Source organism: Lentilactobacillus sunkii DSM 19904 (assembly GCF_001435575.1).
In the GTDB taxonomy this organism is placed as follows: domain Bacteria; phylum Bacillota; class Bacilli; order Lactobacillales; family Lactobacillaceae; genus Lentilactobacillus; species Lentilactobacillus sunkii.
Map to the genome: position 1 here is coordinate 1 of NZ_AZEA01000012.1, position 57,671 is coordinate 57,671.

Consider the following 57,671-nt stretch of genomic DNA (forward strand, 5'->3'; position numbering starts at 1 on the left):
AGGGTAGGACGTTGCCACGCAATTTAGAAAGCACTGATAGTATTTACTATCAGTGCTTTTTTTGATAATATCAATCTATGCGACAATAAAATTACGCCGTTGTAGCTCAGAAGGTAGAGCATTTCCATGGTAAGGAAAAGGTCCCAGGTTCAAATCCTGGCAATGGCTTTGAGACAAACACAAGACACTCAGTCACCGGATATGACATCATGAACAAGCCATTTGACAGTCTTTAGACTTCAAATGGCTTGTTTTTGGTTAAAAACGAAGGTTATAAACAAAAAGATAAGGAAGCGTTTTAAAAAAAGTAATGACAAATACGTGATGATTCACACAATAGTGGTTATCTGTCACTTCATAAATGGTAAACTTACTTTGTACAATTATTTTTATATCAAGAGGGGGATTTTCGCATGAAAAGAAATTTTGTTCATTTTATTCAATTTTTGTTTGTAGCAATTATTTTTGCGTTTATCGGGGGAGCAACAGGTACAGCAAAAGCCGATTCGGCAAATCTGGGGGACGGTTCCTACACGGTTCCAGTCACATTATTAAAAAGTGGTAGTTCATCGCAGTCAATGGCCAATCATTTTTTTGAACAAACTGCTCAAGTAACCGTCGATCAAGGAAATTATACGACCGTTATCACCACTAATGGGGCAAACTACATTGCTTCAATGACAATGGCCGGGCAAAGTGCCTCACCAATTATAACTTCGGGAAATAATGGAACGATGACCTTTAATCTTACCAATCCTAACAATACAATTCCGGTTAGCTTTGTTCTTTACAACATTCCACTCATTGGTCAGATGCAGGAGTCAGCAACCTTTTCATTTAATTGGACGGCAGCTGTTAAGCAGCCTGGATCCGACACGACATCAAGTACGACTGCTGTTGAACCGACAAATTCCAATACGGATCCCAGTACAACCACTCCGACCAGTTCAAGCAGCAGTGCAACCACACCAACTGAAAACAGCAGCTCAACGGCTCCTGTGAAGACACCAACCATTAAGAAGGTGGCTTCGAAGACGAATGTGCCAACGACAACCCGTAAATATGTTGTTTTAAAGGGTGATTCCAATTCCAAATCAATGGCGAATAAATATTTTACTCGAACTGCTATTATTAAGAAAATCGCCAAGCATTATAATGTACAGCTGGAAGTTTCTTACAAGAAGAGTTTAAAGTTGGGTTCCAAAGCCGTTCGACCTGTCACAATTAACGGCCGTAAGGTTAAATCTTCGGTTGTTCATTACGGTCAAACCTCTAAAAATTACACAATGACCTATTCGTTCAATGTTTCGTCATTCAAGACTTTGAAGAAAATTATTAAAGGGTCAATCCACGTAGTCGTTCCACAAGCTCAAATCAATACAACATGGCCGATTCGTTTCAAATTTGCTCAAAAAGCACCGGCTAAAGCCAATAAGCATGCCGCAATCGCAGCTAGCGATGTCGCCAGCAGCTCAGCTTCAAGCCAGACAAAATTACCACAAACCGGTGATGCTGATCAAAATAATTTATCAGTTTTTGGAGTTGCTTTAGTATCCGGATTATCCTTTATTTGGGGGAATAATCATGAGACTATCAAATAAATCCAAGTGGCTGATTGGCATTTTGGCTGCATTTGGTTTGTTTTTTGTGAGCACTTTTCCCGCGGATGCTCAAACCATTGCATATCATCCATTGCGATATGGAACCAATCAAACATCAATGGCTGACGGCTATTTTGTTAAACCAGCAAACGTGATCGTTAAAAATCACTTGTATTATGTCACAATGCAAATCAAGACAGCCAAAAGCTTATCGTCATATCCGGTTAAAGTGCTGTGGGTCAATGGCCGGGCGCCAGTTAATGTTCGTCGGGTTAAAGATCGGGCAGGCAATTCACACGTCTATTATTCGTTTTATTCAAACAATTTAAAAAAACGAATCAATGCAAAACTGGCGATTGATGTCCCTAAAGTCTACAAGGCGCGGCATCTGATTTCGTTCAAATTCAATACGACGGGGTTGCCAAGCCTTGGCCAAAAGCACACTGTAGCGACTCACAACGCTGCTGTTTCCGCCACTACCAAGCCAACTAAAACAAGCAGCAGTCAATCCACCAAGACCAATCCAAATCAACCGAAAACAACTTCCAAGAAACCAAGTCAAAAAGCAAAAGTAAAGAAGTCTTCCAAGACTAAAAAGACGCCTCAGAAGACTTCAAAAAAAGAAAGTTCATCTCAGCCCTCTGCCAGTAGCAGCAGCCAGAAAGCAACCAAACCGGCTAAGCATAGTTCCAGCAAGCCACAAACCAAGAAAAGTGGCGTCCCGTGGATTGTTGGAGGCGTGACGCTGATTGCCGGCATTTCCGCTGGGTTATGGATTTACTTTAGACACTAAAAGGGGGAGACAGTAAAGATGAAAGGATCTCGTAAGATTGCTTTAATTGTACTGTCAATCATCCTGGTTGTTGGTGGACTAGCCGGTTTATTCATGAGTCATATTGGGGCATCAAACCATCAGAAAAAGGCGCGGATAGTTGCGACTACTTTTGCCGTGGTTCAAATCGCCGACAAACTCAAATTACCTTTGGTTGGTGTACCAACAACTCAAAATAAAATCCCCACTCGGTATGCCCACGCTGCCAAAGTTGGTAATCCGATGAATCCAAGCGTTGAGAAAATTGCCAGTTTAAAACCGACTGCTGTATATTCAGTCACAACTCTGCAGGATCAATTTGGGAAAGCTTTTAAGCAGCGCCATATCGAACCACATTTTCTCGATTTAACCAGCGTTGCCAAGCTCAAACAAACGATTGGCTCAATGGGGCAAAAGTATGACCGAGTCACCGAAGCTAAAGCCGCAGTTGGCGAGATCAATCAAGCTGAATCACAGGTAAAAAAGGTTGCAAAAAAGCACGCTCAAAAGCCACGGGTTCTCATATTGATGGGACTCCCAGGGGCGTCCTATATGATTGCGACTAATCAGTCCTATGTTGGCGATTTGGTTGCAATTGCCGGTGGCCGGAATGTTTTTGCTTCGAAGTCGCAGGAATTCATCTCGCCTAATGATGAGGCGATTAAGAAAGCCCGTCCACAGGTGATTTTGAGATTGGCTCATGCGCTTCCGAATATCGTAATTCCGCAGTTTAAGTCTGAATTTAAATCGGACCCAATCTGGAAGACGACTCCAGCGGTTAAAAGCCACCGGGTCTATGATTTAACCGAACCTAATTTTGATGCCACCGCAAACATGAAAGCCTCAACGGCACTAAAGATTGTTTCAAATTGGCTGTATCCCAAGGAAGGGAGCAGTGCACATTGAGTAAGGCTGAAAAAGTATGGTATTCAATTATTTTGGTGATGCTTGTCATCACCATTTTGGTTTCAATGATGGTAGGCGCAAGCTTTATCCCGCTTAACCAAGTCATGGATGCGTTCAAAGGCGACAATCCCAATCAATTAGATATTTTAATTAACATTCGCTTTCCACGGATCCTTGCCGTAATGATATGCGGTGGGATGTTGGCTGTTGCCGGTGCTGCAAGTCAAGCAGCTTTTCGAAACGTATTGGCTGATCCCAGCATTTTAGGGGTTACCAGTGCCGCTGACTTTTTCATTATGGTTGGGGCGATGCTATTACCCGCATTTCCTGCCGGAAAGTTTATTTTTTCAATTCTAGGCGGTTTATTTGCGTTGTTTCTTTTAACTCGAGGCCCGGCACTGAAAAGTCCATATCGGCTGATTATTATTGGTGTCGCAATGATGCTGACGTTTACTGGCTTTGAACAGTTATTTTCCAGTGGGTTTGGTGGTCAGAGTGCGGGATCATTCAATGGGATCACCTGGTCACAGACGGAAGTCCTTTTATTTCTTGGTGTTAGCGGGATGGCGGTGGCAGTTATAATCTCACCATGGGCAAACTATTTGAAATTATCTACCGAACAACTGCAAACCAGGGGCGTTTCTGCTTCGTTCATGCGCGTGTCGTTACTGCTGGTCGTTGTTTATTTGTCATCTAGCGTTTCCTCAGTGGTGGGCACTATTCCATTCATGGGGATTGTTGTCCCAAACGTTGTTAGGTATTTAGTGGGACGGGACTACCAAACAGTCATTCCATTGTCGATGCTGCTTGGTGCATGGCTTTTGCTGGTGGTTGACACCATTGGCAGAATTGTCGTTTTGCCAAGTGAACTGTCGGCAGCCGTAATCATGACGGTTATTGGCGGCCCATTCCTGATTATGATGCTGCAAAGGAAGAATTTTAATGGAATTAAATCAAGTTAGTTATCATTATCCCCAACAGCCAGCTCTTCTCCAGAAAGTTAGTGCAACTGTCCCAAAAGGCCGAATATTATCGATAATTGGGCCAAATGGTGCTGGTAAGTCAACACTTCTGAAACTCATGGCTGGCATTATTTCACCGACAAACGGGGAAGTCTTATTAAATAATCAATCAGTTACGACAATTCCCCGAAAAAGTCTTGCGACTCAGATTGCCGTTGTCAGTCAGCAGAATGATGTGTTCGATGATATGCCGGTTATCGATGTTGTCAAAACGGGCAGGCTTGCCCACCATAATCTATTGGCAACCATCTCTGATGCCGAGGTGGCTAAATATATTGAAGCCACCATGTTAAGCAACCTCGCTCACAGACCATTGTCATCGCTATCTGGTGGACAGCGACAACGGGTTTGGCTTGCATCCGCATTGGCCCAAGACCCTCAATATTTGTTATTGGATGAGCCGACAACGTATTTGGATATTCACTATCAAGCTGAACTGATGGCCATTCTGCAAAGGCTGAACGATCAAAAACACATCACCATTATCATGGTGCTCCACGATATTAACCAGGCATTTAAAATTAGCGACGAACTTTGGCTGGTTAAAAATGGCCGGTTGGTTCAAGTTGGCAAGCCAGAAGACTGCTATAACCGTGAGTTGTTGGCATCAATCTTTGATACAAACATTCAAATTGTTGACGTTCCAAATTATGGGAAATATATCGTTGAAATACCCAGTTAATGCAAAATGTAGATAATTATAGGCAAAAAAATAGAAGCAGGACAATGTTCAAATTGTCCTGCTTCTATTTGTAATGAATCAATTATTTCTTATAAATTGACTTTGGGACACCGTAACGTGAACGGCCCCAAGTCTTCTGTAACCATGGAACGAACCAGTAATCCAAGCCAAATGAACGACCTGAACCATTCATCAATGCAATAGCTGCAAAGACGATCCATGCATGCGGCCAACTGGCAATTCCCAAGAAGAAGATGATGATTAACGCCAAGTTGGCAATCCAGGTAAACAGTCCAAAGAATATCAAGCAGCCAAGCACTGCTTCAATCGCTGTTAAACCAAATCCAACTGGAATAATTACATTGTATGAAAGGGCGTCGACCATTAAGACGATTCCGAGGAACAGTCTGAGTGGAACGCTCCATAACGCATTGCTTTGACGTGCGGTAATTCCCGGTAAAACAGTTCGGTTATTATTAACTCTGAAGAATTCTTCCAAGATATACTGCATCATGAAGTAACCGGAGTGAATTCGCATGAAGTATAGTAAGTTGGTTCCATGCTTCATAATTGTTGCAATCCAACCACGGATTCGTTTGCCGCCAAATACTTGAGCAATTCCGTAGTAGGCACCAAATGAAACAGTGAAGCCCATATTCTTATCGTGGAACTCAGTGTAATTCTGGTTGCCTTCGATATCAGCAGCAATGTTGGCGGAAGAAACAACGGCTTCATTTTCAGCTTCCTGAGCAGTTTGCGGAACGGCACGTTCAGCGCCTTGTTCAGTTGCATTGGCATCATCACCGGCAACATAAATGCTCTTATCTTCGAACCCTTTGGCCTGAAGATATTGATTGGTTACCAAACGACCGCCACGGCCGGCATCAATTCCAAAGCTGTCGGCAACATGGTTAGTCTTAACACCGGCAGTCCAAATCAAGGTATTGGTTGGAATTGAATCTTGATCCTTGATGTCGACACTGTCTGGATTAACGGAAGTAATCATTGAGGAAGTTCGGATTTCAATGCCGTTCTTCTTAATATAAGCTTCCGCATGGGCAGCATTGGTTCGGTCAAGCATATTGATGATAGTTGGAGCCGCTTCAACCAAAAGAATGTGAATCTCGTTTGGATCAAGCTTGTAATCCTTTGCTAAAACCTTCTTGTAGTCAATGAGTTCACCGATTGTTTCGGCACCGGTAAATCCGGACCCACAGACAACAATGGTCAACATTGCTCGACGTTTGTCGGGATCACGTTCAATGGAACCTTTAGCAACGATGTCACGGATGTGGGCTCGAAGACGTAATGCATCTTCCATGGACCACAAGGTAAATCCATTTTCCTTAACACCTGGTGTTCCGAAGTCGTTTGGTTCTCCACCCATACTGATTAACAGACTGTCAAATGGGTAGGTTCCATTCTCCCCCGTAACGATCTTTTTATCCTTATCAACTTCAGTCACCGTGTCAGTCACAAGCTGAACATTTTTCTGCTTGTGAAAAATGCGTTGCAAGTCATACTGAATGCTGCTGGGATCGACACGTTCAGTCGCAACTTCATGTAATCGGGTGAGATAGGTGAAGTACGAATGACGATCAATCAATGTAATTTTGACGTCAGAATTGCTCTTGAATCGTTTAGCCAACTTCTTTGTGGCATAAACACCTGCAAATCCGGCACCAATGACGACGATATTCTTTGTCATGAAAAGATTCCCCCTTTGAAATAATTGCAATAAGATTGCGTTAGAAAATTACAATAATAGCATAAACTAATCTTATCACCCTTATTATAAATGTGGGGTAGGCAATTGTCTAATGAAAGCCATTGCAACAATTTCACAAATGAATCCGGAAATTTAAATATTCATGCATTTTCAACAATTGATGACGGTTTCATATTCAGAAGTCGATTGTACCCATATCCGGCCTCATTTATGAGTGTTCACTGATAATTAATTAGTGTTTTCATTGAATATTGAACCATTTCTATATACAATATAGATATATGAGGATAACTCATTAATATTTAGTAAGGGGGGATACAACAATGTTAAATGTCGGATTGTCGATGTTGGGGTTGTCACGTTTTCAATTCGCGATGACCACGGTGTTTCACTTCTTCTTCGTACCATTTTCCATTGGTTTAGCTTTTATTGTTGCGATTATGGAAACTTGTTACGTTGTAACGAAGGATGACACATACAAAAATATGACAAAGTTTTGGGGGAAGATTTTCCTTTATAGTTTTGCCGTAGGTGTTGTTACTGGTATTATTCAAGAGTTCCAGTTTGGTATGAACTGGTCTGATTATTCAAGGTTCATGGGGGATATTTTTGGTGCGCCACTTGCAATTGAAGCTTTGGCAGCCTTCTTTATGGAATCAACATTTATTGGCCTGTGGATGTTCACATGGGATCGCTTCAATAAGGTGGTTCACTGCTTGTTCATTTGGTTAACTGCGTTTGGTTCTACTTTATCTGCTCTCTGGATTTTGGCTGCTAACAGTTTTATGCAAAACCCAGTCGGCTATGCAATGAACGCTGCTCAACACAAAGTTGAGATGACCAGTTTTGGCGCTGTTATTATGAACCGTCAACTGTGGAATGAATTTCCACACGTTATCTTCGGTGCATTCTTGACAGCTGCATTTGTTGTTGCCGGATGTTCAGCATGGCGTTTATTGAAGAAAGATCACGAAAACTTTTATCGTAAATCAATGAAAGTTACGTTGATTGTTGGTTTGATCGCCTGCTTAGGTTCCATTTGGTCAGGTGATACTCAAACTCGTTACCTGATTAATAATCAACCTATGAAGTATGCCGCAATGGAAGGTCTTTGGAAGAATTCCACTCAAAAGGGTAATTGGTCGGTTATTCAAGGCACAAAGAACCATAAGACTACTTGGTCAATTGAAGTTCCTTATGTATTGAATATTCTTGGTCATCACAGCCTGAACGGTACCTTCAAGGGTCAACAACAGGTTAACAAAGAATTAAAAGCTAAGTACAACAAGAATGGTGAGACTCGTAATTATTACGTTCCAACCCGTACCTTGTTCTACAGCTTCAGAATTATGGCTGTATCTGCCGGATTATTTGCACTTGTTGCAATTATCGGATTATGGTTCAACCGTAAGAAGTCTCAAAGCATTATGAGGCAGCGCTGGTTCCTATACGTTATGGGTCTCATGGTTTGGCTGCCATTCATCGTTAATACCTGTGGCTGGTTCGTCACTGAATTTGGTCGTTATCCATGGGTTGTATACGGACTGCTGACCATTGCCGATGCGGTATCACCAACGTCTACCGTGGCAAGTTTGCTGTTTACCAACATTGTCTACTTCTTGATCTTTGCTTCATTGGGAGCTGTCATGATTATCTTGAGTCACCGGGTTCTCAAACAAGGACCGGATTCAGTATTGACTGATGGTTACTCAACCAAACCTCAAGATTCAGACAAAAAGGTAGATCCGTATGAAATGGGGGCGGCTCATAATGACTAGTTATCAATTTATTTGGTTCTTGTTGATTGGCGTGTTGTTTAGTGGCTTCTTCTTTCTCGAAGGTTTTGATTTTGGTATTGGAATGGCCGTTCGTTTCTTTGCCAAGAACCGTGCAGAACGAGACACCGTCATTCAAACAATTGGGCCTCACTGGGATGGAAATGAAGTTTGGCTGATCACTGCCGGTGGTGCAATGTTTGCATCATTTCCAATGTGGTACGCTTCATTATTCTCAGGTTATTACATTGTCTTGTTCTTAATTTTAGTTGCGTTAATCTTCAGAGGTGTGTCATTTGAATTCCGTGCCAACATGCAGACGGATACTTGGCGTAACTTCTGGGAGTGGGCATCATCCATTGGCAGTTTCTGTGCTGCCTTCTTATTTGGGATGATGTTTACCAGTATGATTCAAGGTGTTCCAATTGATAAAAATGGTGATATCTTTGGTACCTTTACCACTTATGTCAACTGGTTCTCAATCGTAGGTGGCGTTGCAGTTTCACTGCTTTGCTTCATCCACGGTTTGAACTTCCTGCGGTTGAAGACGACTGGTGAATTAAGAGATCGTGCTCAAAAATGGAGCAAGATACTTTACCCTGTATTGCTTGCAGGTGAAGTTGTCTTTGTCATTTTGCTTTACTTGACTACCGACTTCTTTACTCGTAAGCCGATGTCAACTTGGGGCATCTTAATCGCCTTGGTTATCTTTACATTAGCTGCATGGTGGGGCGCTCAAGCTAAGCATGATTGGGCATCATTTATTGCCAGTGGACTTTCACTGATCAGTGTGGTTGTCTTAATCTTCAATGGCTTGTTCCCACGAGTTATGATTGCAACGACTAATGCAAATTCAATCTTGATTAAAAATGCATCAAGCTCACCATATACTTTGCGTCTGATGACAATTTTGACCTTCACGATCTTGCCAATTGTCCTGGTATACTTCATCTGGAGTTACTGGGTATTCTACAAGAGAATCAAGTCACCAAAGCAGGTAACGGAATAAAGTGAGCGACAAGACCCGGTTAGGGTCCGGAGCATAAGCAAAAGAGCTTCGTGGTGAACGATTTTTGTTCATCGCGAGGCTCTTTTGCTTATGCAGTAGGGCCCTGGGTCGTCGGAGCTGTCCTTAAAGCAATAGACGAGACTGAAAAGCAATAATGAACGGTTTTCGTTCATTGTTGCTTTTTTTGTCTTACACAGTAGGGGTCAGGGTTGTCGCCGAGTAGGCTAGCTGCTGCACTACGTTTGCGAGCGTCGGAGCTGTCATCAGAAAACCAATATGATAGCGAGGCTCTGTTGTTTATGCAGTAGGACCCTGGGCCATCGCCGAGTAGGCTAGCTGCTGCACTACGTTTGCGAGCGTCGGAGTTGTCCTCAGATGTACGATCGAGCATTAAATCGTCCCGTCTGACACAATAGCAACTAGTCCGCCACCATATGATCCACTTTGACTCCAAACCAAATAAAACCACAAATAAAAGCGGTCACATATTTCATTGTGCGCAATAATTCTTTATACTAGATACTGTAATTACTTTTGTAGTGGGGGAGTGAAAAGTTTGATTGATAAAAGATTGTTTGATCTGCCGGGGATGAAGAAGTATGCCGCAATTCTGGGTGTTCTTATCTTCATTCAGGCAGTCGCAATAATTGCCCAGGCTCGGGCGTTGTCAATCGCGATCGTCAACTTATGGAATCTACAGTCGATTAATACGATTGTTGTACCAGCTATTGTATTTACAGTTGCTTTCATGGGTCGTCATTTGTTGACCGTGGTTGAAAATCGAGTCCTGTTTCCTTTTGTTGAGAAAACAAGTGGGGATATGCGAGAAGATTTGATGGCAAAAATATTTCGGCTTGGACCCGCTGAGATTGATAAACGGGGAACTGGAAACATTGTCACCATGGCACTTGAAGGAATTGATCAAGTGCAGACTTATTTGATGTTGGTGATTATCAAGATATTGGATATGTCGATCACGCCATGGCTGATTTTGCTTTATGTGTTGTTTCTTCGCTGGGAACAAGCGATTTTCTTATTTGCAATTTTTCCAATTATCATTTTATTCATGATTATTCTCGGACTTGCTGCCCAGAGTAAGGCTGATCGGCAATATGAAGGGTACCAGAGGCTTTCCAACCACTTTGTCGATACATTACGGGGACTGCCGACATTGAAGCAGCTGGGGCTTTCTAAGCGTTATGCCGACAATGTCTATGAAGTCAGTGAATCGTACCGTAAAGAGACCATGTCAACATTGCGAATAGCTTTGACGTCCACCTTCGCACTTGATTTCTTCACAACGTTATCGATTGCGGTCGTCGCTGTTTTTCTTGGTTTTGATTTGATGGACGGTAAGGTCTTGCTGTTACCCGCACTGACGATTTTGGTGCTGGCACCGGAATATTTCCTACCTATTCGAAACTTTGCCAATGATTATCACGCAACTCTGAACGGGAAAAACGCCATGAGTGCCGTTATGGACGTTTTGCATGAGCCCGAAATGACTGAGCGGGAAATTCTGCCTGATTTGAAATGGGAAAAAGGTTCCACTTTGAAATTGGATCAGGTTTCTTTGACTTATCCGGATACCAAAGTGCCAACTTTAAAAGACATTTCAATTAACATTAAAGGGATGCAGAAAATTGGCATTATTGGTGCATCTGGATCTGGAAAATCGACTTTGATCAACTTAATTGGTGGATTTCTGTCACCTGACGGTAAAAATCAGATTTCGATTAACGGTCATCAGCTGCCTCACCTGAACCAGGCTAATTGGCAGAAGAACTTTCTTTATATTCCGCAAAATCCATATTTATTCCATGCCACTTTGGCGGATAACATTTCATTCTATGTTTCTGCGGCAACCTCAGAAGAAATTAACAACGCCGCAGCTAAGGCCGGACTTTCTGATTGGATTAAAACATTGCCGGATGGACTTAACACCATGATTGGTGAAGGGGCCCGGACGGTTAGTGGCGGTCAGGCACAACGGATTGCATTAGCCAGAGCCTTTTTGGATCCGAGTCGGAAAGTGTTGTTATTTGATGAGCCCACAGCCCATCTGGATATTGAAACTGAAGCCAGCTTGAAGAATGACATTTTACCCGTCTTCAACGATCATCTGGTATTCTTCGCAACTCATCGACTTCACTGGATTGGTGAAATGGACTATGTCCTGGTGATGGATCACGGACGTTTGGTTGAACAGGGAACACCCGATGAATTGGCTCAACGAAATGGTGATTATGTCAAGCTCCGTTCTGAAATGGAGGCGGCTGATCTATGAAAAATTTGAGAAAAACATTTGCAAATGATACATGGGTAATGCCTTACCTTCGTAAATATAAAGGGTTATTGATTCTTGTGCTGTTCTTAGGATTTATGACTTTCTTCTCTGGTGGTGCCTTGATGTTTAACTCTGGGTATCTGATCAGTGAAGCTGCTCGACAACCATCAAGCATTATTTATATCTATGTACCGGTTGTTTTGGCCAGGGCATTTGGGATTGCCCGACCAGTATTCAGGTATATCGAACGACTCACAAGTCATAACTGGGTTTTGCGAATTGTCTCCGACTTTCGTAAGAAGCTGTATCAAACTGTCGAAAGTAAAGCGTCAGCTATTCAACGATCCCATCAGACTGGAGATATTTTGAGTATTTTGGCGGACGATATTGAGCACATTGAAAACCTCTATCTCCGGACGGTTTTCCCAATGGTGATCGGCTGGCTGCTTTACATTTTCGTGGTAATCGGTGTCGGTTCGCTCAATTTGGTAGTTGGTTTATTGATGCTGTTGCTGCTTGGCGTTATCACAATTGTGATGCCGCTTGCTTCAGTAGCAACTAATGGTGTCCGCGAATTCAAGCAACATCAGATTCAACATGAATTCTATACGAACTTAACCGATGAAGTTTTAGGCTTGGGTGACTGGCTGATTTCAGGTCGGTATGATGATTTTATTAATTTACAAAAGAAACCAATTAAAGAGATTGCTGCTCTTAGAAAACAAGATCACTATTTCCAATGGTGGCGTTCATTCTTCGTTCAGTTTATTGTGTTGCTGACAACACTGGTTCTGCTGGTATGGTCGGCCTATCAATTCACTGAGACCAAATCTTTGGCTAATTGGGTTGCCGCGTTTGCACTGGCAATTTTCCCGGCCGTTTCACCTTTTGTGAATATGAGTCAGGGTGCCAGTGAATGGCCGGTTTACCGCCGTTCTATCGAGCGGGTTAATGCGTTGGATTCCGGTGACAAACAACCGGTTAAACAAACAACTTTGAATGAACCATTCAACGAGCTTTCAATCGATAATCTGACATTCAAGTATGCAGATGGTGATCGGGATGTTGTTAAAAATATTTCTATGGATATTCATCCTGGTGAAAAAATTGCTTTGCTGGGTCCGAGTGGGACTGGTAAGAGTACTTTCTTGAAATTAGTTGTTGGTGATTTGACGCCATCGGACGGTCAGGTATTGGTGAATAACCAAAACATTTTGAATCTTCAAGATGTTCGTTCGTCATTATTTGGGATTTTGGATCAACAACCGTATTTGTTCGATACAACCGTTATGAACAACGTTCGCTTAGGTAATGTCGATGCGACTGATCAACAGGTGAAGGACGCCATTGCCGCCGTGGATTTGAAGGATTTGATTGAATCGCTGCCTGATAAGTATGATACTCAGGTGCAAGAGGCCGGTAAACGGTTCTCAGGTGGAGAACGACAGCGATTATCATTAGCAAGAATTCTTCTGCAGGATGCGCCGATTATCATTCTGGATGAACCAACTGTCAGCTTGGATCCAATTACTGAAAAGAAATTGTTGGATAAAGTCTTTGAATTGCTTCACGATAAAACGATTATCTGGGTAACCCACCATTTGGCAGGAATCACCCATGTCGATCAGGTCCGCTTCATGGAACATGGCCAGTTTGATATGCAGGGGACACCTCAGGAATTGTACAAGACGCAAGCAAGATTTAGGCAGCTGTATGATTTGGATAGGGGAAAAGCGTAGAGTGTGAGCCAAGCCGTCTAGTTTCCGAGCATTTATGTAATAACAAGTTTTGATGCTGGGCTTGCATCGGGACTTGTTATTGGATAAAGCGGAGGAAGCTGGCTTGGGGAACACGTTTAGAGTGTAACGAGCAACGGGTGATGCGGTGTGTAAGGGCAACTGGGTTGAAATCCCGGGCTTGGATTTGAATCCAGTTGCCCTTACACGTTAGCATCAGTTGCGTCGGCACACGTTTCAACCAGGTAAACTTACCCCACCACCAAACAAACACAAAAGCAAAAAAAGATTGCCGCCCCAACTGGGAAATTCCAGCCGGAAAGCGACAATCTTTTATTTTATCCAACTATTACTGCTTTCGAGTCAGCAGCATCTTAGTCAGTTTTTCAAGATCATGCTTTGATTTTTGTTCAGGCAACCGGGCAATTAAGCTAAGTGCCTTATCTGTTAATTTGTCTGCAGTATCAATGGCTTTTTGAAGACCACCGGACTCTATTACAATTTGTTGAATTTGGTGAATATCTTCATCAGTAATCGATTCTTTTTTATCTAATAATGGCTTTAAGCGTATGTGATCAAGTTGGTTGGCGAATATCAGCGGCAATGTATAAACCCCTGACTTGAGATCTTCGAGCACCGGCTTTTTTGTTTGACGGGTTTCACCACTGCAATCCAAAATGTCATCCAGAATTTGGTAGGCTTGACCAATTGCAAGACCAAGGTCACCGCCAATCTGGACAATTTCATCAGATGCGTGGGTGACAATTGCACTCTGCTGGAAACATAGTCTGAACAGCTCGGCTGTCTTACCGGTGATCTCGTGGAAGTAATCAGCTTCGGTCATCTGTTGATTGAAGTTGTACTTCATCTGATCCAGTTCGCCTGCCAAAATGATCTGCATGGCATCGACGTGTCGCTTCATATCGGTGGGGTCCTGGGTTGATTTGAGCACTTGGGTGAAGTAACACGTAAAGAGGTAGTCTCCGGCGTAGATGGCGTTTTTTTGGCCATATTTGGGATGAATTGTTTCAACTCCTCGTCGAAGTGGGGAATCGTCGATGACATCGTCATGAATTAACGTGGCCAAGTGCAGTAGTTCGACTGCAGCGGCACCAGCTTTAATTTTTGCGGGATCAACTTTTTCACCGAATTCTGAATAGATGTAAAAGAAGCCTGGACGCAGAAATTTTCCGCCGGACTTTAATAACTCGTCGATTTTGCGATGAATCGGCTGGTTTGGAAGGTTGACTGCCTTGAGCAGATACGGTTCCAAAGCGACTAATTTTAAATTAATGCGTGGAAATTGACGCCAAAGTGCATGAACCATGGTATACCTCAATTTAATAAATTTTTAACTACAACATCTAAGATACAAATTCCATGGGGAGTTGTCAATCAAGGACGCGTGGAATTATTGACGAAGTGGTCTACAATGGATTTAAGATTTATATTTGGAGTATTTTAATGATGATATTTAATTCGCAATTTTTCATATTTTGGAGGAATTCTAAATGACTAAACAATATGATGTGGTAATTCTTGGTGGGGGTGTTGCCGGCGTTTCACTGGCACATTCTTTGCGGAGACAGCGGAAAACCGTTGCTGTGGTTGAAAATAATCTATATGGCGGCACCTGTCCCAATCGAGGGTGTGACCCGAAGAAAATTTTATTATCAGGACTTGAAGTTACCCAGCTTGTTGACGACATGCAGGGAAACGGGATTTCAGGCAAAGTTAAAGTCAACTGGTCCGATCTGATGCGGCATAAGCGTCAATATACCAATCCGATTTCCAATGCAACTCAAAATGGATTGGCTTCTGATGGAATCGATACCTATCATGAAAATGCCCATTTTAATAAAGATGGCTTGCTGGAAGCGGGAGATGACCTGCTTTCGGGCGATAAATACGTCATTGCAACTGGACAGCGGCCATCGATTTTGGATATTCCCGGCAAGCAATTTTTCAAGACGAGTACCGATTTCTTGAACCTTGATGAGATGCCTGAAGATGTGACCTTCGTTGGCGGCGGATACATTGGCTTTGAATTGGCGGGAATTGCCCACGCTGCCGGTGCCACAGTTCATTTGATCCATCACAATGATCGACCGTTGAAGCAGTTTGATCAGCAGCTGGTCAATCAAGCAGTGGATCATTTGACTCAATTAGGAATAGATTTTCATATGAATACAGATGTTAAGGCTATTACCCAGGTGGGTGACCAATTTGTCCTCTCCGGAGATGACTTCCGATTACCAACCGACATGGTCTTCTGCACTGCGGGACGAGTTCCCAATGTTGATACGATTGGGTTGGAAAATGTTGGCGTGAAAGCTGACCGGCATGGTGTTTTGGTAAATGAGTATCTCCAGACCACCAACCCCAACATCTTTGCCATGGGGGATGTTGTCAGCACCAAACGGCCCAAACTCACACCGGTTGCCGGGTATGAAGCCGGCTATCTGGCAAAATATTTCAACGGATCGACCGAAAAAATCCAGTTCAAAGCAATCCCAACGATCGTCTTCGGTCAGCCGTCACTTGGACAGGTTGGACTACCATCAAGTATTGCGACCGACGACAGCAGGTATATGCTGATCACCAATGATATGACATCCTGGTACAGTTACCATCGTCTGAATGAACCATTGGCGAAGGCCAAAGTTGTGATTAACAGAGATTCGGAAACGGTTGTGGGCGCAACAGTTTTAAGTAACCATGCCGATTACCTGATCAATATTTTCACGATGATGATTGATCAGCAGATGAAGATTAGTGATTTTAACAAAGAAATACTCGCATATCCAACCTTTGCGAGTGATGTGCAGTACCTGATATAGTGTGGGAAAGCGCCGAGGAACTCTGACACATATGGCAAACGAGGCTGGTCCAAAAGACTAAACTTTTGGATCAACCTCGTTGTTGGTTTATTTAGTTAAAACGGGCAACAGTCGGCTGATCCCAGCCATTTAAGAGCATCAATCAATCATTCCAAGCCCAGGAATAATCGATTGATGCTCTTAAATTCTGGTCTCAAAACCCTTTTGTTTCACTTTGCTTTATTTTTTAATCTGTTTTTCAATCTTAATTTTTCGATCAGTCAAGCTTTGATCCGCAATCAGTGGGGTCACATCACCCAAGCTGATTAACGTTAGTTGATGCATTGCCCGGGTAATAATGGTGTAGAGGGTTCCCAACAGACTTTCGTCGGGATAGTTCTTCTCTGAAGTATCCCACGCGATAACCGAATCAAACTCCAATCCTTTTGCTAAATAAATTGGCAGTACGAGAATGCCCTTTGGCAATGTTCGATCAGCGTCTTGAAGGAGTGTCACGTCACCGAGGGAATGCAGCTTTTGATAAACTTGTTCGGCTTCTGCCATGTTTTTGGTTAAAATGGCAACCGTTGCATATTGTTTTCGCTGGTCGCCGACAATCTTGCGAAGCTGTTTGATGCCATCAGCAAAGCCGGCAGCCAAGACTAATTCAGGAATATCACCTGGACGGTTGAAAGCCTCGATATCATCGCCATTTGGCAGGATTGATTTGGCAAAGGTAGTAATTGGCAGCGTTGATCTGTATGACCGCATCAAGCTGATCAGCCGCGAGCGCCGAACGTGGAAGGCCGCATTCAATTTGTTCAGAATCTCTTCAGGCTGTTCAACGTCTTTGAATAAAGCTTGCTCACTGTCTCCCAGCAGGGTCCATTTGGTTTGTGGAAAGGCGTAACGCAGATATTTTAGTTGGGCGACCGAGTAATCCTGCATTTCGTCAACGAATAAGTATTTCATTGTGTTGTTTTGACCGCTGTTACACATGTAATCACGCATATAAAGCAGTGGGGCACAATCGTCCAACTTGATGGCATGAAATTCAATTGAGTGGTTGAATTCATCGACGGACTGCTGCCATTGAGGCGTTTCGATACTTTGTGGGAGATCTACTGTTTTCAGGAAGTCTGCATACTGCATGTAGGCGTCGAAAAAGTTGTCGTTGAAGATGGCATCGTAGACAACCCGCAGCCGGTGACTGACAATCTTTCTGGCGATATAAAAACGTTCGGCATCTTCATTTTGGAATTCGCCGAGTTCCTTACCCGCCAACAAATCATGATACTTCTCGTTACTCAGTTGATCAATTTCATCGTTGACCCAGTCTTCTTTGGTTTCACCGTCGATTCGCCGCTTTAGACGTTTGATCAGTTCGTTTTTTGTGTGGAGAAAGCGGTCATAAATTTTAGCTGCTTTTGGAAAACTGTCAAAGATACTTTGAATTTCCTGCTTACTAAAGAAAGTTGATTCGTTAAAAATGATGTCACTGAAAAAGATTTGTGATGGCTGTAAATTATCACAGTATTCCTGGACTTCATCCATAAACTTGGCTGACTCTTTAAATCCTCTGATGTATCGCTGTTGATCAGACAGGTTGCCATCGGTTTCATATCGCTCAAATAAGCTTTGAACGTTCAATCCTTTCAGACGATTATCAATGAACTCATCAAAAGTGACCTGACGCATGTTCCGCTCGCCCAAACTTGGCAAAACTTCTGAAATATAGTGGGAGAACAGCTTGTTGGGTGAAAACAGAATAATCTGATCGGCCTCCAAAGTATCTCGGCTATGGTAAAGCAGAAAAGCAATCCGCTGTAAGATGGCGGATGTTTTTCCGGACCCGGCTACGCCTTGGACGACCAAGAGGTTGCTCTTGGTATCGCGGATGATATCATTTTGTTCATGCTGAATGGTCGCTACGATGTTTTGCATGTACTCATCGGTCTGTTCACCCAGCGCACTTTGGAGCATTTCATCGCCAACAGTTTCGTTGGTATCAAACATATTGCGGATTTTACCATCAACGATTTGGAACTGGCGCTTCTTCTTGAGATTGGTCTGCTGTGTTCCCATTGGCGTCTCATAGCTAACGTCGCCCAAAGTACCGTTATAGTAGACGCTTGAAATTGGTGCCCGCCAATCGTAAACCAGAAATTCACCGTCATCATTTTCTAATGAGGCAATTCCGATGTAGAGCTTTTCGGTTTCATCCTCATCGTCATCTTGAATATCAATGCGACCAAAATATGGTGACTTTTTTAAATCTTTAAGGGTTGAAAGTTGATTTTTTAAAATGCTTTCATTTTCGGTCAGTCTTGATACCAACCCACGTTGCTGCTGGAGTTCGGCACTGGTTTCAATTCGGTCGTCAACTTCAAAATAGTTGACAGAGGTATTGTCGGAATAGGTTTGTTGAACCTTTTTGGTTTCAGCGTGAGCCCGATTCAATTCATCATCGGTACTGATGATCTTCTTCTCGATTTTTGAAACGACATGATCTACGCGCACTTGTTCGATTTTTTGTTCGTTTGTTTCCAAAAGGGTTCCTCCATTCGGATTCGGTTCGACTATCAATTAAGAATGCTTCGACAATTTTAGTTGGTATTACAAGCGATGTCAATTGAGTTGAACCTTAGAGTTCATAAGAAAGACTTTTCTTTTTTTGAAGGGAGTTCGAGTGTATACTTTTTGGTGTGAACAAAACGAAAGGGATGGGAAAATGAAATTATTAAATTTATTCAATTTGACTGATCAGCAAAGGACTGAGCTTGCCAAACTGGGAGATGTGCAAGTCATTGAACCCGCTGATTTGAATTCTGAAAATTCCAGCGAAATTGATGTGATCTATGGTTGGGGAAAGCAGGCTCCCGACGTGCTCAACAAATCAGCCAACCTTAAGCTTGTTCAATCGTTCTCTGCCGGAGTCGATTATATGCCCTTGAGTGAATTTGCTAAAAAGGGCGTGACACTAACAAATGTCAGCGGCATTCACGCAGAACCCATTAGTGAATCAGTACTGGGTTATGTTTTGGCGTTTGCCCGGGGCATGGTTGCCAGTCAGGCTGCCCGTTCTGAGAAAAAATGGGTTGGCGATCAAATCAGGATGCAGAATTATATATTGAAAGATCGTACCGCCGTCATTTTTGGAACCGGGAGAATTGGTCAGGCAATTGCTGAGAAGCTCCAAATGTTCGGTACAAAAACAATTGGGGTCAGTCGACACGGCAGACCCGCAGATCATTTTGACGAGGTTGTGACCGATACTGAAGGAACCGACAAAGCTGCCAAAGCCGATTTTGTGATCAACATCATGCCGCTGACTGCCGAAACCAAACATTTCTTCAACAAACAATTTTTTGACAAAATGAGCAGCCATCCCGTTTTCATTAACGTTGGCCGAGGTCCTTCGGTAGATACCAATGCCTTGATTGATGCACTGGACCAATATAAGCTGGCGGGCGCAGCACTGGATGTCTTTGAGGCCGAACCGTTGGAATCTGATTCACCACTTTGGGATATGGACAACGTGATTTTAACGCCTCACATTTCTGGCGGATTTAAAGATTATGGCAATGAAGCATTTACCATTTTATATAAGAATTTGGCAAGCTTCATCAAAACCGGCGAAGTCGCCGTTAACAAGGTTGATTTGTCGGCAGGTTACTAAGTCGAAAATCTTTCGTTGTTTAGCATGAATCAGGGTTTACTTTTTATCATTTTGTAAGTAAAATTAGAGTGTTATTAAAAAGTGAGTAGAATCGTCAACAACAGAGAGGCCGACTTGCTGAAAACGGCTGCGACGAAACGAATTGGAATAATAAAGGGTGACGCCCATATCGTCTCGAGCGGTAACTTGATATTAGTTACAATTTAGGTGGTACCACGTATAAGCGTCCTATTGTTAAAACAATAGGGCGTTTTTTGAAAGGATGGTTTACGATGACAAAGAAAATTATTTTGACAGGTGACAGACCTACTGGAAAATTACATATTGGCCATTATGTGGGTTCATTAAAGAATCGCGTAGAGTTGCAAAATTCCGGCGATTACGAAACATTTATTATGATTGCGGACATGCAGGCATTGACTGATAACGCCCGAGATCCCGAGAAGATTCGCCACAGTTTGATTCAGGTAGCGTTGGACTATTTGGCTGTCGGAATTGATCCAGAAAAATCAACTATTTTAGTCCAATCACAAATTCCAGCACTACCGGAATTGACCCAGCATTATTCGAATTTGGTAACAGTTTCTCGACTAAACCGAAACCCAACTGTTAAGAATGAAATTAAACAAAAGAAGTTTGGTCAAAGTGTGCCGGTTGGTTTTGCAATGTATCCAATCAGCCAGGCCGCAGATATTACGGCATTTAAAGCCACAACTGTCCCTGTGGGTGACGATCAGGAACCAATGTTGGAACAAACCCGTGAAATCGTGCGAACATTTAATTCGGTTTATAACGATGACATTTTGGTTGAACCTGAAGGATATTTCCCACCAAAAGGCATGGGTCGAATCCCCGGCTTGGACGGCAACGCCAAAATGAGCAAGTCCTTGGGCAATGCGATTTATCTATCAGATGACGAAGACACTATTCAGAAGAAGATAATGTCAATGTATACCGATCCCAACCATATTCACGTTGAAGATCCCGGCCAGGTTGAAGGCAACACTGTCTTTACATATCTTGATATTTTTGATTCGGACAAGAAAAAGGTCCAGGAACTCAAGGATCAATACAGTCATGGCGGCCTGGGCGATGTCAAAATCAAACGTTACCTGAACGACGTTCTGCAAGCTGAGCTCAAGCCAATCCGTGAACGACGGGAACAGTACGCCAAAGACGAGCAAGGGGTTTACGATATTCTTAAAAAAGGCAGCGAGCATGCAAACGTTGTTGCCAATCAAACTCTCAAAGAAGTTCGTGACGCAATCGGGATCAACTATTTTGACTAATATGTCCAGAAAGGGTGGCAGGGATGGAAAACCTTGTAATTTTGGATATTGGATCAAACTCTGTCAGAATGGCGATTAATCAGATTTCCAATGACGGCAGTTATCGTGAAATCAAACGGATTAAAAGTGATAGTCGACTGTCTGAAGGAATGGGCAGAGGCAAAATTTTACAACCTACCGCGATGGAACGGACCATTAAGTCGCTGGCGGATTTCAAAAAAATCTATTCACAGTATGAAGCCAAAAAAGTCATTGGGATCGCTACAGCAGCGGTTCGTCAGGCAAAAAATCAAGCTAAATTTCTCAGAGCTGTTAAAGAGCGAATCGGCATCTCGATTGATGTCTTATCCGGCAATCAGGAAGCTTATTATGATTATCTCGGTGTCATCAATCGCTTGGGAATCAATAACTGTTTGATTTTGGACATTGGTGGTGCCAGCTGTGAATTGATCCGGGTTAATGATGGCCAAAGTTCCAACCTGACCAGTATTCCGGTGGGGGCGGTCAACATTACCGAACGGTACCATTTAAGCGACAACATTACGGGTGCCAATTTATTTAATGCCCAATTTAACATCAGAAAAATATATTCTAAAATTGATTGGCTCAACCGAGCCGCTCATCAGCCCTTAGTTCTCCTTGGTGGGGCAAACCGGACGCTGGCACGAATTAATCGTCGCCGTCAAAATATGGTCCGGATTGACGCAATTCATGGGTATCATCTGACTTCTGAACAGGTTAATCGAACTTACCTGAACTTATTGAAGGGCAATGTTAACCGCCGTCGGAAAATTCAAGGGTTGGAGCATGACCGTGCCGATATCATTGTTGGCGGCCTGCTGCCGTTAATTGTGCTGATGGAAAAGATTGATGCCAAGAAGGTTCTCTTTTCTGAAAGTGGCGTCCGTGAAGGCATTATTACCGAATATATCCAAAAAGAATACGATTCAGAGTAGAGCTGGTAATTGAACCAGCTTTTTGTGCTTCATGCAGATTGATGGTGATATGATGGAAAATAAATGGAATCAATTCTATAAAAAGTCCTATTCGGACAGGCTTCGGCTCATCGCCCAATCAGCGGGACTATCTGAAGATCAGTTAAAGTTGATTAAGCAAAATGCCGATGACAAATCCGGTGAGCTGATTGAAAATAGTTTGACAGACTATCGACTGCCCGAGGGTATTGTAACTGGACTGGTTGTCAACGGACACCAACATTTGGTGCCCATGGTGACTGAAGAGCCGTCAGTGATTGCCGCCGCCAGCAATGGTGCCAAGCTCTTATCAGCGGGGACAGGAATCACGAGCGTTGTTTCTCAAAAATTGATCAGCGGTCAAGTTATTATAAAAAATGCCAAATTTGAAGTTGTTTCTGATTTCGTCAGTTCCAATAGACATAAAATTCTTGAATTAGCGGACCACAGCCACCCAACCATCTTAAAATATGGTGGTGGCGCCAAAAAAGTGTTGGTTCGAAAACTCTCGGCACAATTCACCTCCGTCGATCTTTTTGTGGATACGGGGGAGGCAATGGGCGCAAACATTATCAACACGATGTTGGAAGCCATTGCCAATTGGATTTCAGAACAACTAGCGGTTGAGACGACAATGGCAATTCTATCCAACTTTGCGGATGAAGCTGTGGTCCAGGTGTCCGGGAAAGTTCCAGTTGACAAGCTGGCTTCAAAATCGGTTGCCGGCTCAGTGGCAGCTCAACGGATTGCCGATGCCAGTGAGGTGGCCCAATTGGATATAAAACGGGCAGCCACTCATAACAAAGGAATCATGAACGGCGTTGATGCTGCGGTCATGGCATTTGGAAATGATTGGCGGGCCGTGGAAAGTGCTGTCCATTCATATGCGGCTCAGACAGGCACGTATAAGGGCGTCAGTACGTGGCACGTGCATGGCAATCAATTGGAAGGTAAAATGATATTGCCCCTTCCAATTGGCTTTGTGGGCGGTGCCAGCAAGGTTCTCGACATGGTGGCAGTTAATAAACAGATTGCCCAGATTCACAATGTTAAAGAAGAAATGCAGGTCATCGGGGCGGTTGGGCTGGCCCAAAATTTAGCTGCTTTGAAGGCCTTGGTTACCGATGGGATTCAAAAGGGTCATATGAACTTGCAACTGAAGTCTTTGGCGCTGTCAAACGGTGCGACTACGCAGGAATTGCCAACCGTGGTTGATCAATTAAGAAAAAGCAGTAATCCCGATTCAACAGCAGTTAAAGACATTTTAAAAACAATTCGTAGATAGGAGATCAACATGGACAACAATATTGATATTGAACTTAATAAGGACGTTCACGGACTGATTAATGCCGTGAACAATTTCTTCCCAGGAACGGTAACAGTTACTTTTATTGGTAAACTTCAGTCCGGCTATGTCCGCCACGATCAAGCGCAGGCCGTTCAGGATGGGAAAAACATTATTGTTCAAATTGCCGACTTGAGTGCGCCAAACTATACTGCATCCCATGAATTGCTTCATCTTCTGATGGTGCTCCGTGGTTTTCCACAAGTCTTTTATTCACTGACAACCGGCGATGACACGTTGGACGAACAGTTAAAGATGATGGGAACCGAATTGTATGATATCGTCTCACACTTTGTGGTTGTGTCAGAACAACGGAAGCACAACTTGATCGATGACGACATCGAAGAGATGTATTTAAAGGGAATATATGCCACAATCAAGCCGGAACCTAACCCATTGGATGATCAAATGATGCTCCGCCTAACGACATTATTGGATGCAATGGTCTTCTATGGTGACGGCATTGACAAGGTAGCCGATAAGCTAAAGAAGGATTTCCCAGTTTCATTCAGTGCAGCTGAAAAGTTGTACCTGCTGATTGCTGAGAAGCCCACTGATTCACCATTTGGTCTGCGCCGAAACGTGGTTAAGCTGTTCAAGGCGTTCGATGAACAATTGAAAGACTGGGAATTACCTGCTTTGCATAATACCGAATTTACAACTGTTACAAGTGTTTTATCCGAACGACAGTTGGGGCTCAAGGTCAAGCAAATGTTTGAAATTTACCATTCTGATTTGATTGAAGTCGATAGTCATACCAAAGGTTACGTTGGTTTTAACCGAGTTGATGATCAAAATTCCTTTGTCCTGGCGAATCCAAAGGGGACCGGAGACGACCCCGAGTTCTTTAAGGGCATCTATGAAAAGTCGGTTAAGCAGTTGTTTGATGACCTTAAAATGCCTTATATCGTTCGCAAGTAATGAACTTTTAAAGGAGGAATACGATGATTGATTCTAAAATTCAAGCTGAATTTGATGATGCAAGAAGGATTGTCTTTCTGACTGGTGCGGGAGTTTCAACAGCATCAGGGATTCCTGATTACCGTTCAAAAAATGGTCTGTATACAAATGACAAATCCGATAAGCCCGCTGAATATTATTTGAGTTCGGACTGTTTGCGTCAAGAGCCAAAAGTATTCTGGGAGTACGAAAAATCAAATATGTATTATCCAGATGCCAAGCCGAATGTGATTCATGAACGCCAAGCCGAGTTCACTCAAAAAAAGGATGCGGTCGTGGTTACCCAAAATATTGACAGCCTTTATCGAAAAGCCGGCACCAAGCATTTAGTCGAATTTCACGGCAATCTGTATAAAGTGTATTGCCAGAAGTGTCATAAAACCGTTGACTACACTGAGTATTTGAAGAGTATGTATCATGAAAATTGTGGTGGGGTTTTACGCCCGGACATCGTCTTATACGGCGAAGGATTGGATCCGGTTGCTATTTCCAAGAGTGTCGATGCAGTTTCCAAAGCTGATTTGATTGTGATTGTCGGCACCTCAATGCGGGTTTATCCATTTGCCGGGCTGATTGATTATCGGTCTCAAAATGCGAAAGTTTTGGCAGTTAACGAGGAGCAGCTGCAATTTAATTTTCCATTTACGATGGTCAAGGCAAATGCGGTTGATTTCTTTAAAGATTTAAAGGTGAATGCCTGATTGTTTGAGGAGGTGGGATGATTGATTACAATTGGATTAACGACGTTTTCCGATCATCCCTCACTGATTGATGGGGCCAAACGGAAAGTCCGTTTAACCGAATACAGCGGCTATTTTCCGGTTGTGGAGCTTGATACGCCCTTTTACGCCATTCCCAAAGTGTCGGTTGTCGAAAACTGGCAGAAGCAGGTACCGGACAACTTTCAATTCATTTTGAAGGCTAACCGGGTGATGACCATGCATGATCAGGGAAGTTCAGATCCTGTAGATAATGAGCACCGATTTGTGGAATTTAATAATTACAAACGGGCGGTTGCAACATTATTACAGACCGGACAGTTGAAAGCTATCCTGTTTCAGTTCCCGCCATACTTCGCCAGAAGCATTGCAACTATTCAATATCTAAGACGAATCAGTAACTTGATGGCGGGGTATCCAGTTGCCATCGAGTTTCGAAATTCAACCTGGTATGGAGAAGAGATTACTCAAGATGTCGCTGGCTACCTTCAGGAGTTAGGCATGACGATGGTGGCCGTGGACGAGCCACACACCACAAATGCTGGCGTTCCATTTGAACCGGTGGTGACCAATGAAGACTTGGCACTCTTGAGACTTCATGGCAGAAACGTCAAGGGCTGGACGGAACATTCTGCAGACTGGCGGGGCAAGCGGACTCTGTATAGATATTCGGAAGAAGAACTGCAGGAATTCCGCAAAGTGGTGATGGAGCTGGACAAGCAGACTAAGGAAGTCTGCGTAATCTTCAATAACAACAGCGGGGGAGATGCCGCGGATAATGCCCTCCAACTAAAAAAGATGCTGGGCATCGATTTCGGCGGATTGTCACCGGTGCAGATGGATTTGTTTTGAGTGCGACGAGGGTCGGTTGATGCGGTTTCTAAGGGGATTTAATTAAAGTCCCAGGTTTGGGACTTTGGTTAAATCCCCTTAGAAGTAAGCATCAGACCCGTCGGAGCACGTTATGGCTAAGTAGCAGTGAACACTGGACTTGAAACAAGTAAGCAGCAGACCCGTCGCCAAGTAGGCTAGGCAGGCTTTCAGCCGGCGCGTCGCCAGGTAGGCTAGGCAGGCTTTCAGCCGGCCGTCGGAGCACGTTAAGGCTCGTTAGCAGTGAACATTGATCGAACTCACTCATCATCATCCCAATCGATAGAAGCCATGGCCGACAATTGAGCAGAAAATTCATCCTATAATTTTTGTATTTTTCCCTCACAAATAATTTCCATATTATTGCATCAAGTTCAAATCCAATCGCCATTCTAAAAAATATTTGCTATACTGGATTGTAATATCCTAAAGAATAATTAAGCATGAAAAGAGGTACTTTCATGGCAGAAAGTAAGCCAACATTTTATATTACAACACCCATTTATTACCCGTCCGGGAAGCTACATATCGGTAATTCATACACAACCATTGCGTGTGATGCTGAAGCTCGGTTCAAGCGGGCAATGGGGTACGATGTTTTCTTCCTAACCGGGACAGATGAACATGGACTCAAAATCGAACAAAAAGCAGAGCAACTGGGGATGTCACCTAAGGATTACGTCGATAAGATGGCAGCTTCAATCAAACAACTATGGAAAAAGTTGGAAATTTCAAACACCAAGTTCATTCGGACGACCGACGACTATCACGAAAAAGCCGTTGCCGACATTTTCCAAAAGCTGTTGGACCAAGGTGACATTTATCTTGGTGAATATACCGGCTGGTATTCTGTTTCTGACGAGGAATATTTCACTGAAAGCCAACTGGCAGAAGTTTACCGCGATGAAAATGGTAAAGTCACTGGTGGTAAGGCTCCAAGTGGCCACGAAGTTCAGCTGGTTCATGAACAATCTTATTTCTTTAAAATGAGTAAGTATGCTGACTGGCTCTTGCAATATTACAAAGACAATCCCAACTTCATTCAACCAGCAACCCGGATGAATGAAATGATCAAGAACTTTATCGAGCCTGGTTTGGAAGACTTGGCAGTTTCCCGAACAACATTTACTTGGGGAGTTCCTGTCAAATCGGATCCAAAACACGTGGTATACGTTTGGATCGATGCGTTAACCAACTATATTACTGCACTGGGATACGATGGCAAAGATGACAGTAACTTCAAGAAGTATTGGCCTGCCGATGTCCAAATGGTAGGTAAGGAAATTGTTCGATTCCATACCATTTACTGGCCAATTATTTTGCATGCACTCGGCTTACCACTTCCTAAAACTGTTTATGGTCATGGTTGGCTGTTGATGAAAGACGGCAAAATGTCCAAGTCAAAGGGGAACGTTATTTATCCTGAAACCCTTGTTGACCGTTATGGTTTGGATGCACTCAGATATTATCTGTTGCGGGCAATGCCATACGCCAACGATGGCTTGTTCACACCGGAGGACTTTATCGACCGGTTGAACTTTGACCTCGCCAATGATTTGGGTAATTTGTTGAACCGGACTGTTTCAATGATCAACAAGTATGATGATGGTGTTTTACCTGCATTTACAGCTGATGTGAATGATGCTGATAAAGAGCTGGAAGATACTGCAGAAACAGTTATTGCTAATTACAAACAACAAATGAACGACTTACATTTTTCTGATGCTTTGGCAGAAGCTTGGAAATTAGTGGCTCAAACCAATAAATACATTGATCAGACTGAACCATGGAATCTGGCAAAGGATCCGGCAGACAAGGCCAAGCTTGATTCAGTAATGGCTCATTTGGCAGCCGGATTGCGGGTGATCGCCGAATTAATCAGTCCGGTTATGACCCATGCACCAAAAGAAATTTTTGCACAATTGGGGATCAAAGAAGACATCAATCTCGAAAACCTTAAGTTTGCCGATGTTCCTGCCGGTTCCAAGGCAGTTGCCAAAGGGACACCGATTTTCCCACGGGTTGATGTTGATGAAGAAGTTGACTACATCAAGCAACAAATGACCAAGACTGACAAAGCTAAGGGTCGTGCTGCAATGAAAGAAGCAGCTGAAGCCGAGTTTAATCCAGAGGAAACCAACTTGAACCTAACCAAAAAAGAGGTTCGGTTCGAGGCTTTTGAAAAGATTGAACTGAAAGTTGCCGAAATTAAAGATGTCAATAAAGTTGAAGGTGCCGATAAATTACTTCAATTCCGTTTGGATGCTGGTGATGATGGTGATCGTCAGATCCTATCAGGAATTGCCCAATGGTATCCGGATTATAAGAAGTTAATCGGCAAAAAGGTGATTATCGTCTCAAACTTGAAGCCAAGAAAGATGCGCGGCCAAGTGAGTCAGGGGATGTTGTTGTCAGTTGAACACAAAGACGGCAATGTTGAACTGGTCACGGTTGGTGCCCATTTGGAAAATGGTGTCACACTGGAATAAATTGTCAATTTGTGGCAAAGTTAATATAGTGAAAAACGAGGGATTGGCAGCAAGACGCAAGTTTTGTCACAATCCCTGTTTTTATCGGAAAGATTTGGGAGCAAACAATGAAAATATTTGATTCACATACCCATTTAAATGATGAACACTTGTATCCGGAAGCCGATAAGTACTTTAAGCATGCCCAAAACCTTGGGGTTGTGAAGATTGCCAACGTGGGTTCCAACCAAAAACTTAACGACCTTTCGTTGGAGTTGGCGGCAAAGTATCCCGATATGTATTCGATTATCGGCTGGCATCCGGAAGACTCGATTTATTATCATGAAGAACAAGAAAAACTGTTGATTGAACAGCTTCAAAGTCCAAAGGTGGTTGCTCTCGGAGAAATTGGGCTGGATTATCACCAAACTGCCTCACCGAGGGATGTCCAAAAGCGGGTATTTAAGCGGCAAATTGATATTGCCAAACAATTGCATCTGCCAATTTCCGTTCATAATCGAGATGCATTTGAAGACACCTATGCGATTTTAAAAGAAATGCACATTGCTGATATTCGCGGGGTGATGCACAGCTTTAATGGTGATCCGGAATGGCTTAAAAAATTTTTGGATCTGGGGATGCTGGTTTCTTATAGTGGGGTTGCCAGCTTTAAGAAAACCCATGAGGTTCATGATGCCGTGAGAAACACGCCGTTTGACAGTATGCTCGTCGAAACTGATGCACCTTACTTATCGCCGGAACCCTTGCGCGGCAAGCAAAATGAACCAGCCTATTCACTTTACACAGTTGAAGCACTTGCGCGAATATGCGACGTCAATCCGGATGTGATCGCGGAGCATACTTATGATAATACGATGCGCTTATTTAGAATTGAGGAATCATGAAAAAAATTAAAGAAGTCATTGTCGTTGAAGGAAAAGACGACACCAAAAGAATCCAAAGAGCTGTCGATGCCGACACGATCGAAACCCGTGGGTCGGCAATCCCAGATGAGACCCTTGATCTGATTAAAAAGGTTGCGCAAACACGAGGAATCATTGTTTTTACAGATCCTGACTTTTCTGGAGAGAAGATTCGCAAGGCAATTTCTGCAGAAGTGCCCAACGCAAAGCACGCCTTCATTACCAGAAAGCAGGGGGTTCCTAGCCGTTCAGACGGGTCCTTAGGCGTTGAACATGCCAGTGTCGAGTCAATCCGTGAGGCACTTAGCAAAGTTTACACTGAAGATGATTCTGCTGGAGAGATTATTTCCAAGGCAGAATTAATGAAAGAAGGCCTGATGGGCAATCCCAGTGCCAAGAAACGCCGGGAATGTCTCGGTGAAATTTTACGAATTGGTTATGTGAATGGTAAACAGCTCCAACATCGGTTAAGGATGTTTGGCATCAGTCACGATGAATTCTTAAATGCCGTTCAGCAAATTGATAAGGAGGAAACCCATGACTGAATATCCACAAATTGCAAGCCCAACGCGAACTCAAGCAATTTTGAACCGCTATCACTTATCGGCCAAGAAAAGCTTGGGACAAAACTTTCTAACCGACCTGGGTGTATTAGATAACATTGTCGAAGCCGCCGAGATTACAAAAGAAGACAATGTGATTGAAATTGGTCCCGGAATTGGTGGCTTAACGGAACAGTTGGCCAAAGCAGCCAATCAGGTACTGGCCTTTGAAATTGATGCCAATTTATTGCCGGTTTTGGCGGAAACTTTGGCACCATACGATAACATCAAAATTATCAATCAAGATATTTTAAAAGCCAATCTTCCTGAAATTATCAGTCAGTCCTTTGAATCCGATAAACAATTAAAAGTGGTCGCTAATTTGCCGTACTACATCACGACGCCAATCGTGATGGATCTGATTGCAGGACAAACAAGCTTTGATGCCATTGTTGTAATGATGCAAAAAGAAGTGGCAGAACGACTGAATGCTGAGCCCTCAACCAAGCCTTACGGATCTTTATCCGTGATTGTTCAAGAACTTAATCACGTTGAAATCTCATTCATTGTTCCCAAGACGGCATTTATTCCGCAGCCAAAGGTGGATTCTGCAATTGTTAAGTTGACACCCCGGATGGATAAGCACGTTCAACCATTTGACCAAAAGGTTTTTATCAGCTTTGTACGAGGATGTTTTATGCACCAACGAAAGACGCTTTGGAATAATTTACAGGGAATTTTTGGTAAAACGCCTGAAGTCAAAGCGGCAATTAAAGATGTTTTGGCAGCGGTCAACATAGATGCCGGTGATCGGCCCGAGAGTCTCACAGTGGCACAGTTTGTTGCCATGACAAATGCATTTCATACTCTGAAAAATCTCATCTAAATTTTATTGTTTTATTATTGCCAGAACGCTTAATTTGTGGTAGAAAATTGCCTTTCTATAACTCTTGTGATATAATGATTTATCGTGAGGTGAGTAGAATGCCAGTGACTTTATCAGTTATTAAGCACAAGATGGACGATCATATCGGCCAACACGTACAAGTTACTTCTCAAATTGGGAGAAGAAAAACAACTAAACGCCAGGGAATTTTGAGGGAAACTTTTCCGGCTATTTTTGTTGTTGAATTAGATCCGGGGAAAGCAAGTTTTGAGAGAGTTTCATATAGTTATACTGATATTTTAACCAAAAATATCGAAGTTGATTTTGATAATGCTAAAGCTATGTAAAGCTAAAATCCTTGTTTGGGGCCTGTTAGGCCTTTTTCTTTTGCCCTTTTGTAACCTAAACACTGACATTTTATTAATAATTTAGTATAATTTTGTTATTAATACACATTGAGGGGGTGGATCCAAGTGAAACGAATTGTTCGGGCACCAGCAAAACTGAATTTGGGCTTGGATGCACCCTTTGTCCATCCGGATGGGGCAATTGAATGGCGGATGGTGATGACCTCGATCGGGTTAAGTGACCACCTGCAAATTGAAACCACGGATCGGCACTCAAAAATTCACATTTTCTCTGACAGCAGCTTTTTGCCTAATGATCGACGGAACTTGGCTTACCAAGCAGCTCACTTATTTCTATCCAAAGTTGGGATTCAAACCGGACTGGAAATTTCGATTAAGAAAAATATTCCGGTGGCTGCCGGTTTGGGTGGGGGGTCATCAGATGCCGCCGCCGTCCTTCGCACCCTGAATGAAATGTTTCAGACCGGATTGTCGCTTAAAGAGCTTGCCAACATCGGTATTCAGGTGGACTCGGACGTTCCGTACTGTGTCTATAGCAGAACCGCCTTGGTGAGTGGTCGTGGTGAAATTGTGACGCCACTCAAAAAGCTTCCCAAGATGTGGTTTGTTTTGGCCAAGCCCAACGTCAGTGTTTCAACACCAAGAATTCTCAAACAAGTCGCAACCACTTCTGTCAGTCACCCACAAATTGACGAGTTGTTGAGCGGAATTGAAAGTGGAAACTATGATCAAATTGTCGCCAATATTGGGAACTCATTGGAAGAAATCACAACTGCCAGTCATCCACAAATTGAAACCCTAAAATCACGTTTGATCGAATATGGTGCGGATGGTTCCCAGATGAGCGGCAGCGGCCCAACGGTGTTTGGTATATGTCGGACAGAGTCCAGGGCCCACCGCGTGTATAACAGTATTTCCGGATTTTGTAATGAGGCTTATATTACCCAACCGGAATGCGATACGAATAAAGTATTTTAAATCAAGAAAACGGGGATGCGAACAAAGCTTAAGTTTTGTTGAAGCAGCCCTTTTAATTTGCCTGCAGTGATTGACAAAACTTGAATTTAATCTAAACTAAAATAGTAATAATTACTTTTTACAAAGTTGTGGAGGTATTTTCATTTGCGTGAAACGTTAATTTCAGTTGAGAACCTATCATTAAATTTTCCCAATCACCAAGTGCTCTCTGACTTGAGTTTTGATGTTCAAAGAGGCGAGTTTCTGGGTATAATTGGCGAAAATGGGGTGGGCAAGACCACCTTGATCCGAGTTATTTTGAATCAACTCAAGCCTTCAAGCGGCCGAATCCGAATTAAGGATGGGCTGCGGATCGGCTACGTTCCACAGTTTCGAAATGTTGATGTTGAATATCCGCTTTCCATTGAGGATTTCATTTCACTTAATTTCACCGGTATCAAATTGCCATGGCTCTCCCGTAAAGAAAAGCAAAAGATTCAGACTGTCATTAAGCAGGTCAATCTCGAGCACATTTCAAAAAGACCGCTCGGGTTGGCTTCAGGCGGTGAAAAGCAAAAGGCATATTTGGCACAGGCACTCATAAACGACCCGGATTTGTTAATCTTAGACGAGTCAACGGCGAGCCTGGATCCAAATACCAAGCGGGAGCTCTTGGACGTTGTTCTTAGATTGAATAAAGAACTGGGATTGACAATTATTTTTGTTTCCCATGATATGCAAGTCATCCATGAATATCCGGACCATTTCCTGTGGTTGACCAAAGACGGGTATACGTCAGGTCCGATCAGTGAGCTCCACAATGATTCTAAGGAGGGCGAGTATGTTTAGTTTTGAATTTATGCGTAACGCATATCTGGCTGGAACATTAATTGCCATTGTCAGTGGGATTATGGGCGTCTTCGTTGTTGCCAGGAATATGCCTTTCATGACCCATACCTTGTCAGAAATTGGGTTTGCCGGGGCATCTTTTGGAATATTTATCGGCTGGACCCCGTTGAATGGAATGTTGGCATTTACAACAGTCAGTTCGATTCTGGTTGGCGAATTAAGCGGTGCCGTGGAATCACGGCGGGAGTCTGTAATCAGTGCGATTTCCGGGCTGTTCATTGGTTTGGGCATTTTATTTTTGTCATTGTCCAATAAAAATTCAAGTTATGCGACCAACATTCTTTTTGGGAGTGTGATTGGTATCAGTCATCAAGAAGTCGTTCAGATGGCTGTGTTATCGGTTTTAGTTTTAATCGTCTTGTTTTTTATTTTCAGAAACCTAAAAGATGATTCATTTGACGCCGTTGGTGCGAAAACAAACCACATTCACAGTTCGATTATTTCAATTATTTTTCTGGTTTTGTTGGCGTTTAGTGTGAGTGTTGCCGCCCAGATTGTTGGTTCGTTATTAATTTTTGTGTTATTGACTTTACCGGCTGCCAGTTCCAAATATTTTGCCCATACTGTTCTTTCAATGATGCTCTTGGCAATCGGATTTGCTTTATTCGGCGTTTGGTTTGGCCTTTATCTGGGTTATATTACCAACTGGCCGGTTACTTTCTTCATTGCCAGTATTGAAGCCGCCATTTATGGCGGAGCCCTGCTTTATAATTCAATTGCCAATAAAAGCAGATAATTTTGAAATGGACTGATATTTTTCATCATATTCCCCCTAAAGCCGAACATTTATGATAAAATCAAAGGGATATTACATAAACTCGAGGTGGAATTTTTGAAAGTAAGAAGAAGTGATCGACTGATTGATATGACCCGCTATTTGCTTGAAAGACCGCATACCCTTGTACCATTGACTTTCTTTGCGGATCGATACGATTCAGCCAAGTCCTCGATTAGTGAAGACTTAACTATTTTAAAACGAACATTTCAAGCCCGGGGGACCGGACTGCTTGAAACAATTCCTGGTGCCGCTGGCGGGACCAGGTTTTTGCCGTATATTCTAAAAGAAGAAGCTCAAGAAGTTGTTAACAAGTTGATCGAGGAGATGTCCTCGGATACCCGTTACCTTCCAGGGGGCTATGTTTACATGTCTGATCTATTAGGCAGCCCAGCGACTCTCAGGAAAATTGGGAGAATCTTTGCAACCCAATATTTGAATCAAAACGTTGATGCAGTGATGACCATTGCGACCAAAGGGGTTCCCATTGCCCAAAGTGTCGCTGATTTCTTGAACGTGCCGTTTGTGATTGTTCGCCACGATACTGAAATCACCGAAGGATCGACGGTTAACGTCAACTATGTTTCCGGATCATCAACCAGAATTGAGAAAATGTCGCTGTCAAAGCGGAGCCTGAAACCGGATGCCAACGTTTTGATCGTTGACGATTATATGCGTGGCGGTGGAACCGTTGGCGGAATGATTTCAATGGTTGAAGAATTTGACGCAAATCTGATTGGCGTTGGTGTCGTTGCTGAAAGTACCGCACCAAATGGCCGTAAAATTGGTGATTACACTTCACTGATGAGAGTGGATGCCGAGAACAATACCGTTGTTTCACAACCAGGAAACTACATCGAAAAAATATTTAATTAAGCATTGGGGAGACAAATATAATGGCAACAAAAAACACAATAATATTGGCAGCGGGCAAGGGGACCCGGATGAAGTCCAAACTTTATAAAGTCCTTCACCGACTCTGTGGTAAGACGATGGTTGACCATGTCTTAACGGCAGTCGAAAAAGCCAATATGGATAACGTCGTAACAGTTGTCGGCTTTGGTGCCGATGCTGTTCGAGACAATCTTGGCAGCCGGACCCAATATGCTGTTCAAGAAAAGCAGTTGGGAACTGGTCACGCTGTCCTACAGGCAGAAAAATTGCTTGGTAATTTGGATGGTATGACGATGGTTGTAAGTGGGGATACACCACTATTTACGACAAAGACATTTGAAGATCTGTTTACTTATCATCAAAATAAAAAAGCCAAAGCAACGATTTTGACCTCTCAGGCACCTGACCCAACCGGATACGGGCGAATTGTCCGCAATGATCTTGGCATTGTTGAAAAGATTGTTGAGCAAAAAGATGCCAATCGTGAGGAACAGGCCATTGATGAAATCAACACCGGGGTCTATGTATTTGACAACCGAGCTTTATTTGAGGCATTGCATAAATTGACCAATAATAATGCCCAAGGTGAGTACTACCTGACTGACGTCATTGAAATCTTGAAGTCCGAAGGCGAAACAATTGCTGCATACAAAATGGATGATTTTGATGAATCAATGGGCGTCAACGATCGGATTGCTTTGGCACGGGCAACTAAAATTATGCGCACAAGAATTAATCGCCAACACATGATGGACGGCATTTCAATGATTGACCCTGAACGCACATATATTGATGCTGATGTTAAGATTGGTTCTGACACCATCATTGAACCGGGTGTTCAATTAAAGGGCCACACTGTCATTGGTGAAGACTGTTATATTGGTGCCAACTCAGAGATTCGTGATTCAATTATTCACGACCATGTGACAGTTACCTCATCATTAATTGAACAATCTGAGATGATGGACCATTCTGACATTGGCCCCAATAGTCACTTGCGTCCGGAAGCTAAAATCGGCAAGCATGTTCATTTGGGTAACTTTGTTGAAATCAAGAAGTCGTCGATTGATGAGGGCACCAAGGTTGGTCATTTAACCTATGTTGGAAACGCCAAGCTTGGCAAGAATATTAATGTCGGCTGCGGTGTGATTTTCGCCAACTATGATGGTGCTCATAAACATGAGACCACTGTTGGTGACGACTGCTTTATCGGCAGCAATTCCAATTTAATTGCACCGCTGACAGTTGCCGACCATTCATTTATTGCAGCCGGATCGACAATTAACAAAACAGTTAACAAGTACGATATGGCGATTGCCCGTGCACGTCAGACCAACAAAGCCGGCTACTACAAAAAGTTGCCATATCAGAAAGATTAACTCTGATTTTTAATTAAAACATTGTATAATTAACTTATTGAGTAATTGAGTTAACAAAAAACACATTGGAGGATCATATGGCTCAGCAATATTTTGATTCGAAACTAAAGATTTTCGCTCTGAATTCTAATCGTCCCTTGGCTGAGAAGATCGCGGAAACTGTGGGGGTTCCATTAGGCAAGACCTCAGTTGATCGGTTTAGTGACGGAGAAATCCGCATTAATATCGACGAAAGTATCCGTGGAGATAATATTTTTATCATTCAATCGACCTCTGCACCGGTCAATGACAACCTGATGGAACTATTGATCATGGTTGACGCGTTGAGACGTGCAAGTGCGGGGATGATTAACGTCGTTATTCCGTATTATGGATATGCCCGTCAGGATCGAAAAGCTCGTTCACGCGAACCAATTACTGCCAAATTAGTGGCTAATATGTTGCAGACAGATGGTGTTGACCGCGTTGTCGCACTCGATCTACATGCTGCCCAGATCCAGGGATTCTTTGATATTCCAGTTGATCATTTAATGGGAGCACCTTTATTGGCCGATCATTTTATCAAACAAGGTTTTGGTTCCGATGACGTCGTTGTTTCTCCCGATCACGGTGGTGTGTCAAGAGCACGAGCTTTAGCCGAGTTTTTGAAAGCACCGATTGCGATTATTGATAAACGACGTCCACGGGCAAACGTTGCCGAGATTATGAATATCATTGGGGATGTCAAGGGCAAACGCTGCTTAATGATCGATGATATGATTGATACTGCCGGCACCATTACTTTGGGTGCCCAGGCGTTAATGGATGCCGGTGCTACGGAAGTTTACGCTTGTTGTACTCATCCGGTACTTTCCGGCCCAGCCATTGAACGAATTAAGAAATCTGCCATCAAGCAACTTGTTGTGACGGATACCATTCAATTACCGAAGGAAAAGCAAATTGATAAGATTGAACAGGTTTCAGTTGGCCCGTTGATTGGCGATGCAATCAAACGAATCAACGAAAATAAGCCGGTTAGTCCTTTATTCAATAAACGTTTCCGTGGTTCAGAGAATTAATGGTTGATTGGATTAAGAAATCTCCCCGTTGGTCATCCATCACTGCAATCGTGATCATTAACATAGTCTTGTTTTTATTCCGGATGCCAAAAATGGTTCTTGGAAATATTGATTTTCTTGTTGGGCTATTTTTAATCGTTTTGGGATCGGTTTTCATCGTTGGCGCGGGCCATCTATTTACCGGCTGGCGGTTTCATATTCGTAAAAAGAGTGATTTGGAAGCCGAAAATGATCCAAAGCACCCCAAGCTAAAAGAGGTTGGATCAGTCAAAAATCAACCGATTAGAGTGAATAAATACGCTCGATATTGTTTGGGTGTTGGTAGTTTTTTGATTGTATTGGGGATTATCCTCACAAGTATTTAACAAAATATTGCAAAAAAAGGATCTCAACTGGCAGTTTGCCGGCTGAGATCCTTTTAATGTGGTCTAAATTCTAATCATTAATGTATTTATTGATGGCAAATGCGACACCATCTTTTGTGTTTGGTTTGGTAATAAATTGGGCAGCAGCTTTAACTTCATCAATAGCATTGCCCATGGCCACTCCGAAGCCGGCATAGTCAACCATCGTCAAATCATTACCCTGGTCACCGATTGCCATAACGTTGTCTTTGGTCAGATTTAATTGGGTGGCTAATTCGCCAAGGGTCTTTCCTTTGCTGGCTTGCTTATTCATCATTTCGATGAAAAACGGTTCAGTTTGGACGACATACATATCTTTTCTAAGTTTGTCTGGAATCAACTTATTGGCTTCAGTAATGTTCTTTGGAAAATCAACAAACATCGCCTTTGACATGACCAGGTCGCGGGGAATCTCTTCCGGTGATCTGAATTTGATTGGCAGGCGGACCAAAAAGCTTTCGGCAATTCCGTATGGATTGGTGTCACGGTTAGTCGTATAAATGCTGTCAGTCGTTTCAATCTGATAATTGACGTTGAGTTTTCGGCTGAGCATTTCAGTTTCCAAAAAATCCTCATAGGTGATGGTGTGGTTAACCATGACCGTACCGTCCAGCGTTTGGGCCATTGCGCCGTTAAAGGTGATGGCAAATTCGTCACCGCCGCTTATTTGGAGCTTGTCCAAATAGGGTTGAACCCCACTGAGCGGGCGACCGGTACAAAGGACAATTTTAACGCCATTTTTTCGCGCTTCGGAAATTGCGTCAATTGTTGGTTGAGCCAGTTCGTTTTTTTCGTTCAAAAGGGTGCCGTCAATATCGATGGCAATGAGTTTGATATCCATGCGGGATTCTCCTTTAGTTATTTAATTAATTTGTCGTTTCTGATGTGGCTGTTGAATTCGTCGTATTCCGGCTGGAATAAATCGACGTTTTCGTCGGGCTTTAAGATTTCTCTTGGGAAGAAGAAACGGTTATCTCCGGTTTGACGATCTGAAATTGCTCTGACAAGTGGGCTGACAGAGGATAGAGATACCAGGGTTCCATCATCCTGCATCAAATGAATCTGTTTTTTGTCGGCTTGATAGGCATCATACGGTAAGTCAAAACTGTTATCGGTGGCCGTGTAATAATCTGGATTGAATCCGGACTGTTCAACAATCTGCCGCATTCTTGGGAGCAAATCTGCGGTTGATTTATCAAATTTGACCGACTTCAGTGGTTTACGGTCAATGAAGCGGCTGGCCAAGTTGCTTAAAATATCATCTGGGTATCGTTTCCAGTGGATAAAGTAGGTGTTCAATACGCCATCGTCCAGCTGCAGATAATCATCCAGATTGAAGTCGCCTTGGAAGAACGGCAGCAACAGGTACGGCGTTTGCGGATCGTTATGAACCTTGGAGCTGAATATGAATTTAGCCCGCTGAAGTAAACGGTTCAAAACGACTTCCATTGATCGGGAAACCGGGTGAAAATAGACCTGCTGATACATCTGGAAACGACTGACAATGTAGTCCTCGACAGCATGCATCCCGCTCATTTCAAAACAAATTCCATCTTTGTATGGACGCATAACTTCCAAAATTCTGGACAGATCAAACGTGCCATACTTTACGCCGGTATTGTATGCATCCCGTAGAAGGTAATCCATTCGGTCAGCATCCAGTTGACTGGAAATCATTTCGACGACCTGCTTGTTTGGATAGGTCTTGTTAATCACACTTGCGACCTTTTCAGGGAAGTCGGGACCGACCCTTCTTAAAACGTGATTAATTTCCGTTGTGGGCGATGTTATGATCTCTTGGGTAATCTGTTCATGATTGGTGCCAAAGATGTGTTCAAACGTGTGTGAGTACGCTCCATGGCCGACATCGTGTAAAAGAGCTGCACAAAGGGCAACCATCTTCTCCGAATCGTCCCACAGACCATCACCAGGTTCTTTTGACATAAAGTTTTTCTGAAAAGATTCAATAATTCTTCTGGCGATTTCATAAACACCAACCGAATGCGAAAAGCGTGAATGCTCCGCACCATGAAAAATCAATGAGGTTGTTCCAAGTTGATGAACTCGGCGCAATCGTTGAAATTCAGTGGTATTGATCAAATCCAAAATAACTTGGTATTTAACATAGACATAATTATGAACTGGGTCGCGAAAGACCTTTTCTCGTTTTAATTGTTGATGTGCGTAATCCAAAAAATTGCCTCCTTAGACAATTGGTAATTGGTCATTTCTCAGTTGAATTTTGCGCAGCTGTTTGGCGCGCTCGGCACTATATTCGCTGGATACCAGCAGATCCGAACCACTGGAAACATCAACTGAAATGTTTTGTTGATTAACGCTTTCTAAAAATTTGTGTTCGACGTCACTTGGTGTGATGTCTGGGAATCCCAGATTCTGGACCGTCGTCATCGTTGCTTTGTCCACTTTAGGAAACGTCCAGCGTGACTGGGAATAAGCATCGGCGGTTTCATAAAACTCGGCGACCGTTTCGCTTCTGCCATCCTGATCACCATTGACACTCAGATACAACATGAGGACCAATGCGTTTGTCGTCCGACGTTGAGCAATCCCAGCGATCTTTTGACCGTTCACTGACAAGTCGTATTTACCTGGACAATAAGAATTGGTTACCTCATAACTCTGGATAGTCAATTGAGGGAAGGACATACTGATGAGACCCTTAATAATCTCATAAGCCTCATCAATGGTATAAACGGTATCGGGCTGGGGAATGAATAGGGAAATATTCAAAATGCCAGGATCACTGACAACTGCCAAACCACCGGAATTTCTAAGAAAGTAATCATAATGGTTACCTGTCAAGCTTCTCAGTCCATCAGCCAGTTTTGGCAGATGGCGATCGTTGATTCCCAGAATCAAAGTTGGTTCTTCAGTGGTCCAAAAATGAATGAACGGTGTGAGGTTCCTGTCACAAATTTCCAACAGAGCATTGGTGTCTGCAAAGGCATCAAGTTTCCTGCCTTTGGAATAAATTTGATTAATTACAGTAATCGGAACGTTTGTAAAAGCCATTTTGCAACTCTCCATTTCTTGAATCAATCTATTTAATTATAACAGACGTGAACGAATTAATAGGAAAAGTTGTTGGAATTGATCAAGCATACTTTAGTGCAAAAAACGGCGGAGGGTTATATAATAAATTAGTTAGAAGCAGATTTAAAAGAAGGTGTATTATGGACAATTTAGCAACCGGCGTTCCAGTGCAGATTCATTTGGAAACAAACATTTTGCAGGAAGGTCAGAAATCAAACTTTGTTTTTGATGTCACCGGACAATTAGTCAGGGTTGGGACAAGTCTCTATATTCGTTATGAGGAAGAAGCTGATGACAAAAACATTCCTGTTACCATCAAGATTTCTGATAACGGCAACGTTCAATTGACCCGCTCAGGCGAGAACAGGCTTCAGCTTTTATTCAGTGAGGGCAAGCGGATTGCCGCCCGTTATCGAACACCATATGGTTTGATGGATATCCAAACGGTCACCTCAGCGCTGGATATGGAAATCTTGGACGCACCTCTTCGGGGGAATATCGGAATTGATTATTTGCTTTACGCAGGGGATGCATTGTTAGGTAAATATAATATTAGATTGCAATTTACAATTTAATCGAGTATAGTAATTTTTAGACTGTTGTTAGACTGTTGAAAGGACGTGTACCAGTTTGGAATTAGAAGTCTTTAAAGGCCAAAACAAGAATGAACTATCGATGATTGAGGTCGCACACGCAATTTTAGCTCAACGCGGTGACACAATGCCGTTCGCTGATTTAGCCAACGCTGTGCAGGAGTATTTAGGCGATAGTAACAAGGAAATTCGTGACCGTTTGTCGCAATTTTATACTGATTTGAACATTGATGGCAGCTTTATTTCACTTGGTGACAATCTTTGGGGCTTGCGAACATGGTACCCTTATGAATCAATTGATGAAGCAACCGTCCATACAGAAGAAGACGAGGATCGGCCAAAGCGTAAGAAGCGCCGTAAGGTTAACGCCTTTCTTGCTGATGCCTCTGACGATGACGATGTCATTGATTACGATGATGATGATCCTGAAGATCAGGACGATGATGACTTTGATGATGACAGCGATGATGACGATGATTCTGATGATGAATCAGAAGATCTGGGCAAGTACAACAAAGATCTTCAAGACATAGACGATGATTCTGATGACGAAGATCTTCCTGACGGAATCGAAGGCCAACTCAACGAATTAAATGATGATGACGATTCACTTGATGATGACGATGATGATTTCAATTCAAAAGATGACCATTAATTCTTGACTAATAATTAAAAAGTATGTATTATGATTTTTGGGCTCCTTGAGATTTCAAGGACATCTGAACGATGATTAAATTGTTCCCTATTCAGTTTTGGATAGGGAATTTTTTTATTTGTGAATTCCCCGGCTAACGGCTAACTAGTAAGAGGAGAGGATTATATAATGACCAAATATATTTTTGTCACTGGTGGAGTTGTTTCATCCTTAGGTAAAGGAATTGTTGCAGCATCACTAGGCCGATTGTTGAAAAATCGAGGATTAAATGTTACGATTCAAAAATTTGACCCATACATCAACGTTGACCCGGGAACAATGAATCCATACCAACATGGTGAAGTTTTTGTTACAAATGATGGTACCGAAACTGACCTGGATCTTGGCCATTATGAACGGTTTATTGATAATAACCTGAATAAATATTCCAACGTCACAACGGGTAAGATTTATGACGAGGTTCTGAGAAAAGAGCGTCATGGTGATTATCTTGGTGCAACTGTTCAAGTAATTCCTCATATTACAGGAATGATCAAAGAAAAGATTATGCGGGCTGCCAAAGTTTCCGATGCAGAAATTGTGATCACTGAAATCGGTGGAACGGTTGGTGATATTGAATCACTGCCATTCTTGGAAGCGATTCGTCAAATGAAGACTGAAGTCGGCGATGAAAATGTTTTCTATGTTCACACAACTTTGATTCCTTATTTGCGGGCCGCAGGCGAAATGAAGACCAAGCCAACTCAACACAGTGTTAAGGAGTTGAGGGGTTTGGGTATTCAGCCAAACCTATTGGTGGTTCGTTCTGAAAAACCAATCACCGACTCAATGCGGAAAAAGATTTCTTTATTCTGTGATGTTAAGCCACAGGCCGTTGTTGAATCATTGGACGTTCCAACCCTTTATACAATTCCCCTGAACCTGCAGAAGCAGGGGATGGACCAACAGATTTTGGAACACTTTGGAATCGACAAGCCGGCTGCAGACATGACCGAATGGAAGCAGTTGGAACATCACGTTCAACATTTGAAGCGGACAATCCACATTTCCTTAGTTGGGAAATACGTTGGTTTGCAGGATGCCTATATTTCTGTTGCCGAAGCGTTGAAACATGCCGGTTATGTGGTTGATGCAGATATTGATCTCGAAATGATTGATTCTGAAAAGATTACGCCGGAAAATGTTGACGAAGTGCTGGCACCTGCTGATGGTATTATCGTTCCCGGTGGTTTTGGTGATCGTGGAATTGAAGGTATGATTACTGCAATCAAGTATGCCCGTGAAAAGGACGTTCCATACTTGGGCGTTTGCTTGGGTATGCAGATGGCTTGTGTTGAATTTGCCAGAGATGTTCTCGGCGAATCCGATGCCAACTCCACTGAAATGAACCCACGGACTGAGCATAACGTGATTGACCTAATGGCCGATCAGGAAGATGTTCATGACATGGGTGGTACGCAACGGCTTGGAGCATATCCTTGCAAGTTGAAACCCGGTACCGTTGCCGCCAAAGCATATGACAACGCGGATGTCATTTCAGAACGACACCGTCACCGCTATGAATTTAACAATGCCTACCGTGAAGCAATGGAGAAAAACGGCATGGTTATTTCAGGAACTTCTCCTGACAATCATCTGGTAGAAGTTGTTGAGATCCCTAAGAACCGTTTCTTCGTGGGCTCACAATATCATCCAGAGTTCATTTCCCGTCCCAACCGTCCTGAAGGATTATTTAAGGATTTTGTTGCGGCTGCAAATGATTTATATCTTGAGAAGAACAAATAATATTAACTTTTACATGGGCAGCGGCAGTCAAATCTGCCGTTGCTTATTTTTTGTAACAAGTGGCTCTTAAGATTGCTGCATCGGTATTTTCAGGTTGACCGGCCATGACTGCTTGTACAGAACAATTGTTTTAATTATTACAAATTGTATAATTCAAGTAGAAGCCTTGTATTTTGCAGGTATTTTGGATAATATATTTCTTGACATGAAAAATGCGCGAATACAAAAAGTGAGGAAAGTTTCGATGAGTAAATTAATCATAAATGGAGGGAAACGGCTGTCCGGTGAGATTTCCATTGGCGGCGCAAAAAACAGCACGGTTGCGTTGATTCCGGCAGCAATTTTAGCGGATACGCCCGTTAAGTTTGATTCTGTCCCAGACATTTTGGATGTTCATAATTTAATGTTAATTTTAAAGTCGATGAACGTTTCGTCTGAGTTTAACGGCGACGTCTTAAAGATTGATCCGACTAACATTGTTGAAGCCCCATTACCCAGCAAGGCAATTAAGAGTCTGCGGGCATCATACTACTTTATGGGAGCACTGCTTGGCAGATTTCAACGGGCAACAGTTAGTTTTCCCGGTGGCGATAATATTGGACCTCGTCCAATTGATCAACACATCAAAGCGTTCAAAGCTCTGGGTGCTGAAGTGACTGAACGTGACGGAACGGTTACCATCAGTACCGGCCCTGATGGTCTTCATGGTGCTCAGATTTTCTTGGACATCGTTTCAGTCGGTGCCACCATCAACACAATCCTTGCTTCTGTTAAGGCACCCGGTACCACAATCATTGGGAATGCTGCCAAGGAACCGGAAATCATCGATATTGCCACATTTTTGAACAACATGGGTGCCAACATCCGTGGTGCCGGCACCGATGTTATTCGAATTGAAGGCGTCCCAACTCTCCAGGCACGAAACACTCACACAATTATTCCGGATCGAATCGAGGCAGGAACTTACTTATCACTGGCCGCAGCTGTCGGCGATGGAATCTTGATTACGAACATCATTCCCGAACATCTTGAGGCATTTGTTGCGAAGCTCGAGGAGATGGGTTGTGATCTGACGGTATACGAAGACAGCATTTACGTCGGCGCGTCCCACGATCTTAAGCCGATTCGAATTAAAGTGATGCCTTATCCGGGCTTTGCAACCGACTTGCAGCAGCCGCTAACACCGCTGTTGTTCAAAGCCAGTGGCCGCAGCGTTATCATCGATACAATCTACCCACAGCGGATCAAGCATATTACCGAGCTCAACAAGCTTGGTGGTAAGGTGAAATCCGAGGATACAGATGAAGGTATTATCGTCGTTGACAGCTCACCCAAGCTAGTGGGGGCTAAAGTTCAGGCAGGCGAAATTCGTGCCGGTGCTTCATTGGTCATTGCCGGATTGATGGCCAGCGGGACAACGGAAATCTGCCACGCTGATAACATTTTACGGGGCTATGGGAACATCGTCGACAAGCTGAGAGGCGTTGGCGCCGATGTGACTTTGGAAATTGAAGAAAGAGTAAATTGATTATTGATTGCCATTTTTATTTATGGTACACTTACAAAGTTGACTAATCGATAATCTCTGGGTCATCAGATTGATTCAGGGCAAAGGAGCGATATATAATGAAAAAAGGAATTCATCCAGCATATCAACAAGTTGTATTTCAAGATTCATCTACCGGTTTTAAGTTCATCTCAGGATCAACTAAAACCTCTGACGAAACTATCAAGATGGACGATGGCAAGACTTACCCATTGATCCGTGTTGAAATTTCATCAGACTCACATCCTTTCTACACTGGTAAGCAAAAGTTCAACCAAGTAGATGGTGCCGTAGATCGTTTCAACAAGAAATACGGTTTGTCAGACAACAAGTAATTTGTTTAAAACGAGGGCCTCTATGGTTTCTTGTTTTTTATTTACATAATTTTAAGGCAGGAATTGGACATTTACTTTAAATGTGTCCAATTCCTGCCTTGGTTTAAATGGTAATATATAAAAGTATTGGGATTATGACTGTTTGAGTTTGCGGGCTTTCCGCATGCCTTTTGTGTTGTTGAACACCAGCGTGAGATTGATAACAACCAATACGGCTGTTGATATAAAGACCCCGGCATAATCAAACGAGGTTGAAACGATTGAACCGATCATCGGACCAGCAACGTTTCCCATTGCCTGGAAAGACTGATTCCAACTGAAAACTCTTCCCGTCACATGGGGTGGTGTGTTCTTTGCCAGGATTGATTGGACTGCCGGCAGCATAGAAGCGTTGGCAACGCCAATTAGGAACCGCAATCCGATCAGCTCCCACACGTTGGTCACAAACGCCATTGGCACATATACCACGATGGCTAACAGGAACCCGGCCATTAAGACCCGATCGGCACCAATTCGGTCACCAAGCCGTCCAAGTACCGGTGCTGCCGCCAGGGTCGCAATTCCGGGAACGGCGGCAACTATCCCACTATAGAATGTGGTTGCTGGGCTGTTATCCATGATTTGCCGTACATATAATGCTAAAATTGGAACAATGGAGTTGTTTGCGGCTTGGATAATCATCGTTGTTACGAACATTCCGAGAACTAATTTTGAATTACCGAGCTCGCCAATGACACCCTTCGTATTGAGCATTTTGGATTTTGCCACCGGCTTGAAGTCTTCGTGGACCATGAACGTGGTTACCAGAAAAACCCCAACAAATAAGGCGCCGGTGATGAAAAAGGTCACCCGATAGCTGAAGAATGATGCAAGCGTACCACCCAACAACGGGCCTAGGAGGGCGCCAGACACATTTCCGGTGACCAGTGTTCCAAGTGCCTGACCACTGCGTCGCTTGGGAACCTGGGTTGCTATCAGGGCATTGGCATTGCTGATGTAGCCTGAGAAGACACCCTGAAGCAGGCGCAGACCAATCAACTGCCACACATTGGTTACAAGTCCCATAAAGATGAACACAATTGCCATTCCGGCAGAAGCACGGACGAGCATGAGCTTTCGACCGGTTCGATCTGCTAGCTTTCCCCATAATGGAGAAGCAATTGCAGTCACCAGGTAACTGGATGCAAACGCCATTCCACTGTATAAGCTTAATTCATTGTGGGTAAAATGTCCCAATGAATCAACGTATAGTGACAAAAATGGCATGACTTCACTAAAGCCGATTCCTGCCATGAAAGTTCCAAACCAGAGAACGGCGAGATTTCGTCGCCAGGAGTTTGGGCCAACCTGTTTTGCTGCCAATTAAGTTCCTCCTTAGTTCATTCGTTATTTCATACATAAAAGTGTTATTACATTCTGGAGGTTATTATGAGAAAAGGATTTCTCAAAAAATTATTGATTAACATCGTTTTTGTATTGCTGATCATTGTAGCACTCGGGTTGATATTCAACCGGCAAATCAAAAATGAAATGATTAAGTCCTACCAGCCAAAAATTACCAGAAAAGCCGTTGTTCAAGCTGAAAAGCGGGCTAAACAGCAGAGTAAACGGCACAAAAGAAACGTGAGCTATAATTTTAAAAAAGTTAAGTCATTGGACTTTCAAACCGCTGCCCGGGCCAGAATGAGCACGAATCAAATCGAGGTTATCGGTGAAATTCTTCTGCCCAAATCCCACATTCATCTGCCGATTGGAATGGGGGTTGCCAATAACACATTGGCACTGGCCGCTGGGACAATGCGACCAAATCAGAAAATGGGTAAAGGAAATTATCCATTGGCCGGCCATCATATGGTCAATCCGCACGTTTTATTCGGACCGCTCTATTTTAAAACCAAAGTTGGCGATCGGGTTTACCTCAGTAACATGAGCCGAGTTTACCAATACAAAGTCTATCAGCGGAAATTTATTGCTGCGACCCGGGTTGACGTGGTCAGACAAACAAAGAAACCGATTGTCACGTTGATCACCTGTGATGCCACTGGGGCAGGACGGCTGATGATTCGCGGAAAGCTTCAAAAGAGCTTTAAGATCAGCCAAGCGACGCCAAAATTAAAACGAGCCTTATTGGGACCCGTCAATAATTAAGCCAATTTAGTTTTAATTTCGTTCAACCATTCTGGCAGGGTTTCTGACAACTGACGGTAAGTTCGATCAAATTTATGATCGAACCAAGGATCAGGGATGTCCGTTTCTTCTTTCCCCGGAATAATGTTGTAGCAGAGGTGAATTTTCTTTCGGTCTGCGAATGGGGCAATCTGATTGAGATAGAAAATATTTTGATTGTCCATTGCGATAATGTAGTCGGCATCATCAAAGTCAGCCTTTGTGATCGGCCGTGACCTTTTATTTCCCACTGACACGCCATGCTTTGCCAATTCGGCAACGGCTCCTGGATGGGGGGGATTACCTTCTTCTTCCGTGCTGATCGCAGCGGACGAAACAGTAATTTTATTGTCTAAATGGGCTTCGTGAATCATTTGACGAAACATTGCCTCGGCCATTGGTGATCGGCAGATGTTTCCAAGACAGACAAATAATACGTTAGTCATATTAATAACCTCACATTAATATTGCGTTAACAACCATGTTACCAATGAATTAAGAAAAGGGCAAACATACGACATTTCTGTCTCAATTATAAGACTTATTGTGATGTGGGTAGTACAATTAAATTAGTAATAAATACGGGGTAATGAAATAATGAAGGGCAATTTGATTTTTATTAATACAAATCCGATCTCCAACATGATTTTATCATCAGGGTTAACTGCGGCCGATTTTATTAACGGTTTAGACGAATTGCCTCAAAATATTATTTTGTTAAATAATGATGAAAAAGCGGCAAACGGCTATAATTCCCATTCCAAATTTCACCTAATTACTGGAACGGGTGATATTCGAACTTATCTGCTGAGAAATCCTGATCAGAAGAAAAAGTTTATTGATTTTGACACTGAAGACAGTGTCAACAATTTATCCCCATTTGAAATCGCAGAACTGCTGTATTTAGCTCACATGGGAACACCGATGGGGCGACCGTTTTCATCTAAATTAAACAATCACTATATTTACCTTAGCCAGGATAACGGAACGATTCGTTCATATTACAGACGGTTTTCTGACTTTAATCATGTGTTGGAGATTGCGATGAAGCGTAATCTGCGTGAAACTCATAACACGTTGCGGGTATTTCTGCGGCCATTGGCAATTAAAGACATTGACCGGTCGATTTTACTCGATTTGATTACGAAGGCCAATGACGGTCTGTTCATTTCGTTTGATTCTTTACGTGAACGGTCGCGTGCTTACCACATACCGTTACGGATTTTGAAAAATCCCGATCAGGCATCGATTATTTTAAGAACCGATACAGTGAATGAAAATACATTGTATGCTGGAGATTTAACGTACAATTTACAAACTTCCAAATGGCATTTGGAATGGCAGGATCAAGCGGCGGGTGTTTAGCCACTTGATTTTTTGATATACTGTTACATAAATATTTGATATTTTTATAATTGGAGCGCTTAATAATGAAAATGACAATTGGCGAAATTGCCAAGGCAATTCATGCCAACACTGATAATTTCGATAACGCCTTATTGACCAAGGCTGTAACCGGTGTTTGTTTTGACAGCCGTAAAATCCAGCAGGGGCAGTTGTTTATTCCCCTGGTGAGTGAAAACGACGGGCACGATTACATTGATAACGCAATTGCTGGAGGGGCCGCTGCAACGTTGTGGGCGAATGATCATTCTGATCGGCTCCCATTGAAGATTCCGGCACTAATGGTCGAAGACACACTCAAGGCATTTCAAGAACTGAGCAAGTATTACCTTGATAAGATTAATCCGCGCGTAATTGCGATTACCGGAAGCAACGGCAAAACGACCACCAAAGATATGGTGGCTGCTATTCTTTCCAGTACTTTTCACGTGACCAAGACCCATGACAACTTTAATAATGAGATCGGGGTTCCTTATACCATCTTACAAATGGAATCCAACACTGAATTTTTAGTTGTTGAAATGGGAATGGATAGGCCGGGGCAGTTGGATTTTCTTTCAAAACTCGCCGAACCTGACGTGGGACTTATAACAATGATTGGTGAAGCCCACATCGAGTTCTTTGGTACGCGGGATAAAATAGCCGATGCCAAAATGGAGATCACGCACGGGATCCCCGATGATGGGATATTTGTGTATGACGGGGATGAGCCGTTATTAAGACAAAGAGCCAAGAATGTGGATCTTCGTCAGTTAACGTTTGGTCGTCAATCAGCCAACGATGTCTATGCAACGGAATCAAAAGACGGTCAATACAGCACTCAATTTCACGTTAATTTGTGGCCGGATATCGATTTCAACATTCCAATGATGGGTGACTACAACGTCAACAATGCTTTGGCGGCTATTTCCATCGGCCAAATTTTTCGGATCCATCCCGAAACGATGGCAAAAGAATTGGCCAAGTTTGATCTGACAAAGAATCGGACTCAATGGCTGACCGGATCAAAAGGTGAAAAGATTCTAAGCGATGTCTATAATTCCAATCCAACGGCTGCCAAGGAGGTTTTGAATGCTTTTAAGGCCACCGAAACCAGTGGTCGGCGGATTGCCGTGCTGGGAGATATGCTTGAACTGGGTACTCAATCAAAAGGCATGCATGCTTCACTGGCAGAGGCGATTGATCCGGCCGTCATTTCAGTTGTGTACCTGATTGGAACCGACATGGCAGCCCTTTATGACAGGTTAAAACCAGTTTATGCGCCAGAGAATCTTCATTATTACCGGGCTGATCAGCTTGATAAGCTCATTGTCGATCTTGAAGCCGATTTATCACCTGATGATGAGGTCATGCTTAAAGCCAGCCACGGGCTTCATCTGGAAAATGTTGTTGCCAAATTGATGAAGTAAGGTTAATCAGTCGAGACTTGGCTTATTTCCCTTGCTTAATGTTATGTGACGGTGTAAACTAAAAAGGTTATTTTTTGTAATAAATGATTTTAGGTCAAGTGGCCAACGCATTCCGGGAAACGGATTTTTCCCAAGTTGGCTGTGGCACCTTGATTGTTTCAATTTTAGGAGGAAACATACTTGAAGTTTAGTGAATTAGGATTATCAGACCACTTATTAACTGCGATTTCCAACAGTGGTTTTGAAGAAGCAACGCCAATCCAGGCCGAAACCATCCCAATGGTTCTTAAAGGTGAGGATGTAATAGGTCAAGCTCAAACTGGAACTGGAAAAACAGCCGCATTTGGTTTACCAATCTTACAGAAGATTGATTTTGACAACCCAAATGTCCAAGCCCTCATCATTTCACCAACTCGGGAGCTGGCTATCCAGACACAAGAAGAAATCTATCGATTAGGAAAAGATGAAAAAGCCAAGGTTCAAGTTGTTTATGGTGGAGCAGATATTCGCCGCCAAATCAATGCCTTAAAAGGTCACCCACAGATTATTGTCGGGACACCAGGTCGAATTCTTGATCATATTAGACGTCACACTTTAAAGTTAGAGCACGTTAAGACATTAGTTTTAGATGAAGCCGATGAGATGTTAAACATGGGATTCCTTGATGATATTGAAGATATCATTAAGCAGACCCCTAAAGAACGTCAGACATTGCTTTTCTCAGCAACAATGCCAGCCCAGATTAAGCGGGTCGGAGTTCAGTTCATGAAGGACCCCCATCAAGTGACAATCAAGGCAAAAGAATTAACAACTGATTTGATTGATCAGTATTATGTCAGAGTCAAAGAGTATGAGAAGTTTGATACAATGACCCGGTTCTTCGATGTTCAAGATCCTGAAGTAACCATTGTCTTTTGTCGGACTAAACGGCGGGTTGATGAAGTATCCAAAGGCTTGGTTGCCCGTGGATATAAAGCTGCCGGACTTCACGGTGATTTGACTCAAGCCCGTCGTACTCAGATTATGCAAGAGTTCAAGGCCGCAAAGATCGATATCCTGGTTGCAACCGATGTTGCTGCTCGTGGTATTGATATTTCCGGTGTTACTCATGTTTATAACTACGATATTCCTCAAGATCCAGATGGTTATGTCCATCGTGTTGGTCGTACCGGCCGTGCCGGTAAGCATGGTGTTTCAATCACCTTTGCGACACCCAACGAAATGGATTATCTTCGAGAAATCGAAAAGCTGACTAAGGTGCGGATGCTGCCTTTGAAGCCACCTACAGTCCAAGAAGCTTTTGTTGGCCAGCTGAACTCAGCTGAGTCGGATATTGCCAGCTTGATTAAGAAGACAAATACCGATAAGTTCGAGAAGATGGCTGACAAACTGCTTGATGAGTATGAAGCAACTGACTTGGTTGCTGCTCTGCTTAACGAAGTTACTCGGGACAACGTTAAAGTTAAGATTACACCTGAACGTCCATTGTCTCGTCATGGCCATGGTCATGGTGGTGGACACCGTAACGATCGTCGTGGTGGCGGTCATGGTGGCCATTACAAGGGTTCAAAGAACCGTCGAAATGGTGATCGGAGCAATTCTGGTCGTAATCGCGGACATCATGAAGGCAGTAATGAACGCAAGCATTCTGATAAACGTTCAAGCAGTAATAACAAGAAACGTCGTTTTACAATTAAAAATAGTTAATTAACATTTAGGATTGCGCTATAACAGCACAATCCTTTTTATTTTATGGTAAAATTATTCTATCTTTTTGGTTTGCGAGGGATTTTAAAATGATTGCTGGAATTGGAATTGATGTTACAGATATAAGAAGAGTCGTGGCTGCTGTTGAGCGCAACCAACACTTTATTCAGCGGATTTTGACTGAGGATGAAATTAAACAGTTGGCGAAGCTGTCCGACAAGCGAAAATATGAATTTATTTCGGGACGGTTTTCAGCTAAAGAGGCTTATTCCAAAGCCTTTGGTTCAGGCCTGGGATCACAGGTGAGGTTTCACGATCTGTGTATTGTAAATAACGATGAAGGGAAACCGGTGTTCACCAAGCAACCGTTTGATGGGAACGCATTTGTCTCGATTTCTCATACCGATGATATAGTGGTTACCCAAGTAATTTTGGAGAATCGGGGATAAGAAATGACAGTTGGAAACTTACGCAACGCACAATTAACAATTAATTTACACGCAATTTATTCGAACATTCAGCATGCGGTCAAGCGACTTGATCCTGGTACTGTATTGTTTCAGGTGGTCAAAGCCGATGGGTACGGTCATGGAGCGATTCAAGTCGCCCGTGTGGCCGAAAAAGCCGGTGCCGGTGGATTCTGTGTGGCCATTTTGGATGAAGCATTGGAACTACGACATGCGGGCATTACAAAGCCAATATTAGTTCTAGGGGTCACCGATCCGGAACTGGCATACTTGGCTGCTTCGCAAAACATTTCGTTAACGGTAGGGTCAAGTGAGTGGCTGCGAAGTGCCAACAAGCTTTTACAGGATAGTCATGCGATGCGACCATTGAATGTTCACCTGGCTTTGGATACCGGCATGGGTCGGATTGGATTTCAAACCCCAAAGGAACTTGAAGAAGCACTTGGACTATTGAATGATAATAATGATCGGATGGCGTTTGAGGGGATTTTTACCCATTTTGCAACAGCGGACAGTCAAGATGATTCATATTTCAAATTTCAATATCAAAATTTTGAAGATTTTATGTCTGTGGTTAAGAATAAGCCAAAGTATATTCATGTTGCCAATTCAGCCACCAGCTTGTGGCACAAAGTATGTGGCGGCAACATGGTTCGATTTGGAATTTCAGCATATGGATTGAATCCTTCGGGACGTGAAATCTCTGAGGTGCCATACGAACTGAAGCCAGCATTATCGGTTACGACTGAACTCGATTTCTCAAAGTTGGTCAAAAAGGGACGCTCGATTGGTTATGGTGCAACTTACACCACCGATGACGATCAGTGGATTGGTACCGTTCCGGTTGGCTATGCTGATGGAATTCCCCGTGCTCTGCAAGGCTTCTCGGTCTTAATTGATGGTCATAAATGTCCAATTGTCGGTCGGGTTTGTATGGATCAATTTATGATTCGGATGCCAAAGAATTATCCCTATGGCACTGAGGTAACGATTATCGGCAGGTCAGGTGACCAGGAGATAACAGCAGATGATGTAGCTGATTATCTCAAAACAATCAGTTATGAGGTAATTTGTGGCTTCAGCTCAAGGCTACGAAGAAAATATGTATAATTTTCTATGATTTCATGTTATATTAGACAGTACAGTAATCTTGAACATATAGGGGAAATATCATGGAAGAAGCAACTAATTCAAAGCATTTTTCAGTTATGATTAACGATCGAATTGCAGATCGGTTGGAACAATTTAGTTCAACGGTTGGAATATCCGAGAGTGCAGCGGTTGAAATTGCAATCAACTATTTTTTTGATGATCCCAAAGTCATTGATGGCTTAATGAAGGGGTATCGTGAGATGGGTAGTTTAAATCGCCAAATCAGCAATGACTTTTCTTGCTGTGAAGAAGACGCTGATATCCATTTAACTCAGTATCGTCAAAGATTACGAAATTTGCAGTAATGTAAATTACGATGATGGGAGGTATGAGGGTGACTGACGTTATTTTTAAACGTGGAGACATTTTTTATGCTGATCTATCACCAGTTATCGGTTCCGAGCAGGGCGGTATGCGGCCTGTCTTGATTGTCCAGAATGATATTGGCAATCATTACAGCCCAACCGTCATTGTTGCCGCGATTACCGCCAGAATTTCTAAGCCCAAAATGCCAACTCATGTGGGGATTTTAGCTGGCGATGGAATAGAACGAGATTCGGTTATTTTACTCGAGCAGATCAGAACCATTGATAAGCAAAGGTTAAAGGACAAGGTTACCCATCTCGATCCATCTATTATGGGTAAAGTCGATAAAGCAATAAAGATAAGCTTGGGATTGGCTAAAGGCTAGTGACGGACCACAATACATAAAACATCACACAAAGCTAACAACGATTCAAAATATCACATTTTACCAATATATAAAAACGGACGCCTACATATAGGTGTCCGTTTTTTGGTCATAATTGAAAATATCAATTAGTTCTTTTCTTCTTGTAAGTTTTCCACTTCAGGAACCCTGAATTCTTTTCGTTCCAATGCCGCAATGATTCTGTTTAAGCGATCCTGGTCGACCTCGGCAGGGAGGGTAAACATGATCCGGTGAACAAGTTCACCTTCTTGAGCATCTAAGGAAATAACGCTCGCAATACTTGTGTATTTTGTGATAATTTTGGCAATTTCTTCAAGATCACCACGTTCACCACTGGCAACGACCGTTAGAACATAACTTCCGATGTTGACGTTCCAAGATTGAGAAAGCATATCCAACAGACGGGTATGAGTTAAGATACCATAGAAGTTGTTACGCTCATCTAAAACAGCGATGTATGGCAAATCTTTAATTGAAAAGAATACCTGGAAAAAGGCTGAATTAACGTTAATAAACTTGGTAGCATTTTTCAAGAGAGTGGTAACAGGGAGTGACATATCCCCACCACGAGACTTGTGGCGGTAAATGTGCATCTTATAAATATTTCCACGAAAAATCTTACCGGTTTCATCAAGAATTGGTACACAACGATAACCCGAGTCTTCGAGGGTTTGTAATGCCTCTTCCAAAGTCGCGTCTTCTTTGACGGTAACTAGTCGTTCCTTGGGCTTGACTAATGTTTTTAATAGCATGTTTATTTCCTCCAACTTAAGCTGTATACCACTATAATAACATAGAGAAATTTATAAAAGAATATCAAAATCCGAATTACTCTCATTATTCTTTAAATAAATTAGAAAGCGCCGACTCTTTGAAAATACTTTAACAAATTCAATTAATTTGGCTCAAATAAAAACCATGGGTCAAATGAACGCCCATGGTTTCAGTGAAAAAAATGTAAAAATTAAAGTTCTGCCATGCCATCAGCAGTTGTCTTCTGTAAAGTTTCAGCAGAAGCTTTCATGCTGGCAGCTTCGTCGGCATTAAGAGGAACTTCAATCACTTTTTGAATTCCTGATGCATTGACTACGGCAGGTGAACCAATGTAAACATCGTGGAGGCCATATTCACCATCCATAGGTGCACCAACTGGCAATACGGTGTTTTCATCACGCAGAATTGCTTTTGAAATCCGCATCAAGCAGGTTGCAACACCATAGAATGTGGCGCCTTTTCGGTTGATAATTTCGTAAGCCTTATGACGAACCTGATCTTCAATCTCTTTTAAGTCATCAGTTGACAAGCCAGCTTCTTTGGCAACGTCCATGAATGGGCGGCCACCGATTTGGGCAGCTGAATATGCAGCAAATTCAGAATCACCGTGTTCACCTAAAATGTAAGCACTGATTGACTGTGGATTGATCTGGAGCTTCTTGCCCAAAGCAACTTGGAGTCGTGATGTATCCAGTGAAGTTCCACTGCCAAAGACACGATTCTTTGGAAAACCAGAGAATTTCTGAGCTGCGTAAGTCAAAATATCTACTGGGTTGGCAGCCACAACAATTACCCCATTGAATCCTGAACCAACCAAAGGATCAATGATTGATTTCATAATCTTCAGGTTTTTGTTAACCAAGTCCAACCGGGTTTCACCTGGCTTTTGTGGGGCACCAGCTGTAATAACTGCAAGGTCGGCATCTTCACAATCCTTGTAGTCACCTGAGTATACGTGCTTTGGGGAGGTGAATGCTTGTGCATCTTCGAGGTCGAGTGCATCGCCCTCAGTTCGTTCTTTCACAACGTCGACAATCACAAACTCTTCGGCAAGCCCCTGCTGCATCATTGCATATGCATATGATGAACCTACGGCACCGTCACCGATTAAAGCTACTTTTTGGCGTTTCAAAGTCAAAAAAATCATCTCCAAAATATTAGTGTATTCCACATGGAACCATAGCAATTATAGCATGGATAAGGTGTTGGATTCATGAAAACGGTCTTTGATTTTTATGTGAGATGGGCGTTGGAAAGCTGGTCCGATATGATATAATCTGGTTGTTAATCAATTTTTCGACAGCTGAACAGTCATTGTTCAGCATTTTGTGTTGGTAGAAATGTGAGGATGAATTAAATAATGAAAATGATCGTTGGATTAGGAAACATCGGACCACAATATGACAAAACCCGTCATAACACTGGGTTCATGGTGGTTGAGCAATTTGCAAAGAGCCATGATATCTCAATTAAGACGCGAAAAATGAACGCCAAGTATGGTTCCGGCTTTGTTAATAACGAGAAGGTGCTGGTCGTTGAACCAACAACTTTTATGAATGATTCCGGTTTGGCGGTTCGACCATTAATGGATTACTTTGATATTCCAGTTGAAGATATTGTGATCGTCCATGATGACATGGATTTACCAGTCGGCAAGATTCGCATTAAAGACAAGGGATCTGCCGGTGGACACAACGGAATTAAAAGTATTATTGCCAGTGTCGGCACGGAAAACTTCGATCGAATTCGGGTTGGTATCGACCATCCTGATCATGGCAACACAGTGGTCAATTATGTTTTGGGAAGGTTCAGTAAAGACCAGACGCCCGTTTTCAAACAGGCTGCCGATCATGCAGTTAACGCATTAGATGACTGGATTGATGGCATGACAATTCCGGATTTGGAAAATCAGTATAATTGATGAAAGGATACCTACCTTGAAGTTAGATCAATTAATTACAACAATTCCTCAGTATTCCGAACTGGTTTCAGCCCTGAAAAAAGGGACGCGCCAATTAGTGACTGGAATTGGCGGATCAGCACGAAGTTTACTGATTGATAATTTAATTCACTCAACTGACAAGCCAACCATTGTTGTCGTTGATTCATTGTTTCATGCCGATCAGCTTGTGAACG

54 protein-coding genes and 1 tRNA gene (1 of these 55 running past the window's edge) are annotated in these 57,671 nt (G+C 42.8%); 45 read left to right on the forward strand and 10 right to left on the reverse strand.

What is annotated here, in order from left to right; translation table 11 throughout:
- The first annotated feature begins 95 nt into the window (after positions 1-95).
- From FD17_RS07915 to FD17_RS07940, 6 genes are all read left to right on the forward strand, one after another.
- Positions 96-168, forward strand: a tRNA-Thr gene (locus FD17_RS07915).
- Between the two features lie 245 nt (positions 169-413).
- A complete protein-coding gene (locus tag FD17_RS07920; protein ID WP_057825375.1) occupies positions 414-1,601 on the forward strand; it encodes an NEAT domain-containing protein in 1,188 nt (395 codons plus the stop codon).
- Positions 1,585-2,394, forward strand: a complete 810-nt coding sequence (locus FD17_RS07925) for an NEAT domain-containing protein (protein WP_057825377.1) — start codon at positions 1,585-1,587, stop codon at positions 2,392-2,394. Before FD17_RS07920 ends, FD17_RS07925 begins: the two co-directional genes overlap by 17 nt.
- Before the next feature lie 18 nt (positions 2,395-2,412).
- Positions 2,413-3,318, forward strand: a complete 906-nt coding sequence (gene isdE / locus FD17_RS07930; protein ID WP_057825379.1) for a heme ABC transporter substrate-binding protein IsdE — start codon at positions 2,413-2,415, stop codon at positions 3,316-3,318.
- The gene (locus FD17_RS07935) at positions 3,315-4,280 is read left to right on the forward strand and encodes a FecCD family ABC transporter permease (protein WP_057825382.1); all 966 of its coding nucleotides are present in this window, start codon (positions 3,315-3,317) and stop codon (positions 4,278-4,280) included. The genes isdE and FD17_RS07935 overlap by 4 nt, the downstream gene beginning before the upstream one ends.
- Positions 4,261-5,022: an ABC transporter ATP-binding protein gene (locus tag FD17_RS07940; RefSeq protein ID WP_057825383.1), complete on the forward strand. Its 762-nt coding sequence runs from the start codon at positions 4,261-4,263 to the stop codon at positions 5,020-5,022. Before FD17_RS07935 ends, FD17_RS07940 begins: the two co-directional genes overlap by 20 nt.
- Before the next feature lie 82 nt (positions 5,023-5,104).
- Here FD17_RS07940 and FD17_RS07945 read toward each other — a convergent pair whose 3' ends face one another.
- A complete protein-coding gene (locus tag FD17_RS07945; protein WP_057825385.1) occupies positions 5,105-6,730 on the reverse strand; it encodes an NAD(P)/FAD-dependent oxidoreductase in 1,626 nt (541 codons plus the stop codon).
- Positions 6,731-7,074: 344 nt separating this feature from the next.
- Here FD17_RS07945 and FD17_RS07950 point away from each other — a divergent pair, with 344 nt between their 5' ends.
- From FD17_RS07950 to cydC, 4 genes are all read left to right on the forward strand, one after another.
- Entirely contained in the window at positions 7,075-8,529 is a 1,455-nt protein-coding gene (locus tag FD17_RS07950) for a cytochrome ubiquinol oxidase subunit I (RefSeq protein WP_057825387.1), read from the forward strand.
- A complete protein-coding gene (gene cydB, locus FD17_RS07955) occupies positions 8,522-9,535 on the forward strand; it encodes a cytochrome d ubiquinol oxidase subunit II (protein WP_057825389.1) in 1,014 nt (337 codons plus the stop codon). The genes FD17_RS07950 and cydB overlap by 8 nt, the downstream gene beginning before the upstream one ends.
- A 556-nt stretch (positions 9,536-10,091) precedes the next feature.
- A complete protein-coding gene (gene cydD, locus FD17_RS07960; protein WP_057825391.1) occupies positions 10,092-11,822 on the forward strand; it encodes a thiol reductant ABC exporter subunit CydD in 1,731 nt (576 codons plus the stop codon).
- Positions 11,819-13,561 (forward strand): thiol reductant ABC exporter subunit CydC, encoded by a 1,743-nt coding sequence (cydC, locus tag FD17_RS07965; protein ID WP_057825393.1) that lies wholly within the window; start codon positions 11,819-11,821, stop codon positions 13,559-13,561. The genes cydD and cydC overlap by 4 nt, the downstream gene beginning before the upstream one ends.
- A gap of 346 nt (positions 13,562-13,907) precedes the next feature.
- Here cydC and FD17_RS07970 read toward each other — a convergent pair whose 3' ends face one another.
- Positions 13,908-14,885, reverse strand: a complete 978-nt coding sequence (locus tag FD17_RS07970) for a polyprenyl synthetase family protein (RefSeq protein ID WP_057825396.1) — start codon at positions 14,883-14,885, stop codon at positions 13,908-13,910.
- A 184-nt stretch (positions 14,886-15,069) separates the two neighbouring features.
- Here FD17_RS07970 and FD17_RS07975 point away from each other — a divergent pair, with 184 nt between their 5' ends.
- Entirely contained in the window at positions 15,070-16,398 is a 1,329-nt protein-coding gene (locus FD17_RS07975) for a dihydrolipoyl dehydrogenase family protein (RefSeq protein WP_057825398.1), read from the forward strand.
- Between the two features lie 219 nt (positions 16,399-16,617).
- Here the strand turns inward: FD17_RS07975 and helD are convergent, their stop codons facing one another.
- Positions 16,618-18,927, reverse strand: a complete 2,310-nt coding sequence (helD, locus tag FD17_RS07980; protein ID WP_057825400.1) for an RNA polymerase recycling motor HelD — start codon at positions 18,925-18,927, stop codon at positions 16,618-16,620.
- A gap of 181 nt (positions 18,928-19,108) precedes the next feature.
- On the opposite strand from helD, the gene FD17_RS07985 reads away from it, so the two are divergent.
- From FD17_RS07985 to FD17_RS08080, 19 genes are all read left to right on the forward strand, one after another.
- A complete protein-coding gene (locus FD17_RS07985; protein ID WP_057825402.1) occupies positions 19,109-20,056 on the forward strand; it encodes a phosphoglycerate dehydrogenase in 948 nt (315 codons plus the stop codon).
- Between the two features lie 272 nt (positions 20,057-20,328).
- The gene (trpS, locus tag FD17_RS07990) at positions 20,329-21,345 is read left to right on the forward strand and encodes a tryptophan--tRNA ligase (protein WP_057825404.1); all 1,017 of its coding nucleotides are present in this window, start codon (positions 20,329-20,331) and stop codon (positions 21,343-21,345) included.
- 23 nt (positions 21,346-21,368) lie between these two features.
- Positions 21,369-22,301: a Ppx/GppA family phosphatase gene (locus FD17_RS07995; protein ID WP_057825406.1), complete on the forward strand. Its 933-nt coding sequence runs from the start codon at positions 21,369-21,371 to the stop codon at positions 22,299-22,301.
- A gap of 49 nt (positions 22,302-22,350) precedes the next feature.
- A complete protein-coding gene (locus FD17_RS08000) occupies positions 22,351-23,604 on the forward strand; it encodes a hydroxymethylglutaryl-CoA reductase, degradative (protein WP_338092495.1) in 1,254 nt (417 codons plus the stop codon).
- Between the two features lie 9 nt (positions 23,605-23,613).
- The gene (locus FD17_RS08005) at positions 23,614-24,585 is read left to right on the forward strand and encodes a hypothetical protein (RefSeq protein ID WP_057825408.1); all 972 of its coding nucleotides are present in this window, start codon (positions 23,614-23,616) and stop codon (positions 24,583-24,585) included.
- Between the two features lie 23 nt (positions 24,586-24,608).
- The gene (locus tag FD17_RS08010; protein WP_057825410.1) at positions 24,609-25,325 is read left to right on the forward strand and encodes an NAD-dependent protein deacylase; all 717 of its coding nucleotides are present in this window, start codon (positions 24,609-24,611) and stop codon (positions 25,323-25,325) included.
- A 21-nt stretch (positions 25,326-25,346) separates the two neighbouring features.
- Complete coding sequence (locus FD17_RS08015; protein ID WP_057825411.1) at positions 25,347-26,195, forward strand: DUF72 domain-containing protein; 849 nt, start codon at positions 25,347-25,349, stop codon at positions 26,193-26,195.
- A 479-nt stretch (positions 26,196-26,674) separates the two neighbouring features.
- The gene (gene metG, locus FD17_RS08025; protein ID WP_057825417.1) at positions 26,675-28,702 is read left to right on the forward strand and encodes a methionine--tRNA ligase; all 2,028 of its coding nucleotides are present in this window, start codon (positions 26,675-26,677) and stop codon (positions 28,700-28,702) included.
- 107 nt (positions 28,703-28,809) lie between these two features.
- Positions 28,810-29,586 (forward strand): TatD family hydrolase, encoded by a 777-nt coding sequence (locus FD17_RS08030; RefSeq protein ID WP_057825419.1) that lies wholly within the window; start codon positions 28,810-28,812, stop codon positions 29,584-29,586.
- Complete coding sequence (rnmV, locus tag FD17_RS08035) at positions 29,583-30,149, forward strand: ribonuclease M5 (RefSeq protein ID WP_057825421.1); 567 nt, start codon at positions 29,583-29,585, stop codon at positions 30,147-30,149. The genes FD17_RS08030 and rnmV overlap by 4 nt, the downstream gene beginning before the upstream one ends.
- Positions 30,142-31,032: a 16S rRNA (adenine(1518)-N(6)/adenine(1519)-N(6))-dimethyltransferase RsmA gene (gene rsmA, locus FD17_RS08040; RefSeq protein WP_057825422.1), complete on the forward strand. Its 891-nt coding sequence runs from the start codon at positions 30,142-30,144 to the stop codon at positions 31,030-31,032. Before rnmV ends, rsmA begins: the two co-directional genes overlap by 8 nt.
- Positions 31,033-31,130: 98 nt before the next feature.
- Positions 31,131-31,379 (forward strand): Veg family protein, encoded by a 249-nt coding sequence (locus tag FD17_RS08045; protein ID WP_057825424.1) that lies wholly within the window; start codon positions 31,131-31,133, stop codon positions 31,377-31,379.
- Between the two features lie 126 nt (positions 31,380-31,505).
- The gene (gene ispE, locus FD17_RS08050; RefSeq protein WP_057825426.1) at positions 31,506-32,378 is read left to right on the forward strand and encodes a 4-(cytidine 5'-diphospho)-2-C-methyl-D-erythritol kinase; all 873 of its coding nucleotides are present in this window, start codon (positions 31,506-31,508) and stop codon (positions 32,376-32,378) included.
- Between the two features lie 144 nt (positions 32,379-32,522).
- Positions 32,523-33,206 (forward strand): metal ABC transporter ATP-binding protein, encoded by a 684-nt coding sequence (locus FD17_RS08055; protein WP_057825428.1) that lies wholly within the window; start codon positions 32,523-32,525, stop codon positions 33,204-33,206.
- On the forward strand, positions 33,199-34,002 hold the full coding sequence (locus tag FD17_RS08060; RefSeq protein ID WP_057825430.1) for a metal ABC transporter permease: 804 nt from the start codon (positions 33,199-33,201) through the stop codon (positions 34,000-34,002). The genes FD17_RS08055 and FD17_RS08060 overlap by 8 nt, the downstream gene beginning before the upstream one ends.
- Positions 34,003-34,098: 96 nt before the next feature.
- On the forward strand, positions 34,099-34,917 hold the full coding sequence (purR, locus tag FD17_RS08065) for a pur operon repressor (RefSeq protein WP_082617178.1): 819 nt from the start codon (positions 34,099-34,101) through the stop codon (positions 34,915-34,917).
- 20 nt (positions 34,918-34,937) lie between these two features.
- Positions 34,938-36,314 carry a bifunctional UDP-N-acetylglucosamine diphosphorylase/glucosamine-1-phosphate N-acetyltransferase GlmU gene (gene glmU, locus FD17_RS08070; RefSeq protein ID WP_057825432.1) on the forward strand — a complete coding sequence of 459 codons (1,377 nt, stop codon included), beginning with the start codon at positions 34,938-34,940 and terminating at the stop codon, positions 36,312-36,314.
- Positions 36,315-36,391: 77 nt separating this feature from the next.
- Positions 36,392-37,372, forward strand: coding sequence for a ribose-phosphate diphosphokinase (locus FD17_RS08075; protein WP_057825434.1), 981 nt, complete (start codon positions 36,392-36,394; stop codon positions 37,370-37,372).
- Positions 37,372-37,737, forward strand: coding sequence for a DUF3899 domain-containing protein (locus FD17_RS08080; RefSeq protein WP_057825437.1), 366 nt, complete (start codon positions 37,372-37,374; stop codon positions 37,735-37,737). Before FD17_RS08075 ends, FD17_RS08080 begins: the two co-directional genes overlap by 1 nt.
- 70 nt (positions 37,738-37,807) lie before the next feature.
- Here the strand turns inward: FD17_RS08080 and yidA are convergent, their stop codons facing one another.
- Genes yidA through FD17_RS08095 form a run of 3 tightly spaced genes read right to left on the reverse strand, consistent with a single transcriptional unit; the run spans position 37,808 to position 40,809 of the window.
- The gene (yidA, locus tag FD17_RS08085; protein ID WP_057825439.1) at positions 37,808-38,617 is read right to left on the reverse strand and encodes a sugar-phosphatase; all 810 of its coding nucleotides are present in this window, start codon (positions 38,615-38,617) and stop codon (positions 37,808-37,810) included.
- A 17-nt stretch (positions 38,618-38,634) separates the two neighbouring features.
- Positions 38,635-39,969, reverse strand: coding sequence for an HD domain-containing protein (locus tag FD17_RS08090; RefSeq protein ID WP_057825441.1), 1,335 nt, complete (start codon positions 39,967-39,969; stop codon positions 38,635-38,637).
- A 12-nt stretch (positions 39,970-39,981) separates the two neighbouring features.
- The gene (locus FD17_RS08095) at positions 39,982-40,809 is read right to left on the reverse strand and encodes a lipoate--protein ligase family protein (RefSeq protein WP_057825443.1); all 828 of its coding nucleotides are present in this window, start codon (positions 40,807-40,809) and stop codon (positions 39,982-39,984) included.
- A gap of 161 nt (positions 40,810-40,970) precedes the next feature.
- On the opposite strand from FD17_RS08095, the gene FD17_RS08100 reads away from it, so the two are divergent.
- The 5 genes from FD17_RS08100 (at position 40,971) to FD17_RS08120 (ending at position 45,744) form a co-directional block, all read left to right on the forward strand.
- Positions 40,971-41,405 carry a YwiB family protein gene (locus tag FD17_RS08100; protein ID WP_057825444.1) on the forward strand — a complete coding sequence of 145 codons (435 nt, stop codon included), beginning with the start codon at positions 40,971-40,973 and terminating at the stop codon, positions 41,403-41,405.
- A gap of 55 nt (positions 41,406-41,460) precedes the next feature.
- On the forward strand, positions 41,461-42,078 hold the full coding sequence (gene rpoE / locus FD17_RS08105) for a DNA-directed RNA polymerase subunit delta (RefSeq protein WP_057825446.1): 618 nt from the start codon (positions 41,461-41,463) through the stop codon (positions 42,076-42,078).
- A gap of 168 nt (positions 42,079-42,246) precedes the next feature.
- The gene (locus tag FD17_RS08110) at positions 42,247-43,863 is read left to right on the forward strand and encodes a CTP synthase (RefSeq protein WP_057825448.1); all 1,617 of its coding nucleotides are present in this window, start codon (positions 42,247-42,249) and stop codon (positions 43,861-43,863) included.
- 244 nt (positions 43,864-44,107) lie between these two features.
- Positions 44,108-45,391 carry a UDP-N-acetylglucosamine 1-carboxyvinyltransferase gene (locus tag FD17_RS08115; RefSeq protein WP_057825450.1) on the forward strand — a complete coding sequence of 428 codons (1,284 nt, stop codon included), beginning with the start codon at positions 44,108-44,110 and terminating at the stop codon, positions 45,389-45,391.
- A 98-nt stretch (positions 45,392-45,489) separates the two neighbouring features.
- Complete coding sequence (locus FD17_RS08120; RefSeq protein WP_057825452.1) at positions 45,490-45,744, forward strand: type B 50S ribosomal protein L31; 255 nt, start codon at positions 45,490-45,492, stop codon at positions 45,742-45,744.
- A gap of 132 nt (positions 45,745-45,876) precedes the next feature.
- Here FD17_RS08120 and FD17_RS08125 read toward each other — a convergent pair whose 3' ends face one another.
- On the reverse strand, positions 45,877-47,106 hold the full coding sequence (locus tag FD17_RS08125) for a multidrug efflux MFS transporter (protein WP_057825454.1): 1,230 nt from the start codon (positions 47,104-47,106) through the stop codon (positions 45,877-45,879).
- Between the two features lie 66 nt (positions 47,107-47,172).
- Between FD17_RS08125 and FD17_RS08130 the strand changes: the two genes are divergently transcribed.
- A complete protein-coding gene (locus FD17_RS08130) occupies positions 47,173-47,892 on the forward strand; it encodes a class A sortase (RefSeq protein WP_057825457.1) in 720 nt (239 codons plus the stop codon).
- Here the strand turns inward: FD17_RS08130 and FD17_RS08135 are convergent.
- Positions 47,889-48,356 carry a low molecular weight protein-tyrosine-phosphatase gene (locus tag FD17_RS08135; protein ID WP_057825459.1) on the reverse strand — a complete coding sequence of 156 codons (468 nt, stop codon included), beginning with the start codon at positions 48,354-48,356 and terminating at the stop codon, positions 47,889-47,891. The two genes, FD17_RS08130 and FD17_RS08135, sit on opposite strands and share 4 nt — an antisense overlap.
- 151 nt (positions 48,357-48,507) lie before the next feature.
- Between FD17_RS08135 and FD17_RS08140 the strand changes: the two genes are divergently transcribed.
- From FD17_RS08140 to FD17_RS08170, 7 genes are all read left to right on the forward strand, one after another.
- Complete coding sequence (locus FD17_RS08140) at positions 48,508-49,275, forward strand: hypothetical protein (protein WP_057825461.1); 768 nt, start codon at positions 48,508-48,510, stop codon at positions 49,273-49,275.
- Positions 49,276-49,340: 65 nt separating this feature from the next.
- On the forward strand, positions 49,341-50,723 hold the full coding sequence (locus tag FD17_RS08145; protein ID WP_057825463.1) for a UDP-N-acetylmuramoyl-tripeptide--D-alanyl-D-alanine ligase: 1,383 nt from the start codon (positions 49,341-49,343) through the stop codon (positions 50,721-50,723).
- 180 nt (positions 50,724-50,903) lie between these two features.
- Positions 50,904-52,430 (forward strand): degradosome RNA helicase CshA, encoded by a 1,527-nt coding sequence (gene cshA / locus FD17_RS08150; RefSeq protein ID WP_057825465.1) that lies wholly within the window; start codon positions 50,904-50,906, stop codon positions 52,428-52,430.
- An 89-nt stretch (positions 52,431-52,519) separates the two neighbouring features.
- Entirely contained in the window at positions 52,520-52,879 is a 360-nt protein-coding gene (gene acpS, locus FD17_RS08155; protein WP_057825468.1) for a holo-ACP synthase, read from the forward strand.
- A 3-nt stretch (positions 52,880-52,882) separates the two neighbouring features.
- On the forward strand, positions 52,883-54,007 hold the full coding sequence (gene alr, locus FD17_RS08160) for an alanine racemase (protein WP_057825470.1): 1,125 nt from the start codon (positions 52,883-52,885) through the stop codon (positions 54,005-54,007).
- A gap of 62 nt (positions 54,008-54,069) precedes the next feature.
- A complete protein-coding gene (locus tag FD17_RS08165) occupies positions 54,070-54,354 on the forward strand; it encodes a hypothetical protein (protein ID WP_057825472.1) in 285 nt (94 codons plus the stop codon).
- Positions 54,355-54,365: 11 nt separating this feature from the next.
- The gene (locus tag FD17_RS08170) at positions 54,366-54,740 is read left to right on the forward strand and encodes a type II toxin-antitoxin system PemK/MazF family toxin (protein WP_057825474.1); all 375 of its coding nucleotides are present in this window, start codon (positions 54,366-54,368) and stop codon (positions 54,738-54,740) included.
- A gap of 128 nt (positions 54,741-54,868) precedes the next feature.
- Here the strand turns inward: FD17_RS08170 and cbpA are convergent, their stop codons facing one another.
- Together cbpA and FD17_RS08180 are read right to left on the reverse strand one after the other, a co-directional pair.
- A complete protein-coding gene (gene cbpA / locus FD17_RS08175; RefSeq protein ID WP_020281983.1) occupies positions 54,869-55,513 on the reverse strand; it encodes a cyclic di-AMP binding protein CbpA in 645 nt (214 codons plus the stop codon).
- 212 nt (positions 55,514-55,725) lie between these two features.
- Positions 55,726-56,682, reverse strand: coding sequence for an L-lactate dehydrogenase (locus tag FD17_RS08180; protein WP_057825505.1), 957 nt, complete (start codon positions 56,680-56,682; stop codon positions 55,726-55,728).
- A gap of 213 nt (positions 56,683-56,895) precedes the next feature.
- Here FD17_RS08180 and pth point away from each other — a divergent pair, with 213 nt between their 5' ends.
- A complete protein-coding gene (gene pth / locus FD17_RS08185; protein WP_057825476.1) occupies positions 56,896-57,456 on the forward strand; it encodes an aminoacyl-tRNA hydrolase in 561 nt (186 codons plus the stop codon).
- 16 nt (positions 57,457-57,472) lie between these two features.
- Positions 57,473-57,671, forward strand: the beginning of a protein-coding gene (gene mfd, locus FD17_RS08190) for a transcription-repair coupling factor (RefSeq protein ID WP_235803196.1). Its footprint extends 3,338 nt past the window's final position; only the first 199 of its 3,537 coding nucleotides appear in the window; its start codon is at positions 57,473-57,475; its stop codon lies beyond the right edge, outside the window.

What these genes read in the sequence shown, in the direction of transcription:
- FD17_RS07920 (WP_057825375.1), top strand. Translation starts at nt 414, where the DNA reads ATGAAAAGAAATTTTGTTCATTTTATTCAATTTTTGTTTGTAGCAATT.
- FD17_RS07925 (WP_057825377.1), top strand. Translation starts at nt 1,585, where the DNA reads ATGAGACTATCAAATAAATCCAAGTGGCTGATTGGCATTTTGGCTGCA.
- isdE (WP_057825379.1), top strand. Translation starts at nt 2,413, where the DNA reads ATGAAAGGATCTCGTAAGATTGCTTTAATTGTACTGTCAATCATCCTG.
- FD17_RS07940 (WP_057825383.1), top strand. Translation starts at nt 4,261, where the DNA reads ATGGAATTAAATCAAGTTAGTTATCATTATCCCCAACAGCCAGCTCTT.
- FD17_RS07945 (WP_057825385.1), bottom strand. Translation starts at nt 6,730, where the DNA reads ATGACAAAGAATATCGTCGTCATTGGTGCCGGATTTGCAGGTGTTTAT.
- FD17_RS07950 (WP_057825387.1), top strand. Translation starts at nt 7,075, where the DNA reads ATGTTAAATGTCGGATTGTCGATGTTGGGGTTGTCACGTTTTCAATTC.
- cydB (WP_057825389.1), top strand. Translation starts at nt 8,522, where the DNA reads ATGACTAGTTATCAATTTATTTGGTTCTTGTTGATTGGCGTGTTGTTT.
- cydC (WP_057825393.1), top strand. Translation starts at nt 11,819, where the DNA reads ATGAAAAATTTGAGAAAAACATTTGCAAATGATACATGGGTAATGCCT.
- FD17_RS07970 (WP_057825396.1), bottom strand. Translation starts at nt 14,885, where the DNA reads ATGGTTCATGCACTTTGGCGTCAATTTCCACGCATTAATTTAAAATTA.
- FD17_RS07975 (WP_057825398.1), top strand. Translation starts at nt 15,070, where the DNA reads ATGACTAAACAATATGATGTGGTAATTCTTGGTGGGGGTGTTGCCGGC.
- FD17_RS07985 (WP_057825402.1), top strand. Translation starts at nt 19,109, where the DNA reads ATGAAATTATTAAATTTATTCAATTTGACTGATCAGCAAAGGACTGAG.
- trpS (WP_057825404.1), top strand. Translation starts at nt 20,329, where the DNA reads ATGACAAAGAAAATTATTTTGACAGGTGACAGACCTACTGGAAAATTA.
- FD17_RS07995 (WP_057825406.1), top strand. Translation starts at nt 21,369, where the DNA reads ATGGAAAACCTTGTAATTTTGGATATTGGATCAAACTCTGTCAGAATG.
- FD17_RS08000 (WP_338092495.1), top strand. Translation starts at nt 22,351, where the DNA reads ATGATGGAAAATAAATGGAATCAATTCTATAAAAAGTCCTATTCGGAC.
- FD17_RS08005 (WP_057825408.1), top strand. Translation starts at nt 23,614, where the DNA reads ATGGACAACAATATTGATATTGAACTTAATAAGGACGTTCACGGACTG.
- FD17_RS08010 (WP_057825410.1), top strand. Translation starts at nt 24,609, where the DNA reads ATGATTGATTCTAAAATTCAAGCTGAATTTGATGATGCAAGAAGGATT.
- metG (WP_057825417.1), top strand. Translation starts at nt 26,675, where the DNA reads ATGGCAGAAAGTAAGCCAACATTTTATATTACAACACCCATTTATTAC.
- FD17_RS08030 (WP_057825419.1), top strand. Translation starts at nt 28,810, where the DNA reads ATGAAAATATTTGATTCACATACCCATTTAAATGATGAACACTTGTAT.
- rnmV (WP_057825421.1), top strand. Translation starts at nt 29,583, where the DNA reads ATGAAAAAAATTAAAGAAGTCATTGTCGTTGAAGGAAAAGACGACACC.
- rsmA (WP_057825422.1), top strand. Translation starts at nt 30,142, where the DNA reads ATGACTGAATATCCACAAATTGCAAGCCCAACGCGAACTCAAGCAATT.
- FD17_RS08045 (WP_057825424.1), top strand. Translation starts at nt 31,131, where the DNA reads ATGCCAGTGACTTTATCAGTTATTAAGCACAAGATGGACGATCATATC.
- FD17_RS08060 (WP_057825430.1), top strand. Translation starts at nt 33,199, where the DNA reads ATGTTTAGTTTTGAATTTATGCGTAACGCATATCTGGCTGGAACATTA.
- glmU (WP_057825432.1), top strand. Translation starts at nt 34,938, where the DNA reads ATGGCAACAAAAAACACAATAATATTGGCAGCGGGCAAGGGGACCCGG.
- FD17_RS08075 (WP_057825434.1), top strand. Translation starts at nt 36,392, where the DNA reads ATGGCTCAGCAATATTTTGATTCGAAACTAAAGATTTTCGCTCTGAAT.
- FD17_RS08080 (WP_057825437.1), top strand. Translation starts at nt 37,372, where the DNA reads ATGGTTGATTGGATTAAGAAATCTCCCCGTTGGTCATCCATCACTGCA.
- yidA (WP_057825439.1), bottom strand. Translation starts at nt 38,617, where the DNA reads ATGGATATCAAACTCATTGCCATCGATATTGACGGCACCCTTTTGAAC.
- FD17_RS08095 (WP_057825443.1), bottom strand. Translation starts at nt 40,809, where the DNA reads ATGGCTTTTACAAACGTTCCGATTACTGTAATTAATCAAATTTATTCC.
- FD17_RS08100 (WP_057825444.1), top strand. Translation starts at nt 40,971, where the DNA reads ATGGACAATTTAGCAACCGGCGTTCCAGTGCAGATTCATTTGGAAACA.
- FD17_RS08110 (WP_057825448.1), top strand. Translation starts at nt 42,247, where the DNA reads ATGACCAAATATATTTTTGTCACTGGTGGAGTTGTTTCATCCTTAGGT.
- FD17_RS08115 (WP_057825450.1), top strand. Translation starts at nt 44,108, where the DNA reads ATGAGTAAATTAATCATAAATGGAGGGAAACGGCTGTCCGGTGAGATT.
- FD17_RS08120 (WP_057825452.1), top strand. Translation starts at nt 45,490, where the DNA reads ATGAAAAAAGGAATTCATCCAGCATATCAACAAGTTGTATTTCAAGAT.
- FD17_RS08130 (WP_057825457.1), top strand. Translation starts at nt 47,173, where the DNA reads ATGAGAAAAGGATTTCTCAAAAAATTATTGATTAACATCGTTTTTGTA.
- FD17_RS08135 (WP_057825459.1), bottom strand. Translation starts at nt 48,356, where the DNA reads ATGACTAACGTATTATTTGTCTGTCTTGGAAACATCTGCCGATCACCA.
- FD17_RS08140 (WP_057825461.1), top strand. Translation starts at nt 48,508, where the DNA reads ATGAAGGGCAATTTGATTTTTATTAATACAAATCCGATCTCCAACATG.
- FD17_RS08145 (WP_057825463.1), top strand. Translation starts at nt 49,341, where the DNA reads ATGAAAATGACAATTGGCGAAATTGCCAAGGCAATTCATGCCAACACT.
- acpS (WP_057825468.1), top strand. Translation starts at nt 52,520, where the DNA reads ATGATTGCTGGAATTGGAATTGATGTTACAGATATAAGAAGAGTCGTG.
- alr (WP_057825470.1), top strand. Translation starts at nt 52,883, where the DNA reads ATGACAGTTGGAAACTTACGCAACGCACAATTAACAATTAATTTACAC.
- FD17_RS08165 (WP_057825472.1), top strand. Translation starts at nt 54,070, where the DNA reads ATGGAAGAAGCAACTAATTCAAAGCATTTTTCAGTTATGATTAACGAT.
- FD17_RS08170 (WP_057825474.1), top strand. Translation starts at nt 54,366, where the DNA reads ATGATGGGAGGTATGAGGGTGACTGACGTTATTTTTAAACGTGGAGAC.
- cbpA (WP_020281983.1), bottom strand. Translation starts at nt 55,513, where the DNA reads ATGCTATTAAAAACATTAGTCAAGCCCAAGGAACGACTAGTTACCGTC.
- FD17_RS08180 (WP_057825505.1), bottom strand. Translation starts at nt 56,682, where the DNA reads ATGATTTTTTTGACTTTGAAACGCCAAAAAGTAGCTTTAATCGGTGAC.
- pth (WP_057825476.1), top strand. Translation starts at nt 56,896, where the DNA reads ATGAAAATGATCGTTGGATTAGGAAACATCGGACCACAATATGACAAA.